Genomic DNA, 44270 nt, shown 5'->3' with positions numbered 1-44270 from the left:
CCTTTATCCCCACCCCCCAAACTCCTACATTGAGCTCCAACACCTACCCATCATCCCGATGAGCAGGTCACTGGAGATCTTCCTCATGCCTTTTGTAAGCGTACGCATTACCCGCGATGGCGTTACCTCTGAGCAGAAAGCTCAGGTGATCGCTGAAATCACTGAAACACTGGAACGCGTCCTCAAGAAGGACCCGCACCTGACCCACATCGTGATCGAAGAAGTCGACACCGATAACTGGGGCTACGCCGGGATCACTACCACCCAGTACCGCAAGCAACTGGCTGAGAAGGAGGGCAAGTCGTGACTGCGTCGGTCTCCATCGATTTCGTCTCCGACGTGGTGTGCCCTTGGTGTGCATTGGGCGCGACGGCGTTAGAGCAGGCGATTGAGAACGTGGCGGGTGAAGTTTCGGTGGAGCTGACCTACAAGCCGTTCGAGTTGAACCCGAACATGCCGCCTGAAGGCGAGAAAGCCGTCGAGCACTTGATGCGCAAATACGGGCGCACCGCTGAAGACGTCGCCTCCGGCAAAGCGATGCAGATCGCTCGCGGTGAAGCACTCGGTTTCAAGTTTGACCTGGAGAAGCGCACCCACTTCTACAACACCTTCGATGCTCACCGTCTGCTGTTGTGGGCGTTACAGGAAGGGCGGCAAGTTGCGCTGAAGAAGATCCTGCTACGCGGTTACTTCACTGACGGCCAGAACCCGAGTGATCGCGAGACGCTGGTTCGACTGGCAGCCGAAGCGGGGCTGGATGCAGCGGCGGCTCAAGAGGTGTTGGCGTCCGGAGCGTTCGCCAAAGAAGTGCGTGAGCTGGAAGCTTTTTACCAGCAGCACGGTATCAATTCGGTACCGGCCATGATCCTCAACGGTCGGCACTTGGTGTCCGGTTCGCAGTCGGTCGAGTACTACGAGCAAATGTTGAGACAAATGGCGAAGGAACCCGCCGAAGCCTGATTACTTACTTTTCAAACCATCATTTATTAGTAGAGGTTCATCATGAGCAATTCGAAAAAAGTCATCGTAATTACTGGCGCCTCCCAAGGTCTCGGCGCCGGCATGGTCAAAGCGTTCCGTGATCTGGATTACAAAGTTGTCGCCACTTCCCGTTCGATCAAGCCATCCACCGATCCGGACATCCTCACCGTGGCCGGCGACATCGGCAACCCGGAAGTCGCTCAACAAGTGATCCGCGAAGCCATCGCACGTTTCGGCCGCGTCGACACCCTGGTCAACAACGCCGGTATCTTCGTCGCCAAACCGTTCACCCAGTACACCGCTGAAGACTACGCCAATGTGCTGTCGGTGAACCTGAATGGCTTCTTCTACATAACCCAACTCGCGATCACCGAGATGGAAAAACAAGGCAGCGGCCACGTCGTCAACATCACCACCAGCCTGGTCGACCACGCTATCGACGGCGTGCCATCGGTACTGGCTTCGCTGACCAAAGGTGGCTTGAACGCGGCGACCAAATCCCTGGCCATCGAATACGCCAAGCGCGGGATTCGGGTCAACGCGGTTTCCCCAGGCATCATCAAGACGCCAATGCACGGTGAAGAAACCCACGCAGCGCTGGGCGCTCTGCACCCGGTCGGGCACATGGGCGAGATCAGCGACATTGCGCAGGCGGTTGTTTATCTGGATAGCGCTAACTTTGTTACCGGCGAAATCCTGCATGTGGATGGTGGGCAGAGCGCGGGTCACTAAGACCGGTTTTTTCAAACTGCGGAAACAACAAAGCCCTCGTATTTCTACGAGGGCTTTTTTTATTTGCCTGCCACATTAATCAGTCAGTTGACTGGTGTTATCGCGGATGATGTCGTAATAGTGGCTGGCAATGATTGTCCCTGCCACAGCGCCCAAAAGGAGTTGAGTTAATTTCATGAGTTTTTCCACCATTGACGGTTTCAACACTGAACATTTCGCACACGATGAACATATTCGGCAGCTATTGCAGGGGTGGAAAAAGTCGATTGACCGTTACCTGCGCAATGTTGAAAAAGCGACTGGAGAATCCTGCTGTGATGCACCTTGGTGGTACAACGAGAGGACTAGCATCAGTGTTCTGGCGGGCGCGGCGTGGATCAATCAGTGGTCGGCGCTTGAGGAGTACAGCACGACCAAGCGCGGGGCCCCAGATGAGAACCTTGAGAAAAATCATCGCACCGGGCGTGCCGATCTGATGGTGCAGACACCCGAAGTTTCTTTTGCATTCGAAGCCAAGCAGGCATGGCAACGAATTGGCACACGCACCACAGCAGGTGCTCGTAGCAAGAACATCCTCAAGAAAAAGAAATCTGCCTGGAAGGATGTTAGAGAGTTGAGCGTGCAGGAAGCGGACTACCGATTTTCAGCTACTTTCGCCGCGCCTTTCTTTCCCGATTCCGATTTCGAGAAGCTACTGGAAAACTCGGGCAAAAAGCCGGTAACGGCCTACATCAAGGCTTGGTACGAAGAACTTCATGAGCAATTGAGTAGCCAGGCACGTGGTCGGACCCATTACGTGGCGGCCTACTTTCCGGACCCGGAGAGTGGTTTGGTTACCAGCACGTCCGGGTTTCATTATCCGGGGGCTGTTCTCATTCTTGAGCAGTGCCAGAAGGGCAATTAAAGCGCCGCGTGAGTCACTAAGACCTGCGTTCCAAACCCCGGAAACAACAAAGCCCTCGTATTTCTACGAGGGCTTTGTTGTTTCTGGTACAGGGAATCGAGCCTCGAAACTGCTGATTGCGAAAGAAGTGCTTCATACCTATAAAGCTCACCGAAAAAATGATTGGGGTCCGTGGAGTTCCTCTTTTTGAGAGACAGGAAATCCACGGAGCTTGAACGTGGTTTTTTGCGTGCAGCGTTCTATTCAATCGAGTCGAGTTGGTCCAGTGCACGGTTCACCGAGAGTTCTGCCACCATCAGAATCTGGTGAACGCCCAGCAGGGAGTTGCGACTTGGCCCCGTCTCTCGGTCTGCCACATCCATGGTGATAACGCTGGCGGATGCCAGCGACTCGCTGACACAACCCAGCAGGGTTTGGACGTCGACTTCCGGGTTGACGCTGTACATCGTGCAAGGCATGCGCGGGGTAGCCTTAATGTCGGCGAAGGAGGCGTGGTGATCATCCTCGTCGCGGGTTTCGGAGCTTTCGTTCGGAGATGCTTTATCTGCATCCGGAGGATCAGGGGTTACTTTACGCATGAGTACGTTTCCCTATTGGGTGCCGACCCTTCCCGCCGCTAAGTGAAAAGGGTGGCAGCTGCACGCAGGTTAGCGGACCGGGGAACGTCTCAAAGCCGGTGCGCCCGAAGGCGCCCTGCATACAGCCACCATCAAACCGCAGGCATGAAAAAACACCTGTGGGATGGATGCACGTGCAAAAGACGAACCTCGAGCCGCTAAGCCCGGCCACTGATTGGCAGTGGCAGGTCAACGATAGAGCCCGGGCTTTAGCCGCACAAGCCGGCGGATTCTGGGGTAACTGTAGGCAATGCCGCAAGGTTTTGTAGCTTTCAGGAAGTGACGCGCAACGCCATTAAACAAGCATCGATAACCAAGACATACATCCGACATACAAGACTTTCAAGGGAGCATTTCCACAGAGCAACGAGGAAATCTCCGACGAGTTTCCAGGCTTACCTCTCGGATATTTGGGGTATCGCGTAGTTACGAAAACAGTCAGCCTGAAAACGAAAAACATCGTGAAGCATCTTACGACGACCTGCCAATTCAAGTGAGCGCTCGGAGGTGTAAGATGCCCAACATACGTTCATCATCGAGGCTGCCATGACCGGGATATCCCTGAACCTGCCGGAAGACCTTTCGAACTCCCTCGCCGATCTGGCCAAGACGAATGGCCAAAGTGTGAGCTACTTGGCGATGGACGTTCTTCGTGACTACATCGAGCACGAGAGGACACTGACTGTACAGATCGAACTGGCGGTGGAAGAGGCCGATCAAGGTAAATTCGCCTCCGATGATCAGGTAGCGGCGATGCGCGCCCGGCGTTGGAGCAGGAATGCGGGTTGAGTGGCTTGAAAAAGCCCTCAAAAACCTGGAGGACGAAGCGAGCTACATTGCCCTTGAAAACACCAAGGCTGCTGACGACTTCTCCGATGCGATCTTTGCCAGCGTAGACAAACTTGCCGAATTCCCAGGCATGGGCCGTGAAGGTCGAGTCAAAAACACGCGCGAATGGGCAGTGCCCAACTGGTCTTATCTCATTCCCTACCGGGTACGCGGTGATCGCCTTCAAGTCCTCGGAGTGTTTCACACACGGCAACGCCCTCGTGCCAATTGGTAGAGTGATCTCCAGAAACAACAAAGCCCTCGTATTCCTACGAGGGCTTTGTTTTGTATGGCGGCACCAGGAGTCGAATAAGAAATTAACGAACTGATTTACGTATTTTTAATATCAATTATAAAAATTACTATCCCTAAGATTATCCTAATCAGCCTTCGCATTTTATTCGTCACACCAACTCTCTGCTGAACTCTCAGCTAATCTCGGGGTGGCACTCTAATTTCGCGTTCCTTTGCATTGGGGATATCGCGAGCACCCCCAGAACGATTTCCCGGCGTAAGGACCTTTTTTGGCCTTACGCTTCACCATCGAAGCACGGCATATTGGGCACGTGAGGGCAGATGTTGCCCGACCTGGAGCTGACCCCCGTTGTATGTTTGAAGAAGGAGGGGCATGCGGCGGCGCATGGTAATGGCTCGATGGGGCTGGCATAGGCTTTAGTATGGGCAAATTAAGTGCACCGTGTGGTGGCGTCTTAATTCCCAGAGCGGCACAAGTCTGTTCGGCTTGGGCGCGATCGGCCAAGGCTTGTATTAGAGCCGGCTCAGGCAGACCTTTGTTGCTGACCAGTCTCGATGGTGCACCCCGCAGGGCCGCCAGCCCTGCCCGCAATTTGCCTTGCAAGGCTGCTCGTTTGGATGCTGCCGCTGCACGAGCAGCATCTTCGACTTGCTGATCTGAAGGATCAGGCGTTGGGTTATATCGAAACTTCATCTCTTGCTCACGACGCCATTGGAGAAGCTTGCCGGTCAACGATTCGCCGAAACCAGGTACAGCCATCACTGCGTCGTAGCTGATATCTGCCGCAGATTCGATGCCAAATGAGGCCAATGTGGCCATCTTTGCCGGACCGATCCCTGAGATCTTCACTCGACTTAGAAGGAACCGATCCAAGAACTGGTGACGTTGACGAGCTTCGCGGGTTGTCTTCAAGCGTTCCAGCTCACGGGCCAACCCTGCTTCGAGTTGTTGGTACTGCCCGATGCAATTTTCCAGATCATTGTGCAAGTGGAAGAGTTCAGTGAAGCCGACTCGCTGAAGGTGAGCAATAGAAGCCACCTGCACCCGATTGTCGGCATCTGCATAAGCCTTAAGTGGTGGTGCATGATCGACTTTCGCGGACAGCAAGCGAGACAAACCGAAAACACCCAAGCCGATCCAGACAATCGCACCACGCGGAGCGATTGCAAATGCGATAAGGGCAGCCAGCATGATCAGGCCACCGACAAACCGTTGGGTCGTTTGTCTGCTTTTGGCTTCCCTGAGAGCGCTGGGCGAGGAGCCAGGATCACCCTTCCACGTCGGAAGGATGTCTGCGGGGCGAGGCATGGGGGCCGCTCGAATGGCCGCCGCGATCTTGCCGAGATCAAAGGGCTCGCCCCCTGAGGTGGGCACTGACGCTGCTCCTGAAGTAAAGACTGCAGGGAACATCTCGACGCCGGACTGACTGGCGATCCGGCACCACACGCAGCTTGATGCTGCATGAGGGAAGTAGTGCGTGGGCGTTTTTGGGCACCGACGCAAGCTGGTTTCCAGTTCCTGCAGAAGCTTGACCCAGATCGTAGGGTTGGGGCGGGCTGCGGGATCGAGACCAAACGAGGCCTCAAATGCCTCCGCGACTGGTTGCGGCAAGTCAATGAGTTGGATCGCTCCAGGCGGTGGTATGGTTTGCGTCGTGCTCCGTCGTACCACCGAATAAGCAAAGCGGTGTTGCGCAATGCCTTGACCAAGAGAGAGGTCTGCGCCGCTATAGCGGCCGGAGTAAGGGTGTTTACCCATGGCCAGCAACTGGAAGATCGCGACAGCGAGGCCAAAATTGTCATGCGCGTATGTTCGTTCGACCTGGCTCAGGTTCAGACCATGTAGCTCCGGCGGCGTAAAATCCTCAGTTCCGACAACACATGGATAGGAACGGCCGTTCAGTTTGAACTGAAAGCTGTCGGCGTCAATTAGCGCCACGGTGGCGTCGGGAGCAACCAGGACGCCGGAGTGGTTAAAGTCTCCGATGACGCATCCGGCTTGATGTACGGTCGCCACAGCACGCGCGACGTTTTGTGCGGCCCGGATCAGGAAGCGATAATCGACATCGGGAAATTGAATCTTCCGGGACTTGGGGCTATAGAGCTCATGTATTGGGCGGTATCCCGACACCAATCGCATGGTGAAACCGGCGAAGACTCCCAAATTATCAGTCGCGATCTCAGACGGGAATGCAATCAGGCTGGTTTTTTCCGCTAGCTGGCTTTCCACCATGGCACGGACTTTAGATTCACGTGAGCTCCGTAAATTTTCCTTGTATACCTTGACTGCTTGATCGGCGCGACCAGGTATGGCGTAGACGTCACCCTCGCCCCCTTTGCCTAGGCGCTTACCGAGCTCCATGCTCTTCCCATCAATGCGAATCGGAGAACTGCTCATCGCCTCGAAATCAAGATCAGAGTTTTATCGTCGTCCGTGCGTTCGCACAGCCGTGGACTATCGAGATACTGGGCAAGCGCGTTCGACAATCCGGCGAGCCGCCCTTTACCGTCGGCCCCGTCTACGGCCTTGATCATCGGGTCGAAGAAGCGGGCATATGGCTGCTGGGTTGCCTGCTCTAACGCAATTGTCTCAAGCCCGTCAGAAAAAAGTGCAAAGGCATCGTATTCACACTGACGACGGAAGAGACGCAATCGAGGCTCGGGATCATCCGTGACGAAATACGTAGTGGACGCGAACTCGCCATTTTCGGGCCAACATAAAGCCTCCCACGCCCCCTTTTGACGGCCCACAAGTGCGCTATCACCGATCTGAAGAGTCAGGAGCTCATCTTTGAACACGACTAACATGACCAAAGTTGCAGCAAACTGACGACGAGTGAGATTACGTCGTGCCGCCACCGCGCTGAGGCGGTCACGCAACTCGTCTATCCAGCACCGAATGACCTCGTCACCCGGTAGCTGATCGTGATTTGAGAACCAATCCTTGAAAGCGAGGATAAGGTGACGACAGACCAAGGATGCTCCTTCGCCACCGTGGCTGGCGCTGCCCGCACCGTCGGAAACCACCGTACACAGCGCACGCGAACTGAGCCGGACGCCGTAGGCGTCCTGCTTCCGGGTTCCCAGTCGCTGGTGGGATGTGCCGATTCTAGAAGCTGCCGCCCAGCGCCAGCGAGGGTTAGCCAGCAACGGCCCACCCATCGGGAGCAGTAGGATTCGTCAGCGGCACAGCATCCCCTGGATTGGATTGCGAAACTGCACTCAGGGAGCTAGAGAGCCATGCGAACAGTTCACGGAACGCTAAGCCCTTTAGCTTGAGGGGTTGCCGGGTCGCGAGCTGCGTGAGGATGGAAATATCAGCGCCCTCTACCCCGACCGCGTAGAACATGAACTCTTTACGCTCTTCGCCTGAATGAACTCGTTGACGAGCTTCGCTCCAACTGTCCGTGGGAGCTCCATCAGTAATGAGGAATACCCATGGCCGGTAGTACTTGATGCCATTTGCGCGGTAGCTATCTTTCCTTTCGCGCAAAAGGTCTAATGCGCGTACCACAGCCTCCCCCATCGGCGTCGTGCCGCTCGCCTCCAACATTTCGGGGTAGAAGCCATCCACTGTAGTAAATTCCGTTCGGACAGAGACAGGACCGAACGTCACCACAGCGAGCTCTACGCGTTTGGCGGCCATGGTGTCGGCGTGCAGGTCTTCTTTGAAGAACTGCAGCGCATCATTTAACTCTTGGATCGGACGACCTTGCATCGATCCAGAGGTATCAAGCAATAGCACGCAAGGGCAACGCTGTTCGGGGTTTTCCGCGAACTCCGCATCCGCAAAAGGTTGTTGCTCGAAATTATCCATTTTTCCCTCGTTCATCGTTCCTGACTCCAATCTGCTCAGTAGGCAAAATGCGCGCCAGCCAAATGATGTGCAGAAGCACAGTCTTTAAAAAGGCTTAGCTGCTAGCCATTCAGCGGGGCGCTGGGTCTTTCCGCGAAACTAACCAGCTGGCGATGCTTTTTGGCAGAGTCCGCTTGCCATCGTCCTAACTCTTGATCATAGCTTATGGCCACCAAGCGGGCTACCTACCGGTGGTGGTTGATGGCCTGCTCGACGTATGAGCGCTGCGTCTGATCTGGGTGGGTATATCCACAACGGAGATTGTTAATTAATATTCAATTATAAATAAAAGATAAAGCTTTAGTATTAGGCGTGGTGTCGCTGTCTCGCTCAGAAAGGCGATTTATGGTAAATATTTACGATAAAATTTTTACCAAAATATCAGTCAGTGGTGCAATAGGCGCAAGTAATGTCTCGTTCTACTGAAAATGCGCCGAAATCAAAAGTGCTCAGATTGAACTCTAGTCGTTTATTGACTACTGCTAAAAATTGGATGGGGACTCCGAAGATTACTTTAATTGCTTCTGTGGCAGTAATTGATGCGGAAACGCCACATACAGGTCCCATGCTACCAATCTTGCGATACTTTCTATTTAGCTTCTTCACGCCAAATAATTCTGCCGCATTAGTGGGGGAAAGTATTTTGTCGAAGCAGTGAAGACAAGCAGTAACACCAGGAATTATTACTTGTCCAATCAATGTTAGATGTAAATTATATCCGCCTCCAATTATATGTGGTATTTTGTGGCTCAGGCAAAAGTCTGAAACAATTTTAGATGTGGTGTCCACGCTCGGAGAGTCTGCGCAATTTATAACTAGATCTGGGAAGTTGGTTAGCGATAAATCTTCGACTGATTCCATTTTTTTGCATATGGCGGTTATATCAACATCGTATGCTTGTTTGATATTGTTGTGAGCAGCTATGACTTTTGGCGTGCCAACATCGGCTTCAAAAAATAAATCCTGCCTATGGAGATTTGATAGCTCAACGTTGTCATTGTCCATGACGGTTATATTTTGTGCGCCTGCTTTCACAAGGCAATGTAAAACCCAAGATCCTACAGCCCCTAGGCCAATTATAAGTATATTTGCTTTTGAGCCTTGATAGATGGATCTATGGACTTCTGATGTGGAATGAAAATAGCTCTCCAATGTATTGATTAAGCGCGGGTGGGAGTTTATGTCGGACTGTAAATATGGCTCATCTACTTCAATTAAAACATACTTGTTTTTTAGAAATAGGACTAGTGTGCATAGTTCTGCAGTTGAAATTTCCGGATACAAACAGCTTACATCGTTGACCGATAGCGAGCCATCAAATCGGTGCAGTAGTCCGATAATTTCAGGATAGTCTAGCTCGATCGAAAATCCGGTTCTCAGATTACTATCAAAAAACTCTACGAATCTTTTAGTTTTTACGATCGCAACGCAACTCCTTAACCGGTATGTTTTATTTTCCACAGACATTGCATCCTTCCTTCGCTAAAATTTCTACCCATTCTATCTCGCCTTTGCCGATTATAAATTCCCCGCGCTGCGATATTCTGGATTTGTAGGCGTCGCCGCCTGCCAGATAGTTCAAAATTTGAATGCAAGCGAATGATGCAGAAAATAGCGACATGCTGTAAGTTCCGCCGCTACCACCTATAATATGTGTTCTTGCTGGATTGGTTTTATGGACTTTGTAAGTTGGTTTCCAGTCCGCCAGCGCAGCACTAAAAAAACCACTGCAGCAATCAATGCAGACCGACTCTCCAGGTATATAGAAGTCGCCTGTGCTCATGAGATGTGCATCAAATCCACCAGCAACATAAAGTGGAATGTTTTTTTCCCATAAATAGCGACCAAGCTTGACAGAGGTGTGTCCGATATAAGGTTCGTCAGCCGTATTAACAACCAACGTGACGTCGTCAACAAGACTAGATAGGTCTGTTAAAGGTAGGAGTTTTTCTCTGACGCACGTGATTCTGACTGCGGAATTGATCTTTTTCAGGTGGCGCTTAAGCGCATCTACCTTGGCCTCACCGACTTCTTTAGCTGAAAAAAATGGGTGCCGCTCGGCGGATTGAGAGGAAAGGACCTTGTTATCTACAAACGTGAATTTTGAAACACCGGCTCTGGCAAGGTTGATTGCAATAGAAGAGCCAACTGCACCTACACCAAAGATAACAACGTGACTGTTAATTATTTGCTCGTGAGCCTTGTTTGATGACAGTCCAAAAATCCAGTCCGACAAAAAATTGATTTGTCGCGAATATCGCGAGTTAGGGTCCTCAATAGTCGGGTGCTCTAGTACGCCCTTTGCAACTAAGTACTCAAAAATAGACTTGAGTTCTACTGAATCTAATTCGAATGCAAAACTTTTCAGGATTTTTGATAGTGGACTTAATCCATCAAGAGCTGCTAGCACATCACTAAATGGGGGGGCTATGCGAATGGAAAGCTTTTGTCTAGTGTTGATGTGATAGAACTGTATTGTGCAGACATCCGATTCGCCTGTGGATACGTAGACGTCTACGCTGTCTTTTATTTTTAAGACAGGATCATATGCAAGAGCTTCCATTCTTCATCCTGCTGAGAGGAATTGGTGCCACGTTCATGGCACCGCCCCTAGATCAATATTGCAAAACACCGGCGTTGGCTTCGAGATATTCATCCCATGAATCCAAGCTTCCATCATCAGATCCGATATTTGGGCGAGTGCAAACTCGAGTGCAGCAATCACTTCTACTTCCTGAGCAGGTTGTAGTGTATTTGGTACCTGCCTCGGGGTGTTCGCTCACTTCGGAAAACTTTAAACTAACCTTAGTTTTGACCATTGCTAACTCCGTTTACGTTATGGACACAGAGTCAAAACGATACCATACTGGCCTTCTCATGTCACTCATAGCTTCTACAAATGGAGTTACTGATGCAAGGAAGACTAAAAAGAAATTTCTTCACGGTTGTTGGTGCTAAAACAAACAATCTGAAAAATTTGAATGTTGAGATTAAATTAAACTCTCTTACAGCAATTACTGGTATAAGCGGTGGGGGCAAGTCCTCTTTGGCTTACGGAACGTTGTTTGCGATTTGTAAACAGCAGTTTAATCAGCTTGATTCAGGAGCCTATGATTATTCTGATTATAAGGTAGATTCATTTTATGGGTCATTACCGGCTATAGCATTAACGCAAAATAATTATAACTCTAACCCGAAATCTACTATTTATTCATATCTCGATGTTCCAAGTTATCTTTACTCGATCCTCCCTGATGGGAATACTCTGCTTGATCATTCGTCCCTTCGATTAAATAAGCTAGGGAACGAGTGTCCGCACTGTCAGGGAAGTAGGGAGTCATTGTCGTTATCCGAAAGTCTCATCGTTGATGATTTAAAGCCCTTAGAGAGAAACCCATTCAAGTGTTGGTCTGGTGCTAATTTAGCTAAGAATACAGCGCTTCTTCGCGCTTTTTGTGAGGATGAAGGGATAGATCTTAAAAAGTCAATATCCGAGTTGTCAGGAGACCAAAAATACAAGGTTCTCAATGGAGAATCCATAAAAAAATTTAAGGTGAATTTTGCTTTTGGTGGCAAGAGGCGTTCCAGAGAAGAACGGTATGTAGGCCCAGTGAAAGATCTGAGCGGATTTTCGGATAGCGATAAAATCTCACTATTTGAGAGTTTTAGAAAATTCTCCATACCTTTGCCATGTTCTTATTGTGATGCGACAGGACTGGATCCGTTAATATATAAAAAAAGTAAGGTCTCGGCGATTTCATTTTTTGATTTTTTACGGCATCCAATTATTGAAGTTGTTGAGCGCCTGAAGCGTTCTCACGAAAAATACCCGCCAGCACTTAGCGCGTTAATTTCTCAATTGGAAACGCTGGTTGAGCTAGGCTTAGGGTATGTTTCTCTGATCAGGCAAATTCCTACGTTATCCGGTGGTGAGTTGCAAAAGCTTAGATTTGGACAAGTGTGTAACACCTCAATTTCCGGGGTTATGTTTGTAATGGATGAGATTTCTTCACAGATATCTACCAATAGCCATGCTGCGCTGATTGAAAAAATGAAAAACATATGTGCCAATGGAAACACTATCGTGATGATTGAACATAATCATTACTTTATAAAGTCGGCGGACCAAGTAATTTGTATCGGTCCTGCTCCAGGGGATATGGGTGGTTATATTGTTCCTTATGTGGCTCCTGCTGATGAGTTGATTAGAGGTAGTAGAGAGTTTAAGTTGTCAGATATGCTTTCTCTGCCAAGCGTTAGCAAAAATAACGTGTTGAATATTGTTGTATCTATTCCCCAAGGTGCAGTGACTGGTATATGCGGTGTTTCTGGATCAGGTAAGTCTTCCTTTGCGGGGGCTATAAGCGAGGCGGTGCCAGGAGCTTATTATGTATCGCAAAAGCAAATGCGAGGCAATATTCGATCTACTGTAGCAACGGCGCTTGATTTGGTCGCGAATATTGCAACTATCTATTCATCAAATTCGAATGAGAGTAGGGAGCTTTTTCTTCCCCAGCCAGGAAAGCTAGGTTGCTGTGGGGCTTGTGGTGGAACAGGAGTCGTAGATTTTACTAGGACTTTTGAAAAAACCATCAAAATTACCTGCGCAGTCTGTGAGGGTGAATTATTTTCGGATATTGTTGATGCTGTTAAGGTCTGCGATATGAATGTGAAGGAGTTTTATGGCTTGCCGCTACACTCCTTGCCTAGCGAGCTGGTAGCTCAAAACAAAAAGCTCAGTACCGCAGTGAGGATAGCGGAAGCTCTCGGCGTATCGCACCTGAGCTTTAATAGAAAGATCGGAAGTCTGTCGGGCGGTGAATCTCGCCGAGTAAAGTTGTTACAGGCGTTGATGTCTCCTGGAAAAGATAAGATTCTTATAATCGATGAACCTGGTGCTGGGTTGGATATGGGCTCCGCAGTTAAAGCAATAAACTATATTAAAGATTGTGCTATCAATTTTAAGGCGGTATTAGTGATCGATCATAAGTCTGAGATACTTAAGCGATGCGATTATCTTGTAGAGTTTGGGCCAGGTGCCGGACCGGAAGGAGGGAAACTTATGTTTTCTGGAGTTCCATCGGACAAAAGTTGAGGTGTTTGTTTTTTCTAATATAGTGCCTTGTCTTTTGGCGTGAGCTATAGGGCTTCTTTATCATGTTGGTGAGGAGCCTTTTTTAGGAGCTTAAGTCCAGAAATTTTGTTGTATAGTGGTTTTTGTTTTTCGATGGCTTATTTTTAGGGCTGCTATTTGTCTATATTTTAGATTTTTGGTGTTTTAATTGCTCGGCTCTATAGGTTTTTGAATTTCCATTTTTTACCTAGGCGAGCACTAATGATGTCTATGGTAAGTAAGTAGTAATATTTTGTTGTATCGAAGTGGTTACTCGAGTGCTCACTTAAAAACCAAACTAAGTGCTTTTTCTTCCATGACCATGGATTCTCCTTGTTCCATCGAGCATGAACCGCTGATTGAATTGCTTTTGCTTGCCGTAGATGACACTGGCGTGTCGTATTTGAGCCAGTCAGCACCGCGGCTAGAAACAGTTCCACATCGAATAGCTTGCTCATGCCCGAGTACCGATGTAGGCCGATACCACGGCGATCCGACCGGGCCCTAGCTCATAGCTGACTTGTAAGCATGCTTCTCGATCAAGGTGTGGATCGAGTCGACTGCACCGGCCACCGTTCACAGGCGCTTTGTGGTTGGTGATCTGCTCATAGCGTTCGCACGCATAAGCTGCCCGCAATTCGTGGAAGCCTTTTAGGTTGTGCTGATGGAGGATGTTCCGTGCGGGACGGACGATTCCCTGTTGGAAATCGAGGTAGCGTTCGTTCGGTGCAAGCAGGTTGTGGCTACCCTCGGGTGAGACTTGTGCGGCATATATTAGTGCGTCGCGAACATGATCATTTACCGTAATCCAGCGAGGTGTCGACGCGCCTGAGCGACCACCTTTGGTGCCGTCCTGAATGTTGATCTTGCCGTAGTACTCAGCCTCACGTATTAAACGCGGTAGGTCCGCCAAAATGGCCTCGCGTAAGCGCATGCCGGTGGCTCGCGCTAACTGAGCGATCGCCGCCGCGCGCGGCATTTGGTGTTCGCAGAGCACGTCGACGATCCGCTTCACCTGTTCGCGGTCTTGGCCTTGCGGCACCGAGAGACGGACACTGGTGCGCCGCATTCCCAGCGTCTTGCTCTGACTCGACACCTTCACCGACTGATCAGCGCGTAGCGCAGCCATGGTTCGGTTCACGCTGGACAACCGATTTTGCGCAGTGGCGATGCAGATAGCACTTTGTTCAACTTGCTGCCGCAGATGTCCGGCATAGTCCAACAAGGTCTGCCGATCTATTTGCCGCGCATCATTAAACCCTGGCCCATCCTCTGCCGACACCAGTGCACAAACGCCTGCCAGTGATCACTGTGCGCCTTGACCGTGCCGTAATGCCCGCCACCAAATAGATTGCGCAACGCCTGCGGTCCGGCATAGCTCAGTTGCCGGCCATAGCCAAAATTGCGCCCGTCACGTTTACCTACCAGTGCCATGATCGAACTCCTCTCGAAGCCCAAACTTTTGAAACCTTCCCCACGTCATCCCGCCAAGAATGTTGAGTGTTATCAGGGATCAAGGCCCCTGCGATCTGTGTGGGTTGTCCACTAGCGCGTGACTTGCGGCTCCTTACGATCGGGAGCTTGGGCATCTCATGATCTGGCCTCCTGAGCAATTCCGAAGAAGTGGGCGGGAGGAGGCTGCACTGGCTGACGAGACCAGCGCCGCGAAATCCTGAGTCGGGTGAAGGCAGTGATGCAATGACCGGGGCATGCCTGACTGTCAGTCAGGTGCAGTCCACTCCGTGGACAGCGGCACCATCATCTGCATCGCTGTTGCTGGTGACTTCGGTGTTTGTCACGCAGGTTGGCGCAAGGAAATGGCCAAGCGGATAGGTTGCTGCAGGGCAGCTGGGTAGGGGATGTATTTGCCGCAATGGCAATGATCTGAAATTGGCATCTATCACTCGGTGAGTGACCGTGCGAGCCGCCGGACGCTAATCGCACTTTGGGAGAACCACCACCGTGTGGCGTAGCCTTAAAGGTTCTGGCTACCTGGGTTGCTGTCAACGACAGCACTTTGCCCGATCTTTTCTACGCCTATGGATAATTCGGGTCAGGCTCGAATTTTTGGTAGTTCTGCGGCCGTGGATGAATTTATCCACCGGTGGAAATCCGTGGTTTTCCACAGGCAGTTGCGTGGGCTTTAGATTTTTTAAGTGAGGTCCATCCAAACAGGGCGGCTTTGCAGCTCTGTTTGGATGGACCCGCGTGGACAAGCGGATCACTGAGAGATGGAGACCGAGCGCTTACTCGGTTGCGCCACGTTTTGCTTTTAGACGAATGACGTTCGCGCCGATTTGGTTCGCGAGTTAGTGAGGACTAACATGCTTTTTCCGGCAGCTCCGCAGATAATTCTTTCACTAGTTCAAGATCAGCCCGCACCCTAACTCCCCTCAATCAAAGCCCGCTCTTCCAGCCAAATCTCTTGAACAAATTGATCCGTAATCGCATAAATCCCATGCCCGCGCCGCATGATGATGTTTTCCGCGACCAGTGCGATGACCACCGGCTGAATCTCTTCAACCCGCACCTCTCGCCCCACCGACTTTGAATACTCCGCCGCTGCGTCAATGGAGAAAATCCCCCGTGCATCGCCTTCTGTAGAGGCGATCTTGTTGAAAATGGCTTGAGCCAGGCTACCCAGTTGCTCGACTTTTTCCAGCTCAATACTCGCCGCCGCCGAGCGTAATGTGCTGGCTATTACAGGTAGGAAAAGATCGGGCTCACCTTCCTGCTGCAAGAGTTGGCGTAGGGCCTTGAGCATTTCCTCAGGTCGATTTCCCAAGGTATTGAACGCTTCGATAGCGGCTTTGAGGGAAGGTAGCTTTTCCTTCTTGACTGTCATTGCGAGTCGGTTGAGCAGGAACTCAACGTAATCACCTTTCAGCAACGGGTAGGCTGCTGACGTGGCGCCGGAAAACGCGTGGTTGCGTTTGGCGGTCAGTTCGCTGACTTGCGCCCTGTGGGAGCCGGTTCCGATAAACAGGAAGTATCCCGGCGTATTCGGGCGAGGGTTGATTGCATCGCGGGCGGCCTTGAGTGCCAGGAGCAGCCGATTGCCGTCGTCGGAGGAAATGGCGTGCTGCACTTCGTCGATGATCAGCACCAAATCGGTCTTCGCTTGATCGACGACCTCTGTAAGTGCTTGCGCCAGTGTCGGGCCGTCGGCGTTGCCAATGCTGTCGAGTTTGAACCCGAATTTGAATCCGGCAGCGCCTACTTCAACATTGCTGACGCGCTTGAGTATTTCCAAGGCAGAGGAACCCGGCGTTTGCAGATCTTTCAGGGTTTTATAGATGGCGTTGTGCACGAGCGTTGCCGGGTTGGCCAGCGTGTCGCTCCATAGGTCGACGTAGATGACCAGAGCACCCGCTTCTTCGAGAGCTGGGATGAGGTCATTCCTCAGAAATGTCGTTTTTCCTGTACGGCGCAGGCCAGACAGAAATAAACCTGAGCGCAGACCTTCATCGAGCACACCTGGATTGAGAAGCTGGTTTGCCATTGATTCAGCCAGTTCAGGGCGCTGAAATATGCTGCTCATGCAATTACCCCTTTTTATGGTTCCGCAATAATTATTGCTGATTCATAATTTAGCATAAAGATTGAAAAATGAGCCTTTGGTACAAGAGCCGCGCTTTTGAGGGTTTTGTAGGGGGGGAGAGCGACGAGTCGGTCGAAGTGGGGGGAGATGAGAGGTGTTATTTCTACTGAGGGCGAGGTGTTGCCAAAAATACAAATACCCCAGAAACAACGAAGCCCTCGTATTTCTACGAGGGCTTCGTTTTGTATGGTGCCGGCACCAGGAGTCGAACCCGGGACCTACTGATTACAAGTCAGTTGCTCTACCAACTGAGCTATACCGGCGTGTTAGGGCGACGATTATAGCGATTGGGTTGGTTCTGTAAACCCCTGAATTCAGACTATTTTTACGCAGCCGTCAGACCAGCCCCACAGACGCATCTGCGGGGCTGGCCAATGAAGCATCACACGCCGTTTTTAACCGCGTTGATCAGGTCCTGACTCAGCACCTGCGCTGGCGCCACTTGCACGCTTTGCGTATAGAACGGCGGCAGGTTCTGGGCCAGTGTCGACAACGCTTGCGCGGTGGTGTTGCCCGGCAACAGCACATATTGCAGGTTCGACGGATAGCTCTGTGGCACGGGGCCTTCCATGGTCGAACCGTAGGCGCCGAAGGTCATTACGGCCTGAGGTGTTGTTGGGTCGGGGGCGTAGAGGAAGACGAAGGTGCCGTATTTCGGATGCGTCAGGTATTGCGCGGCTTCGGCGCGTACGGCCGGGTCGGGGTCGTTCATCAGGGTCCAGCGCATGACCGCATAGCCGCGTGTGGTTTCCATGAACGCTGTACGAATTGGCGACTGGTACTCGGCGCCGCCCAGACACACCAGCAAATTACCGAATGGATCGATCAGCGCTACCGAGTTGAACACTGGGGTTTTCGGATTGGGTTGCGCAGTTTTCAGCAGCGGCGGGGCCAGTTCTGCGCCAGGGTCGCGCGGGTTGGCCGATTGCACGGTCAGCGCAAACGGGCTGAGTGCCGTGAGTGCCTGGCGCACTTTGCTGTTGGCCGGCAGGGTAGCCGGGTTTTTTAATTGATCCGGCGACAGACCGCTGTTGTTGCTGGCCTCGCGCACCGTATTCACGCTGGCGGAAAAGATCGAACTGCAGAGGAAATATGCTGCCGAGTCGATCGTTTGGTTGGCAAACACCGGGCTGTTCGAGCCCTGATAGGCGCGGCTGACTGGCGCTGCAATCGCGTAATAGCCCCAGGTGTCCTGCGCCTGTTGGCGGATCTGCGGTGGCAGCGACGGAAAGGTGAACTGGCTGTTGTAGTTGATACCCGCGTAGTCATCGATCGCACTGACGGCGACGTTGAATCCTGCGGTCAGCAGCGAACCGGCGCACATGGCGCATGGGTCGAGCGTGGTGACGACGGTCAGTTGGCTGGGCGGCGGCAGGTTCAGTGGCGCGACGTTTTCGTAGTACCAGTCCACCAGTTGTCGTTCTCCGTGGGCGGTCGGGTCGTGGGGTAGAAAGTAAGTCGTGCCGCTGCCAGGGAAAGGCATCAGCACGTTGTTGTGCAGCGCGGCGATGACCTCGCCCGTTGCGTTGTTGATGATGGCGCCGCCTACCGCGAAGGTTTGCTGCAGCGCAGCGACAATGGCTTCGTTGGCAACGATATCGACGGCTTCCTGTGCACTGTTCAATGTGCTCATGTTTTCCCAGCTCCTTGCTGTCCCTGACATCAGAGAATTCTGACGCTTGGCAAAGATAGTTGAGGATTTCCGGGGCGTTTATGTTCTTTTGAATTAATGCTTATGCACAACGGGGAAGGCGATGCACGCGGTTAAGATCGAAAATGTGGATCCAGTCTCATTTTCTCGCAAATGCCTGTTTTTCCGGTTTTTTATTCGGGTGTACGAAAATTGAACAGTTTGGTTTCAGCCCTGAAACAGGCGTAAACATTGGATCCACGATATTTCATCAACAGAGTTATCCACAGGCTGTGGCTGTTTTAGGCGCGTTCCGCCAGCAACAGAAAGTTACGCGGCGTGAGTGGGGTTTCACAGAAAGTGCCGAGGCGAACGGCATAACCCTGCTCAGAGAGGAAAAGTGCTCGATCAAGGTTCAGCCAAAGCTCCAGCGGGCGTCGGAAAAGTCCGCGCAGCAGCTCCAGATTGCGTACTTCGGCCAGTCGCTGCCAACCGGCGGCTTCGAGCGCTGACCAGTCTTGCGGGCCGACTGTGGATAACTCTTTGTATGCGGCCAGATGGTGGCAGTAGTCGGCGAAAGATCTGTCCAGCCAGGCGCTCGGCAGAGAAGGCGTGGGCAAGTACTCCTCAACACCGCGCAGTTGCCGTTGCAGCAGGTCGAAGGCAAGGCGTCGGGCCATGGACGTGTCGCGCTGACGTCGGACTCGGGCACCGGCGGTGACGGTTTCGCTCATCGGGAGTGAGAGATCGTCGAGTGACAGCTGTAGGTCGGAGCGCAAACCGACAGCGGAAACTGGCTGGTATGCAGGAAGACTGATCCTGTTATAGCAACACGGCGCAATGGCCATTTGTTTGCACCCGGCGGCGCTGGCGAGCTGGATCAATCGCACATGCAGATCGCCACAGGCATGCAGTGCGACCGGTGTGTGATCGGCGTTCAGCAAAGAGGCGGCGCCGGGTGCCAGCACATCCTGCTCGACATGCAGCGCATGCAATTGATGGCGCTGGCTGAGTGCCTGACCGCCTAGCACCAGAGCAGGATCATGTTCCAGGCAGGTGAGCTGCTGACCGGTTTGCAGCAGGCGTCGACCCAAGTGGCCTTTACCCGAACACCAATCCAGCCAATGCATCGGTGGCGCAGCAAACGACAACCGACTGGCAAACGCCTCGATCTGCTGCCACTTGCGCCCCGGCACATCGACATTCAATCGATGCCCAGCGGTCTCCAGCGTGTGTGCCGGCAGCTCACCCACCGAACCCAGCTCAAGGGATAGCGCCGCCAGCGAAGCGAATGGCTCCGGCGCATTTAGCAGGCAAGGTTGGTTATGACTGTTTTCCGCGTCTTCCAGCGACCGCCCGCGTAGCCATACAGCCAGCTCCGGGTAGGACGCTTCCCAAGGAAGTTGCAAATGAGTGAACGGTCGAGGCTTCCACAGCGCCTGATGCTCGATCAGAAAAGCATCCAGCGTCATGAAGCGGGCGAGCAGGGCCTCGCCCGTCAACACGTGGGAATCAACGCCCTTGGCAGGCATCGACGCGCAACCAGCGCTCCAGCAGCTTGAAGCCGCGAACCAGCACGTAGGCCATCAGCAGGTAGAACATGCCTGCGGCGAAGAAGATCTCCACCGGCAGATACGTCCGGGCAATGATGGTGCGGGCCATGCCAGTCAGTTCCAGCAGGGTCACGGTACTGGCCAGCGCGCTGGCCTTGAGCATCAGGATCACTTCGTTGCTGTACGCCGGCAGGCCGATGCGCGCCGCTCGCGGCAGGATGATGTAGAACAGCGCCTTCGCCCGGGACATGCCCAGCGCCCGCGCCGCTTCGATCTCCCCCGGTGGAATCGCCTGGATCGCCCCGCGCAGGATCTCGGCGATGTAGGCCGCGGTGTGCAAGGTCATGGTCGCCGTGGCGCACCAGAACGGATCGCGCAGGTACGGCCACATCGAGCTGTTACGGATCGCATCGAACTGCGCCAGGCCGTAGTAGACCAGGAACAGCTGAACCAGCAACGGCGTGCCACGGAAAAAGAAGATATAGCCGTAGGGAAATGCCCGTACCCACCACAGGCGTGACGAACGCGCGATGCCCAGCGGAATCGCCAGCAACAGGCCGGCAATCACGGCGATGGCCACCAGTTCCAGGGTCAGCGTTGCGCCCTGAGCCAGTTTCGGCAGCCACTTGATGATGACTTCCCAGTTCATTGGGTGCTCCTCGCGAAGCCGCGAGCGGCGCGTTTTTCCATGAAGTGCATGCCCGTCATGGCCAGAATCGTCAGGCCCAGGTACATGAACGCGGCCACCATATAAAAGGTGAACGGCTGTTTGGACACGGTCACGCCGATTTGCGCGTGACGCATGATTTCTTCCAGGCCAATGACCGACACCAGCGCGGTGTCTTTCATCAGGATCATGAACAGGTTGCCCAGGCCGGGCAGGGCGATGCGCCACATCTGCGGCATGATCAGCTTGGTGAAAATACGAAATTTCGAAAGGCCCAGTGCCACACCGGCTTCGCGGTGGCCTTTGGGGATTGCCAGAATTGCACCGCGGAACACTTCCGTGGCGTAGGCGCCAAAGCACAGGCCCAGCGCAATCACGCCGGCCGCAAAGGCATTGAGTTCAAGGTCGGGGTTGCCGAAAAACTCGCCCAGGGCACGCATCAGGTTGACCGTGCCGAAGTAGATCAACAGCACCCAGAGCAGTTCCGGAATGCCGCGTACCAGTGTCGAATAAGTGCCGCCAAGCCATTGCAACGGCTTGTACGGGGAAGTCTTGGCCAAGGCGCCGAGCAAACCGAGCAGCAGCCCGAGACACAGGGCCGAGAGTGCCAGTTTCACAGTCATCAGCGCGCCAGCGGCGAGCGCCGGGCCGAATCCGTAGAGGTCGATAATCATGGATTTCTTTTCAAATCGCGGCAGGCAAGGCCGGGGACCGGCGCCGTCAGAAAACGGCGCCGGTCCGGCAGGTCAGTATCAATAGATGCTGAACGGGAAGTACTTGTCGTTGATCTTCTTGTAAGTGCCGTCAGCAACGATTTCTTTCAGTGCGATGTTCAGCTTCTCGCGGATCGGGTCGTTCTTGCGAACGGCGATACCGATCTTGTCGCTTTCTTCCACCGGGTCGCCTTTGAATTCGTAAGGCTTGCCGGCGTCGCTTTTCAGCCACTCGTAGTTGACGTATTTGTCCGCCAGGATGCCGTCCAGACGACCGGAGGTCAGGTCGAGGTAAGCGTTTTCCTGGGTGTCATAAAGCTTGGTTTCAACGCCAGGCATGTTGTCTTCGAGCCAGGTGCCGGCCAGTGTCGCGCGCTGGGCGCCGATCACTTTACCTTTCAGCGCATCCTTGTCGGTCTTGAAGTCGACGTCTTTCTTGGCGATGAATTGCAGCTTGTTCGAGTAGTACGGGTCGGTGAAGTCGACGGCTTGCTTGCGCTCGTCGGTGATCGACATCGAGGAGATCAGAAAGTCGAACTTCTTGGCGTTCAGGGCCGGAATGATGCCGTCCCAGTCGGAGGTGACCACGGTGCATTCGACTTTCATTTTGGCGCACAGGGCGTCGCCGATTTCCTTGTCGAAGCCGACGACATTGCCACTGGCATCTTTGTTGTTGAACGGCGGGTAGGCCGCTTCGATGCCCATCTTCAGGGTTTCGGCCATGGCACCGGCGCTGAACGCCAGGGTGACGGCGGCTGCCAGGAAGACCTTTTTGTAGTTCTGCATGCGGGTAGCTCCGTTAGCGGTTGCTGGACATGAATTGTTTGCAGCGCGCCGAAAGCGGGTTTTCGAACACCTGCTGTGGCGATCCTTGCTCTTCTACCAGGCCCTGGTGGAGGAACACCACTTCGCTGGACACCTGACGGGCAAAACCCATTTCGTGGGTGACCAGCAGCATGGTGCGGCCTTCTTCGGCCAGTGCGCGGATGACATTAAGTACTTCCTGGACCATTTCCGGGTCAAGGGCGGAGGTGGGTTCGTCGAACAGGATCACCTTGGGTTGCATCGCCAGCGTGCGGGCAATGGCCGCGCGTTGTTGCTGGCCGCCAGACAATTGCGCCGGGTACGCATGGCGCTTGTCGGCGATGCCGACCTTGGCCAGCAAGGCTTCGGCGACTTCGATGGCTTCGGCCTTGCTCTGGCCGAGTACGCGGCGTGGGGCCTCGATGATGTTGTCGAGCACGCTCATGTGCGGCCACAGATTAAAGTTTTGAAACACAAAACCAATCTCGCTGCGCAGGCGGTTGATCTGCTTGCCGTCGGCTGCGACCAGTTCGCCGTTCTTGGCGGCTTTGAGCTTGAGTTCTTCTCCGGCCACCAGGATCTGACCCTGGTGCGGGTTTTCCAGCAGGTTGATGCAGCGCAGGAACGTGGACTTGCCGGAACCGGAGGAACCCAGGATCGAGATCACATCGCCGTCGCGGGCGGTCAGCGAGATGCCTTTGAGCACCTCAAGCTGTCCGTAGCGTTTGTGCAAGTTGCGGATTTCAAGCGCGGGCGTGGCCTCAGCCATGTGCGTTCCTCATATATGTTGCGCTCCTGCTGTTGGCGGGCCTTCCTGGCGAGGCGGCCAACCTAGCATAGCGTCTGAATGGCAGCCAACAGCGCTACGGGCGGTAAACGGGTGGCATGTGACAGGTTGTCGCATCGGTACAGCAGACTGTCGCGCTGCTATCAACCGAACAGCCGTTTGAACCCGATGTGGCGCGGCTGTCCCGTAAAAAAGGGCGCGATGTTGCCAGCTTTGGCGGGGTGTTGGAAGCGCTAACCGGCCAAACGTTCCTGATCCGCACTTTTATTGTGCGTTGAGCATTTCTTGGGTGTGTTTCCGGTGCGCTGATTCGTTCCTTAAGTGAGTCGCAGGGTAACGCTCTGGCGAAGTGCCATTATTTTCAATGACTTGCGATGACTGTCCGGTCAGGGGGAGATCGCCGGGTTAGAGGGTTTTGAAACATTTTGGCGCAATTATTGCGTGCAGATTCCGGAACGCCCCGTTGGTTTCTTTTTACAGAAGAGAGTTCACGACGGGATGCACGCATTCGCTTTTCCTTACAAAGGTAGTTTCAATGAGCAATACCCAAAGCTCTAACGGCCTCGAACAGGGGCTCAAACCGCGTCATGTGACCATGCTGTCGATTGCCGGTGTTATCGGCGCCGGCCTGTTCGTTGGCTCGGGCCACGCTATTGCTGCAGCAGGCCCGGCCGTGCTGTTGGCTTATGCCGCTGCCGGTATGCTGGTGGTGTTGGTGATGCGCATGCTGGGTGAAATGGCGGTTGCCTCGCCAGACACCGGCTCCTTCTCGACATACGCCGATCGCGCGATCGGTCACTGGGCCGGTTTCACCATCGGCTGGCTGTACTGGTGGTTCTGGGTGCTGGTGATCCCGTTGGAGGCCAACGCCGCCGCGACCATCCTGCACGCCTGGTTCCCGGGCGTGGACATCTGGGCTTTCGCCCTGGTCATCACGATGCTGCTGACCGTTACTAACCTGTTCAGCGTGAAGAACTACGGCGAGTTCGAGTTCTGGTTCGCCCTGCTCAAGGTTGTGGCGATCATTGGTTTCATCATTCTGGGCATCGCGGCGATCTTCGGTTTCCTGCCGAATAGCCAGGTGAGCGGCGTTTCGCACATTTTCGACACCCAGGGCTTCCTGCCAAACGGCATGGGCGCGGTACTGGGCGCGATCCTGACGACCATGTTTTCCTTCATGGGCACCGAGATCGTGACCATCGCGGCCGCAGAATCGAAGAACCCTGGCAAGCAAATCTCCAAGGCCACCAACTCGGTGATCTGGCGGATTGGTTTGTTCTACCTCGTTTCGATCTTCATCGTCGTGGCCCTGGTGCCATGGAACGACCCGGTTCTGGCCAGCGTCGGTTCCTACCAGACCGTGCTTGAACGCATGGGCATCCCGAACGCCAAGATGATCGTCGACATCGTGGTACTGGTCGCTGTGACCAGCTGCCTGAACTCGGCGCTGTACACCTCGTCGCGCATGATGTTCTCCCTGGGTAAACGCGGTGATGCACCGGCCGTGTCCACGCGCACCAACAAAAGTGGCACGCCATACTGGGCGGTGATGCTGTCCACGGGCGCAGCGTTCCTGGCAACATTCGCCAACTATGTGGCTCCGGCCGCCGTGTTCGAATTCCTGCTGGCCAGCTCCGGCGCCATCGCGTTGCTGGTGTACCTGGTGATCGCGATCTCGCAACTGCGCATGCGCAAACAGCGTATGGCCCGCGGTGAAAAAATCGCCTTCAGCATGTGGCTGTTCCCGGGCCTGACCTACGCGGTGATCGTCTTCATCGTCGCGGCCCTGACCATCATGCTGTTCCAGGACGCCCATCGCGTGGAGATCCTCGCGACCGGTTTGCTGAGTGCTCTGGTGGTTGCTACCGGTTTGCTGGTGGCGCGCCGTCGTCGCAATGAGCAACTGGTTGGCGCAGTGGCGCGTTAAGCTTTACGTACACTGTCGATGTAACGAAAACGACCGCCATCAGCCATGATCGCGGTCGTTTTTGCTTTCATTCAGGGGCTTTATCGGTCGGCTCTCTGATGGACACGATGATGTCGAGATAGTAGCCTCCCTGCCGAATGTGTATCTCGCTGTTGCGGGATGCGATGGAGTTTCAGGACATGGATTGTTCGACGCCCCCAGCCCTCCCGGCCAAAGCCCCTCGACCCTTTCTTGCCTGCTCCCTCATCTGATGCGTGTCACAGATGCATTTGCGTGCGCCTGCCGTTTGCGCGGCAGTCACGAGCCAGCGCTGTATGGAGCTAGCCCGGCCATTCAGCTTACCCATTGGGGCATCAAGGAGAGACAGGCATGGCGTTTACATCGGTTGTGTTCAAAAACCCTAATACCGGAGCCATGAAGGAAGCCCCGATCGGCTTCTCGTGGACCGTGTTTTTCTTCGGCTTCCTGCCACCACTGTTCCGTGGCGACATCAAATGGGCAGCGATCATGTTCATCGTGGCCTGCTTCACATTCGGCCTCAGCAACTTCGTGTTCATGTTCATCTACAACAAGCTGTACGTGCGCGACCTGATCGGCGCCGGTTTCAAGGCTCAATCCATCGCCAGCGGTGACCTGAGCTACGCCAGCGCCAAGGTCGGGATGGAAATTCCACGTCTGGAAGCTGCGGCTGCCTGATTGTTGTTTTCAGGTTTGTAAAAAAAACGGCCGCTGTCAGTGATGACAAGCGGCCGTTTCTATTTCTGAGGGCTTTTATTCGCCCTTTTCTTCCTGCGCATCCGGCGACTGACGATAGCTGTCCAGCGCAATGCCGAAGTCGGTGATGAATTGCGGGTCGGTCAGCCATGCCTGGGCGGTTTCGCGATCCATGCCGTCGGCCCACATGCGGTAGTCGATCAACATGTCGGCGGCCAGGTGAGTGGCGGCCATGCCTTCGTCGTCGGCGTTTTCCATGTCCAGCAGTTCTGGATGGTCAATGATGATAAAGGCGAGGTTCGTCAGCAGCACGGAGAGCATTTCACTGCGGCCGACAGCTTCGGCGTCGCGCATCTTGCTGAACATCGCCAGGGTGTATTCCGGGATCGGCTCGCCGATTTCACCCAGATCATCATCCAGCGCGGCGGGTTTTCTGCCGTGGATATTGATCTGTTTGGCTTTGATCTTGGCGCGCTTGGCGCGTTTCTGTTGCTTGTTCAGGGAGGCCATGGGAACTCAGTTCGGTTTCTGTTGGGTTTGGGCTGCGATGATGTCGGAGGCCGCTACATAGTCGGCCTGGAAGGCCGGGGATTCGATCCATGCCAGGGCGCCGGCTTCATCGACCTCGGTGGACCATTGGCGGTACTCGATCAGCGCGGCGAGGATGAAGTCCATCGCGCCTTCTTCGCCTTCCTGCTCGTACACCAGTTCCAGCAATGGGTCTTCAAGGAAAGCGATGCACATGGCTTGCTGACTGGTTTTTTCAGCGTCGATCATTTTCTTGAACAGCTCGGTGAGGTCCACCGATTCGAAGTCGATACGATCGTCGTTCGGGTCCAGCTCGACCGGCGCGGCAGCCCGTTGGGTGCGGTTCTGCTTGGCCTTGGCTTTGGCGCGGGTGGCGCGTTTTTGTTGCTTGTTGGCGGAGGCCATGGTTTTGATCCGTCGTGCGTTAAAAGGACTCGCTGCGCGGTACTGTCCGCCCGGGGGTATCGGGGGCCAGTTCACCGCTCTGCAGCCAGGACAATGCAATGGGCCATAGTGTGGCTTGGTATGCGCTACGAAAAAAGGCGAAATGTCCGACTTCTGCTTCGCCGATGTCTTCGGGGGCGATTCGCCAGTGGGTGTTCGTACCGCCGCTAAAGTAGCCGAGCAGGCGTTCGATGGCCGGGATCGTGCCGTAAGGATCGTCGGTGATGCTGATGGCCAGGGTTTTGGCTTGCATCGTCGCCCCGGGTTTTGTTGCAAGCGTGCGACCGCTGGGCCGTGTTTCATATCGACGGGTGGGCGTGCTCCAGTCCCGAACCACCCCGGTGGGTGTGTCTTCCAGCCAGCCAAGACGTTTTCCGGGGAAGTAGCCATAGATCATGGTGATCAGCGGCATCACCACATGCCACTTGCCGAACATCCTCCAGCGATGAGCGGGCGCGTAGTCGCGCCAGTAGGCGAATTGCGCACCGACGGTGACCAGGCGCCGAATCAGCTGCCCTGAGGCTCCCAGGCCTGCCGCACAGCCGCCAAAGCTGTGACCGACGACGTCGATGGGCTGGCCGGGAAATTCGCGCTGAGCGCGCTTGAGCATCGCCTCGAAATCCAGTGCGCCCCAGTCTGACCAGGAGGCTTCAAATCCTTTCAAGGATTCGGGTCGCGACTCGCCGATGCCACGGTAGTCATAGGTGATGACATCGAAGCCGTTGGCGAACAGGTAGTCGGCGAAGCGCGAATAGTGCCGGCAGCGGACTGACGTAGCGGCGTTGATGATGACGACCGGGCGCACGAGGTCCTGAAAGGCGTGCCGCCAAGTGAAACCGCCGAGGATGAAGCCGTCTGCGGCGGGCTCTTTGAATGGTTCGCCAGAAACGGGAGTTGGCAGCGGCAACTCGATTTGAGTGGGGGCCAGTGACATGTCCTGCAAATTCATCGGCTTCAGACCTTTGCGGGTAGCTGCCAACGATAGCCTTCGTGCGGCGGGTGGACAATTCATCTGTGTTCACAGGGGGATCTGATCGAGCAGTCGCTCCTCGATTGCCGCCTGCTCCCGGTCCAGTTCGGCGCGGAGTTCGTCTTCGCTGGGCAGGACTGTTTTGTATTTACTGGCGAAGAGTTGTTCGTTGTCTTTCAGCACCGAGTAGCGCACCACTGATTCATCTTTTTTCGCACAGAGAATGATACCGACGGTGGGGCCATCTTCCGGTCCGCGCTTGAGGTCGTCATACATGCGTACGTACATGTCCATCTGGCCAACATCCTGATGGGTCAGTTCGCCGCGCTTCAGATCGAAGATGACGAAGCACTTGAGTACGTAGTTGTAAAACACCAGATCGATGTAGAAGTCTTTGCTCTCGGTACTGATGCGTTGCTGGCGAGCGATGAAGGCAAAGCCTCTGCCCAGTTCCAGCAGGAAGGCTTGAAGCTGATGGATCAATGCTTGTTCCAGATTGGTTTCTTGAGTCAAACCTGCGTTGGTTGAGCCAAGAAACTCCAGCATCACCGGATCCCTGATGAAGTCTCGTGGGTGTGCTTTCATTTTCTGGATGTTGGTGGTGGCTTCCAGCCTCACAGCAGGTCGATCGCGGCTGGTGAGCAGGCGCTCGTAATAGAGGGTGTTGATCTGGCGTTCCAGGGCGCGGGATGACCAGTTTTGGTTGGCCGCCTCGTCCATATACCATTGGCGTGCCGTGTCACTATCGACGCGCAGCAGCCTGCGGTAGTGGGTCCAGCTCAATTCGTGACGCAGTGCGTCACGAATTGGGAATGCTTGGTAAAACAGGCGCATGTAGCGAAGATTAGAGTTATCAAAGCCCTTCCCGAACTCTGCTGTCAGGCTCTGCGCCAGCGTTGTCAGCAATTGCTTTCCGTACCCCGCCCGTCGAGCCCCTTCCTGCTCGAACTCGACAATGTGCCTCCCAATCTGCCAGCAAGTTTGTACCTGGACCGTATCGACCGTGCGTAGCACTTTCTGCCGTGCATCACGAATCAGCTCTCCAAGATTGCCGAGTAGTGAGGCAAGTTGTGCATCCTGAGTGTTACCGGGTCTGAGTGAGCTCATGGCGTCTTCTGCAAAGGAATGAACAGGCAGAAGAGGATGGCAGCGGAGGTGGGGGCGGCGATGCCGGGCGTGGCTGGTAAGCCGGAAGGAAAGCCCGATTGGGTTTGCGGGATCGCTCCGACGGCAAGTCGTGCTTCAGGAATATAACGCGTAGTCCATTTCGCAGTGAGCCCAAGTACCAATCAATCTAAAACCCGGGCGTTCGAGAGGAAATCTAAAAGGCATGACAAATGGGTTCCATGGAGCCCGGGAGGCGTGATCATGAAGTACGTGCATTCCCTTGCGTTGCCCATCGCCGCGGTGGGCATGTTGATGTTCCCGGTGATGTCGTCTGCCGCCAGTCTTGAGCCAATCGACAGCGCTGGCGTGCAAGTTCAACCGCAGGAGCAAAACGGAATTACTTATCTGTCCGGCGGTATAGGCCTGGATGAGTCGAAGGCCATCCAGTACACGACTGGCTATAACTTGCACATGACGTTTTCGGTCGGGCCGGAGAATAAATACATTCCCGATGTCGACGTGGTCATTCAGAAAGCCCAAGGGCAAACCGTGTTGACGCTGAACGAGGCAGGCCCACTGGTTTATGTCCAGCTGCCGCCCGGCAAGTACACCGTGGTTGCTACGCGACATGGAGAGGTGCGGCGTGACAGTGCCGAGATAGGAAGTGGCCCTGCGCGTAATCTGGTCTTTCACTGGGCCGGTGAAAGCTAGCAGTTGGCCGAAGTTGACCGGCCGATGCCTTTGTTCCATCGAATGGGCGGCAGAGAATCATCTGTCCACCCATTGCGTGGTTTTAGGCTTGAGCGGTCTGGCCTCTCAGGATCTGCTGCTTACGCTGTTCTTCCGGCAGATCGTTGATGCAGTAGTTGATGTAGTACACGTTGAACAGGAACGTGTAGAAGGCGTTCATTCGCAGGTCGACCTTGTGCTCGCTGAGGGCATATTCCGTCAGCGCCGTTTTAGCCTTGAATGCCCATACGATGTACAGAACGGCACTGGCAATGCTGAGAATTGCGGACGTAAAATCCAGAGCCACGTTACCCAGGTTGGCGAGTGCGCCACTTAAGCCGGCGCATACAGCGATCCAGATAATGTAAACGTCATCTACCAATCGGACTTTGGTGGTGTCGCTGATGATTTTGCTGTTTTTGTATAGCCACAAAATAAGATAGATCCCGGCAGTGGCGATGGAGAGCAACACCAGGTTCCAGGTTTTCGTGTCGATCTTGTCTTTTAGTTCATTGATTGTTGACATAACTTTTCCATGTCCTTTGACTTAAGGGGATGTGTAGCGCTGGTGTTTACTGCGGGGGGAGGCATTCCTTGCGTTGTTACCTGTCCTTTTTGGTGCGTACTCCAACTGCGCCGTGGGGCAGTGGATTGCATTGAAATCGACCGGACGGGTTTCCGTGGCGTCGGTCGAATCTGTGGCACAACGCTACTACAGAGCCTTGCTGGAGGCGAGTGTTGTTTTCGGATCGTCGATCCGTCGCTTTCGCCACCGTGTGCCGGACTTCGTTAAATCGCAGGCATAAAAAAACCCTGAATCTTGCGATTCAGGGTTTTCGGTATTTGGTGCCCAGAGACGGAATCGAACCGCCGACACGGGGATTTTCAATCCCCTGCTCTACCGACTGAGCTATCTGGGCAACGGGGCGCATTAAACGGGTTTTTCAGGGGGTCGTCAAGCAAGTTTTCAAAAAAAATTTAATTATTACCGTCGCTTACGTTCCGACCCCCGATAAAGCGGGATTATTCTGCAGGCGGAACGTAGCCTTCAGCCTTGGCGTATTCCTCGCCGGAGAAGTACTTGTCCATCTCGCCTTGCAGATATTTGCGGTCTTCGGCGTTCATCATGTTCAGGCGTTTTTCGTTGATCAGCAGGGTCTGGTGTTTCTGCCAGTCGGCCCAGGCCTTCGCCGAGACATGGTCAAAAATGTCCTGGCCTTTGGCGCCCGGGAATGGAGCGCGCTCCAGGGCTGGCAATTCTTCTTTGTACTTGCGGCACATGATGGTGCGGGTCATGACGACTCTCCTGCGTTCAATACGGCGGCCGCGCGTTCGAGCAAGGTTTTGACCGGGGCGGCAAGGCCCAGGCGCGGCGGGGTGGCGAGGTTATACCAGAGCCAGTCGGCCTCGGCCACGTGATGGCCGGCCTCCTGGACCTGAACCAGCCAGGGTTCGATGGACAACTGAAAATGGCTGAACGTGTGTACGAGGCTCGGCAGCGCTTGTTGGCTGCCCAGCTCCAGCGAGTGCTGTGAGGCCAGATGTTGCAGGTCGTCGAGGTCGTCGAGTTCCGGCAGGCTCCACAGACCGCCCCACAAGCCCGTGGAAGGGCGACGGTAAAGCAGAATCGCGCCGTCTCCGTTGGCGAGCATCGGCATCAGCGTGCGCTTCTGTGGCACGGCTTTGCGTGGTTTCGGGATCGGGTAGCGGGTTTCCAGGCCGAGCATGTGTGCTTCGCAGCCCTTTTCCAGCGGGCAGAGCAGGCAGCTCGGTTTGCTGCGAGTGCAAAGCGTGGCGCCCAGATCCATCATCGCCTGGGTGTAGGCGTTGACCCGATCATGCGGCGTAAAGCGCTCAGCGTTCGCCCACAGCTGTTTGGCGACCTTCGGCTCGCCCGGATAACCCTCCTGCGCCGTAAAGCGCGCCAGCACGCGTTTGACGTTGCCGTCGAGGATCGGCGCCCGCAGGCCCATGCTCAGGCTGGCGATGGCGCCCGCCGTGGACAGGCCGATCCCCGGCAGCTCGACCAGCTTTTCCACATCCCGCGGAAATTCGCCGCCGTACTCAGCGACGACGATCTTTGCGGTCTTCTGCAAATTGCGCGCGCGAGTGTAGTAACCGAGGCCGGTCCACAGGTGCAGCACTTCGTCTTCCGGTGCGGCGGCCAGGGCTTCGACCGTCGGCAGCGAGGCCATGAACCGGTCGAAGTAATTCAGCACGGTGCTGACCTGGGTTTGCTGCAACATGATCTCCGAGACCCACACCCGATACGGTGTGATGCCTTGCTGCCAAGGCAAATCGTGGCGGCCGTGGCGGTCGTACCAGTCCAGCACCGCCGATGAAAACTGCTCGGATCTCATCGCTTGAACAGCCCCTTCAATGCGTTTTTCAGCTCGGGACTGACTTTGTCGCCAAGCTTCTCGTCGATTTTTTCGCTGATTTTGTCGCCCGCCATTTTGGACGCGACCTGGCCCATGCGTTCGTTGTCGAGGCGGCAAGCCTTGGCGCCGAGCTCCAGCGGGCCACGGCAGCGCAACGGCCATTCGATGCCGACAAATTTGTCGCCGACCTGACAGGCTGGATCCGGCATGGCACTGGTATCGCCTTCGACGATGATGCCAACGCGGTAGTCCATGCCCAATACCCGCAGGTCGACGTCACCGTCGCCATTCACGGTCATGCCCGGGATGCGCACTTTCAGGTCCGGGTTGCTGGCCACGCCGTTACGGAAGGTCAGGTTGCCCTTGAGCTCCTGGAACGGCGTGTCCTTGCCGCGCGGTTCGCCGCTGAGGGTTTTGCGGTTGAGCGTGGCGATGCCTTTGCACAGTTGCTGTTCGAGGTTGGCATTGAGCAGCACGCCGTTGTTGATGACGAAACTGGCATTGCCGTTGAGGGTTTCGATCAGCGCTTTCTGGCTGTTGCCATTGCCGGTCAGATTGCTGTCGAGCGTGACCAGGCCTTTGACTGGCGGTTTTTTACCCTGGCTTTCGAGGATTTTTTCCACAGGCACTTTGCTGATGCGTGTCTGCATGTTCAGCGCTGGTGCCTGCTGGCGCACGTCGAGGGTGCCCCTGGATTCGAAGGTGCCGTCGTACAGGTCGCCGCGCAGGTTCTCAAGCGTCAGCAGGCCTTCCTTGCCATTGGCCTTGAGCGCCGCGTTCTGGATCGGCAGCTTGTCGAGGGTCAACTGGCCAAAGGTCAGGTCAGCATCCACGTCGAGTTTGCTCAGGCGTTCCACCGGCAGCAGGCGCTCGTTGCTCCACGCGTCTTTGGTGGGCTTGTCCGGCAGCGGTGTGCTGCCTGCGCCGGCCATGGCATCGGCTTCGGTGCTGGCCACTTCGGCCTGGCGCACTTGCGTCGCGCTGTTGGCTTCGGCGGATTTTGGCGGCAGGTAGCGGTCGACGTTGAAGGTGTCAGCCTTGAGCGCGGCGCGTAGCGATTGCTTGGCGAAATCCTCGACGGCAATACGACCGCTGAAGGTGCTGTCATCGACTTTCAGGTTGATGTTGTCGAGCACCAGACTGGTCGGCGTACCGGCAATGCGGCTGACCAGTTCAACTTTGCTCAAACTGCCTTCAGCCATCGCCGGGAGTTTCTGGCCGATGCTGTCGACGAATTTAGCCAGGTCAAATTGGGCAATCGAAAGGCCGCCGTTGATTTGCGGCGTTTTGTCGAGGTCGTTGACCTTCAATTCGCCCAGTGCACGCAACTGGTTGGCGGAAATCTTGATGCCGGTCCATTCGGCGACGTTCGCTGCTTTATCCAGCAGCAACTGGCCTTGGGCGGCGAAGGTCACGGTCTTGCCTTGCAGCGGATCACCAGCGATTTCGCCGGACAGCTTCATGTCCTCAAATTTGTAGCGTTGCAAGGCGCGTTCAAAACGCAGCTCGCCATTGAGCTCGGTGCGGACCCGCAGAACGGGCTGATTGGTGCCCAGGAACGCGGTGAGCTTGACCGGGATGTTGGTCGAATCGTGGACCGGCCCGGTGCTCAACTGGATGCTTTCGGCGCTGAAATGCTGGCCGGTCTTCTCGTCGCTGTATTCAACGCGGGCGTTGTTGACGGTCAGGCTGTCGATGTCCAGGCGGATCGGCTGCGCCGGTTTTTCCACTTGAACGGTGGTTTGCGGTGCAGGTTCGCCAGGTGTGACCGCAGGAGCGGTCGAGTTGGCAGTCGCCGGCACCTTGCCAATGTCTTCCCAGTTGCCGTGGCCGTCCTTGTCGCGGTTCAGGCGCAGGTTCAGGCCTTCGACGCGCACGTCGCTCATCTGCACTTCACGGCGCAGCAGCGGCAGCACGCGCACCGACAGGCCGAGCATCTGCAAGTCAGCGAACGGTTCGGTGGGCTTGGCCAGGGTCGCGACACTGGCTTCGTGCAATTCCAGGCCCAGCCACGGGAACAGGCTCCAGCCGATGTCGCCATTGAGCGTCAGCTCGATGTGGGCCTTGTCGCGGGCAATCTGGCGAATCTCGTCTTTATAGTCGTTGGGATCGAAGAGGTGGGTCAGGGCAAAGCCCAGCGCCACAATGATCAGCAACAACCCGAGAAGTACCAGACCCAGGATTTTGCCGAACGCTTTCATGGGCGAGTCCTTGTAGTTAGTCGATTTAGCCGGGGAGTATAGCGCTCAGAAGTGGACGACCGGTCAGCGATCAACCCGGCAGCACATCCAGTGGCACTTTCAGTTTGGCCGCCAGCGCCTGGGACTCAAGGTGCCCGGCAGGTGCCAGCAGGCGCAATGTCGCACCCGATTGCGACGCCAGCTTCTGCGCTTCGTTCACCATTCGCTCGGCAACCCCACGACGACGGGTGATTTTTCGTACACACAGTTGGGACAGATGCCAGACGTCCTGGTGCCTTTGCAAACGTGCCGCGCCCAGCAGGCGATCATTGAAACGCCCGGCGATCAACGAGCCGTCCCGCAGGCAGCCTTCGATGAACTGCACATCATCGGCAAACGGCGCGAACAGCCAATCCGGCGCATCGCGGTAAATCTTCTGCAAATCCTGCTGATCCTGATAGGTGGCTTCGTTCAGCGGCTCGACGATGACGGGCATGGCGGTTCCTTCAGTGGTACGAGAACAGATGACTTGCAAAAACGTGATATCAGTTTGGTTTTTCTGTCACGTGCAAATGGTAACCTCTGCCGGTTCGTCCGTCCTTCTGCGACGCGATGTCGCACCAAAATGGAGCTTTACCTCAAAAAAACAGTCATGCGTGCGCATAAAGGCTGGAGGTGGGCAGTGGCTGGCGAACCATACTAATAATTGGGGGATACACAATGACCACGAGCATCACGGCGGACGGCATCTATGCCGGCCAGCCTGCGTTCCTGTCCAAGGAGCGCATCATCGCCAAGCCCGGTTTCAACCGTTGGCTGGTGCCACCGGCCGCGCTGGCCATCCACCTCTGCATCGGCATGGCCTACGGCTTCTCGGTGTTCTGGTTGCCACTGTCCAAAGCCCTGGGCGTGACCAAGGCGGTGACCTGTGCACCGGACATGAGCTTCATCTCGCAAGTGTTCTCGTCGCAATGCGACTGGCCGATCTCGATGCTCGGCTGGATCTACACCCTGTTCTTCATCTTCCTCGGCTGCTCGGCCGCGATCTGGGGTGGCTGGCTGGAACACGCCGGGCCGCGCAAGGCTGGTGTTGTGTCGGCACTGTGCTGGTGTGGTGGTCTGCTGATTTCGGCGCTGGGTGTGTATACGCACCAGATCTGGCTGATGTGGATCGGCTCCGGGGTCATTGGCGGTATCGGCCTGGGCCTGGGTTACATCTCGCCGGTCTCGACCCTGATCAAGTGGTTCCCGGACAAGCGCGGCATGGCGACCGGCATGGCGATCATGGGGTTCGGCGGTGGCGCGATGGTTGGTGCTCCGCTGGCCGCAGCCTTGATGGGGCACTTCGCGTCGGCAGACAGCGTGGGCGTGTGGCAGAGCTTCCTGGTGATGGCCGCGATTTACTTCGTGTTCATGATCGGCGGCGCACTGTCCTACCGCGTCCCACCAACCGGCTGGAAGCCTGAAGGCTGGACCGCTCCGGCGAAAAAAGCTTCGAACGCGATGATCACCCATCGTCACGTGCACGTGAATGTGGCGTGGAAAACCCCGCAATTCCGTCTGGTATGGCTGGTGCTGTGCCTGAACGTGTCCGCCGGTATCGGCATCCTCGGCATGGCTTCGCCGCTGTTGCAGGAAGTGTTCGCCGGCAAATTGCTCGGCACCGACCAGACGTTTGGTCAGCTGGACGCGGGCCAACTGGCCTCGATTGCCGCGATTGCTGCCGGCTTCACCGGTTTGCTGAGCCTGTTCAACATTGGTGGCCGATTCTTCTGGGCATCGTTCTCGGATTACCTGGGCCGCAAAAACACCTATTTCGTGTTCTTCGCCCTCGGTTTTGCGCTGTACGCGTTGATCCCGAACCTTGGTCACCTGGGCAACGTTGCGCTGTTCGTGGCGGCGTTCTGCATCATCCTGTCGATGTATGGCGGCGGTTTTGCGACGGTTCCGGCTTACCTGGCGGACCTGTTCGGTACACAAATGGTCGGCGCGATCCACGGTCGTCTGTTGACCGCCTGGGCGGCAGCGGGTGTGTTGGGTCCGGTGTTGGTGAACTACCTGCGTGAGTATCAGCTGAGCATCGGCGTTGAACGTGCCGCCGCTTACGACATCACGCTGTACATCCTCGCGGGCCTGCTGGTGCTGGGTTTCATCTGCAACCTGCTGGTGCGTCCGGTGGCCGACAAGTACTTCATGACCGACGCTGAACTGGCCGCCGAACAGGCGCTGGGCCACGACAAGGGTGCTGATGCCAGCACCGTGCTGGAGTGGAAAGCGGACGCAGGCACCAAGCCTTTGGCGGTTGCCGCGTGGCTGGTGGTGGGGATTCCGTTGGCGTGGGGTGTGTGGGTGACCCTGCAGAAAACGGCAGTACTGTTTCACTAAGTAAAACGTAGTACCCCTGTAGGAGTGAGCCCGCTCGCGATAGCGGTCTGACAGTCGACAGAAATGTTGACTGTGAGGCCCTCATCGCGAGCAGGCTCACTCCTACAGTTGTTTTGGGGTGTCTGAAATAGCTTGTATGGACATGTCTACCCACGACAGCCGGGGGTTCTATCCGTCAGTCATATCACCTCTCGTGTTTCTGTTTCCCGCCCGCGCCCCTATAATGGCTGCCTTTTTCGCCCAATGATTTTGCGGAGCTGGTGATGGCCGAACGTAAGGCGTCAGTCGAGCGCGACACTCTGGAAACCCAGATCAAAGCCTCGATCAACCTGGATGGCACCGGAAAGGCCCGATTTGATATCGGTGTTCCTTTTCTTGAGCACATGCTGGACCAGATCGCCCGTCACGGGCTGATCGACCTGGATATCGTCAGCAAGGGCGACCTGCATATCGACGACCACCACACCGTGGAAGACGTCGGTATCACCTTGGGTCAGGCTTTCGCCAAAGCTATCGGCGACAAGAAAGGCATCCGTCGCTACGGCCACGCCTACGTGCCGCTCGATGAAGCGCTGTCGCGCGTGGTGATCGACTTCTCCGGCCGCCCTGGCCTGCAGATGCATGTTCCCTACACCCGCGCCACTGTTGGCGGTTTCGACGTTGACCTGTTCCAGGAATTCTTCCAGGGCTTCGTCAACCACGCGCTGGTCAGCCTGCACATCGACAACCTGCGTGGCACCAACACCCACCACCAGATCGAAACCGTGTTCAAGGCTTTCGGCCGCGCGCTGCGCATGGCCGTAGAGCTCGATGACCGCATGGCCGGTCAGATGCCATCGACCAAAGGCGTTCTGTAATGCAGACGGTCGCGGTTATCGATTACGGCATGGGCAACCTGCACTCGGTGGCCAAGGCCCTCGAGCACGTCGGTGCCGGCAAGGTCTTGATCACCAGTGATGCCGATGTGATTCGCGAAGCTGACCGGGTGGTCTTTCCCGGCGTCGGCGCGATTCGCGATTGCATGGCGGAGATCCGTCGCCTGGGTTTCGACTCACTGGTGCGTGAAGTCAGCCAGGACCGTCCGTTCCTCGGCATCTGCGTCGGCATGCAAGCCTTGCTCGACAGCAGTGAAGAGAACGACGGCGTCGACTGCATCGGCCTGTTCCCGGGCGCGGTGAAGTTCTTCGGCAAAGGCCTTGTTGAAGACGGCGAACACCTGAAAGTCCCGCACATGGGCTGGAACGAAGTGAAGCAGACGGTGAGTCACCCGCTGTGGCACAACATTCCGGACCTGGCGCGTTTTTACTTCGTGCACAGCTACTACATCGCTGCCGGTAACGCGCGGCAGGTGGTCGGTGGCGGTCACTACGGTGTCGATTTCGCTGCGGCGCTGGCCGATGGCTCGCGTTTCGCCGTGCAGTTCCACCCGGAGAAGAGCCATACCCATGGCCTGCAATTGCTGCAGAACTTCGCTGCGTGGGATGGTCGCTGGTAAATGGCCGTCAAGAAGAAGCCGCCGATCCTGACCCTCACTCCCGAGCAGGAGAACGAGGCCAATCACAAGATCAAACGCTTCATGGAGGATCGCTTCGAACTGGACCTGGGTTCGTTCGAAGCGGCCGAAATCCTTGAGCTGTTTACCCGTGAAATTGCGCCGCACTATTACAACAGGGCGATTTTCGATGTGCAGACGCACCTCAAAGAGAGGTTCGAAAGCATCGAAAGCGACTTGTGGGCGCTCGAGAAAAACTGATTTCCGAGCGAAGCTGAACACTCGAATTTGAAGGTTTGCCAGATGCTGATTATTCCCGCTATCGATCTCAAAGACGGTGCCTGTGTTCGTCTGCGCCAGGGCCGCATGGAAGATTCCACGGTGTTCTCCGATGACCCGGTGAGCATGGCCGCCAAGTGGGTGGAGGGCGGTTGCCGTCGTCTGCATCTGGTCGACCTGAACGGTGCCTTCGAAGGCCAGCCGGTCAACGGCGAAGTGGTCACCGCCATCGCCAAGCGCTACCCGAACCTGCCGATCCAGATCGGCGGCGGTATCCGCTCGCTGGAAACCATCGAGCACTACGTCAAAGCGGGCGTGAGCTACGTGATCATCGGCACCAAAGCCGTGAAGGATCCGGCGTTCGTTGCTGAAGCCTGCCGCGCGTTCCCGGGCAAAGTGATCGTCGGTCTGGATGCCAAAGACGGTTTCGTCGCCACCGATGGCTGGGCTGAAATCAGCACCGTTCAGGTCATCGACCTGGCCAAGCAGTTCGAAGCCGACGGCGTGTCTGCGATCGTTTATACCGACATCGCCAAAGACGGCATGATGCAGGGCTGCAACGTGCCGTTCACCGCTGCGCTGGCCGCTGCCACGCGTATTCCGGTGATCGCTTCCGGTGGTATCCACAACCTCGGTGACATCAAGTCGCTGCTCGACGCCAAGGCACCGGGCATCATCGGCGCGATCACCGGCCGGGCGATCTACGAAGGCACCCTCGACGTCGCTGAAGCGCAAGCTTTCTGCGATTCGTATAAAGGCTGAGGACTGACCATGGCGCTGGCCAAACGCATCATCCCTTGCCTGGACGTGGATAACGGCCGGGTCGTCAAAGGTGTGAAGTTCGAAAACATCCGCGATGCCGGCGACCCGGTGGAAATCGCCCGTCGTTACGACGAGCAGGGTGCCGACGAGATTACTTTTCTCGACATCACCGCCAGCGTCGACGGTCGCGACACCACGCTGCATACCGTTGAGCGCATGGCCAGCCAGGTCTTTATTCCGCTGACCGTTGGCGGCGGCGTGCGCACCGTGCAGGACATTCGCAACCTGCTGAATGCCGGCGCGGACAAGGTCTCGATCAACACTGCCGCCGTGTTCAACCCGGAATTCGTGGGTGAGGCGGCGCAGCATTTCGGTTCGCAGTGCATCGTGGTTGCCATCGACGCGAAGAAGGTCTCCGGTCCGGGCGAAACCCCGCGCTGGGAAATCTTCACTCACGGCGGGCGCAAGCCGACCGGGCTCGACGCTGTCGAGTGGGCGAAGAAGATGGAAGGCCTGGGAGCCGGCGAAATCCTGCTGACCAGCATGGACCAGGACGGTATGAAAAACGGTTTCGACCTGGGCGTTACCCGTGCGATCAGCGATGCGCTGGGTATTCCGGTGATCGCTTCCGGCGGCGTCGGCAACCTGCAGCATTTGGCCGACGGCATTATCGAAGGTCACGCCAGCGCCGTTCTGGCCGCGAGTATTTTCCACTTCGGCGAATACACCGTGCAGGAAGCCAAGGCCTACATGGCCCATCGCGGCATCGTGATGCGCTAAACAAACGATACAGGCCAGTGGACATCATGGCGGGCTCAAGGCACTCTTGGGTACGCCATGGATCTCGGTAGCCAGACATGCTCAAACGCCTTCTTCTTGCCCTCGCCAGCGCTTCTCTATTGCAGATCAGTGGCGTGCACGCCACCGAAAATCCCGACGCCGACCTGGTGCTGCTGACGGAAAACTTCCCGCCTTACAACATGGCCAAGAACGGCAAGAACTTCGCTCAGGACGAGAACATCAATGGCATCGCCGTGGACATTGTCCGCGAGATGTTCAAGCGTGCCGACGTAACCTACAGCCTGACCCTGCGTTTCCCCTGGGAGCGCATCTACAAGCTCGCCCTCGAGAAACCCGGGTATGGCGTGTTCGTGATGGCGCGGCTGCCTGACCGTGAAAAGCTCTTCAAGTGGGTCGGCCCGATCGGTCCGGATGACTGGATCATGCTGGCCAAGGCGGACAGCAAGATCAGCCTGGAAACCCTGGAAGACGCGCGCAAATACAAGATCGGTGCGTACAAGGGCGACGCGATTGCCGAGACGCTGGCCAAGCAAGGGTTGAAGCCGATTGTCGTGCTGCGGGACCAGGACAACGCGAAGAAGCTGACCAGCGGCCAGATCGACTTGTGGGCCACGGGCGACCCGGCGGGGCGTTACCTGGCGCGTCAGGACGGCGTCACCGGGCTCAAGACCGTGCTGCGCTTCAACAGCGCGGAGTTGTATTTGGCGCTGAACAAAGACGTGCCGGATGAAACCGTCGCCAAGCTACAAGCCGCGCTGGATCAACTGCGCAAGGAAGGCGTGGTGGACGAGATCATGGGGCGGTATCTCTAACCGTCCACCCAATCCTTGTAGGAGCCGGCTTGCTGGCGATGGCGGCCTCGAATCATGCATCGATTTCACTGCCGCTATCGCCAGCAAGCCGGCTCCTACAGTGGTTCCGTTGATTAGCGGTAAACGCCGTCCTTGCCGTGCGCAGTCGTTGCGCGGTTACTGCGCACGCTGATCATCAACTTGATATCAATCCAGTCAATGCCCTGAGCTTTCAGCTTCGGCAATTCGCGCTCCAGCACTGCCAGCGTCTGCGGATACGGATGCCCGATCATCACCGCCGAACCCTGTTTGTGCGCCAGATTGATCGCGGTCTGTAGCTGGGTGAAGATCGCCGCTTCCGTTCGCTCATCATCCAGAAACACATCCCGCGAAACACTCGCCAACCCGATCTTCTGCGCTTCGGCCGCTGCCACGGTTTGCGCACTGGTGCGGCTGTCGACGAAGAACTTGTGCCGCCGCTGCAACTCCGCCATCAACCAGGCCATGGCGGGTTGCTGTGCGGTCATGCGACTACCCATGTGGTTGTTGATGCCGCTTGTGTACGGGACCATTTTGAACGCCGCGTTGAGGCGCTTCTCCAACTCTTCGATGGGCAGGTCGGGATGCCAGGCGAACGGCCCCGTGGCGGGGTCCATCGGCATGTGCAGGATGACGATCTTGCCGGCGCGATGGGCTTCGCGGGCGAATTCGGTGGCGTGGGGTGTGTCGGGCATGATCGCCGTGGTCACCGGGCCGGGCAGGGCCAGCACACGGCGATCCCGGGGCAGGTTCTGCCCCAGGTCATCAATGATCAGGCTGATATAGGCTTTTTGAGGGGCGGGCGCCGCATGAGCAACACCCGCCAGACAGCACAGCAGACCGAGAACCAACCGCAGGCGCATCTCAGCGGCCGGAAGTGATGCTCAACCCTTTGAGCAGGCTCAGGGCCTGGGCCAACTGGTAGTCATCGTCCTGCGGCATCGCCTTGGCCTTGGCGCTGGAGCCGGTCGGTTTGTCGGCGCCGCCGTTGCCATTGCCCAGGTGACCTTGCAGATCGGCTTCCTTGAAGTATTCGCCGTCCTGCTCGCTGGTGATCTTGGCCTTGCGCACTTCGATGTCCGGGACGATGCCCTGAGCCTGGATCGAGCGGCCGTTCGGCGTGTAATACAGCGCCGTGGTGATCTTCAGCGCGCGGTCGTTGTTCAGCGGCAGCACGGTTTGCACCGAGCCCTTGCCGAAACTGGTGGTGCCCATGACCACTGCTCGTTTCTGATCCTGCAGGGCGCCGGCCACAATTTCCGAGGCCGAGGCGCTGCCGCCGTTGATCAGCGCAACCATCGGCACCGCTTCGCTTTCGTCCTTGCCGGTAGCGGAGAAGCGCAGCTCGGAGTTGGCGATGCGGCCCTTGGTGTAAACGATCAGGCCCTTGGTGATGAAGTGGTCGACCACTTCCACCGCCGCCTGCAGCACGCCGCCCGGGTTGTTACGCAGGTCGAGGATGATGCCTTTGAGCTTCTTGCCGTTGTCCTTGCGCAACTTGGCCAGGGCCTTGGAGACTTCTTCGCCGGTCTTGACCTGGAACTGGGTGATGCGGATGTAGCCGTAGCCGGACTCCAGCAACTGGCTCTTCACGCTCTTCACCTGAATGATGGCGCGGGACAGGGTCACGTCGAACGGCGTGCCGCCATCGCGAACCAGGGTCAGGGTGATTTTCTGGCCGATCTTGCCGCGCATCTTGTCCACGGCTTCGGTCATGCTCTGGCCGCGAGTCGGCTGGCCGTTGATCTTGACGATGAAGTCGCCGGCCTGAATGCCGGCCTTCGAGGCGGGAGTGTCATCAATCGGCGAAACCACCTTGATGAAACCGTCTTCGGCGCCGACTTCGATGCCCAGGCCGCCAAATTCGCCGCTGGTGCTTTCCTGCAACTCAGCGAAGTCTTCCGGGCCCAGGTAGGCGGAGTGCGGGTCGAGGTTGCTGAGCATGCCTTTGATGGCGTTTTCCAGCAGGGTCTTGTCGTCCACCGGTTCGACATAGGCTGCCTTGATCCGGTCCATGACCTCGGCAAAGGTGCGCAACTCTTCCAGCGGCAACGGCGCCTTGGTCGTCGCAGCAGTGCCCGCAGGCGCGACCGCCGGAGCCGGTTGAGCAGCGAACGCCAGAGGCGCGCCGATCACCAGGGCGATCGTCAGGGCCAGCGAGGTAAGACGGGACAAATGCAGCATGTCGAACGAACTCCTAATGTAGGTGACTCAACGCCTATCCTTGCGCGCGGCACCATTGCGCCGGATCACTCGGGTGACCCTGCTGACGAATTGCGAAATACAGTGCTGGAGTGTCCTGCCCGCCGCTGTTACCGACAGTGGAGATGGACTCACCGGCTTTCACCACGTCACCCGCAGACTTGAGCAGCGTCTGGTTGTGACCGTAAAGACTCAAAAAACCGTTGCCGTGGTCAAGGATCACCAGCAAGCCGGCACCGCGCAGCCAATCGGCAAACACCACGCGGCCACCGTGCACGGCATGCACCTGGCTGCCGGCGGAGGCGCTGATCATCACGCCGTCCCACTTGGTGCGGGCGTCGTCGCCACGGGTTTCGCCAAAGCGTGCCAGCAGTCGACCATCAACCGGCCATGGAAGTTTTCCCCGGCTGGAAGCAAACGGGCCGCCAAACGTCTCGCCTGAGCTTGATACCAAGGCGCCGGGTGTCGATTTAACGGGTTTGCGTGGGGCGTCAGTGGCGTCTGCATCTGCTGCCGCCTGAGCCTCACGTAAACGCTTTTTTTCGGCTTCCTGCTGGGCAATCAGCGCTTTTTGCCGCGCTTCTTCTGCCTCACGAGCCTGGCGAGCCAGGGTTTCTTCGATGGTTTTAAGGACTTTAGACAGGTCTGCCTGATCCTGCTCGCGGGCGGCCAGTTTCTGATCGCGTGCCTTTACGTCATCGCTGAGCTTGGCGAGGACTTGCTGGCGTTCCTGACGGACTTTGTCGAGTTCATCGCGCTGGCTGTCGAGGCTGCTCTTTTGCACCAGCAACTGCGCTTGTTGCAGGGCGATGTCTTTTTCGACGTTGGCCAGTTGGCGCAAGGTTTCGTTGAAACTCTTCAACTGCTCCAGGCGGGCCTGGCTCAGGTAATCGTAATAGGTGAGGGTGCGGGCGAATTTTTCCGGATTCTGCTGGTTGAGCAGCAGCTTCAAATACTCCTGACGGCCGTTCTGATAGGCCGCGCGGGCCTGAATGGCGATCAGTCTTTGCTGTTCAATGCGCGCGCTCTGGAGTTTTTTTTTCTCACCATCGAGACGCTGCAGCTCGGATTCGCTTTTTTTCAGCTCTTTTTGCAGGGCTTCGACCTGCTTCTCGAGCTTGCCCATCTCGGTCTCGGTGCCCTTGAGGTCTTTCTGCACCCCGGATTTTTCTTCCTGGAGCTTGCCCAGCAGTTTTTTCAGCTCGGCGATGTCCTGACGCGTGGCGTCCAACTGTTGTTGGGTTTGCGCGCGCTCGTCAGCAAAGGCCGGTTGGAGCAGGCAAGTCAGGGCAAGGGCTATCAGGACGCGAAGCATAGAGGCGGGCGACACCAGGGAAAGGGACGGCCTAGTATGCCCGCCCCACGCTGCAAAAAAAACGCCCAATTGGGGCTGTGTGATAACCGGCCCGAAAAACACCGCAAAACCAATGTGGGAGCGGGCTTGCTCGCGAAAGCGGTGTGTCAGTCAACGTTGATGTCGACTGACACACCGCTTTCG

Annotated in this window: 43 protein-coding genes, 2 tRNA genes and 1 pseudogene; 17 read left to right on the top strand and 29 right to left on the bottom strand. The window is 56.1% G+C overall.

From position 1 onward, the window contains the following. Positions 1–85: 85 nt before the first annotated feature. From KGB24_RS19290 to KGB24_RS19275, 4 genes are all read left to right on the top strand, one after another. Positions 86–307: a tautomerase family protein gene (locus KGB24_RS19290; protein WP_008025002.1), complete on the top strand. Its 222-nt coding sequence runs from the start codon at positions 86–88 to the stop codon at positions 305–307. Beyond that, the gene (locus KGB24_RS19285) at positions 304–960 is read left to right on the top strand and encodes a DsbA family oxidoreductase (protein ID WP_223415901.1); all 657 of its coding nucleotides are present in this window, start codon (positions 304–306) and stop codon (positions 958–960) included. The genes KGB24_RS19290 and KGB24_RS19285 overlap by 4 nt, the downstream gene beginning before the upstream one ends. A gap of 42 nt (positions 961–1002) precedes the next feature. Further along, on the top strand, positions 1003–1713 hold the full coding sequence (locus KGB24_RS19280) for an SDR family NAD(P)-dependent oxidoreductase (protein ID WP_008024998.1): 711 nt from the start codon (positions 1003–1005) through the stop codon (positions 1711–1713). Positions 1714–1888: 175 nt separating this feature from the next. Next, positions 1889–2617, top strand: coding sequence for a hypothetical protein (locus tag KGB24_RS19275; RefSeq protein WP_223415900.1), 729 nt, complete (start codon positions 1889–1891; stop codon positions 2615–2617). Between the two features lie 239 nt (positions 2618–2856). On the opposite strand, the gene KGB24_RS19270 is transcribed toward KGB24_RS19275, so the two are convergent. After that, the gene (locus KGB24_RS19270; RefSeq protein WP_223415899.1) at positions 2857–3195 is read right to left on the bottom strand and encodes a DUF6124 family protein; all 339 of its coding nucleotides are present in this window, start codon (positions 3193–3195) and stop codon (positions 2857–2859) included. Between the two features lie 585 nt (positions 3196–3780). On the opposite strand from KGB24_RS19270, the gene KGB24_RS19265 reads away from it, so the two are divergent. Both KGB24_RS19265 and KGB24_RS19260 read left to right on the top strand, forming a co-directional pair. After that, positions 3781–4023: a CopG family ribbon-helix-helix protein gene (locus tag KGB24_RS19265; protein WP_207284637.1), complete on the top strand. Its 243-nt coding sequence runs from the start codon at positions 3781–3783 to the stop codon at positions 4021–4023. Further along, the gene (locus KGB24_RS19260) at positions 4013–4297 is read left to right on the top strand and encodes a type II toxin-antitoxin system RelE/ParE family toxin (protein WP_207284638.1); all 285 of its coding nucleotides are present in this window, start codon (positions 4013–4015) and stop codon (positions 4295–4297) included. Before KGB24_RS19265 ends, KGB24_RS19260 begins: the two co-directional genes overlap by 11 nt. Before the next feature lie 216 nt (positions 4298–4513). Here the strand turns inward: KGB24_RS19260 and KGB24_RS19255 are convergent, their stop codons facing one another. From KGB24_RS19255 to KGB24_RS29235, 6 genes are all read right to left on the bottom strand, one after another. Next, complete coding sequence (locus KGB24_RS19255; protein ID WP_223415898.1) at positions 4514–6679, bottom strand: helix-hairpin-helix domain-containing protein; 2166 nt, start codon at positions 6677–6679, stop codon at positions 4514–4516. A gap of 32 nt (positions 6680–6711) precedes the next feature. Then, positions 6712–7479 carry a PP2C family serine/threonine-protein phosphatase gene (locus tag KGB24_RS19250; protein WP_223415897.1) on the bottom strand — a complete coding sequence of 256 codons (768 nt, stop codon included), beginning with the start codon at positions 7477–7479 and terminating at the stop codon, positions 6712–6714. Beyond that, complete coding sequence (locus KGB24_RS19245) at positions 7457–8134, bottom strand: vWA domain-containing protein (protein ID WP_083360328.1); 678 nt, start codon at positions 8132–8134, stop codon at positions 7457–7459. Before KGB24_RS19245 ends, KGB24_RS19250 begins: the two co-directional genes overlap by 23 nt. A gap of 420 nt (positions 8135–8554) precedes the next feature. Next, positions 8555–9640, bottom strand: coding sequence for a HesA/MoeB/ThiF family protein (locus KGB24_RS19240; RefSeq protein ID WP_207284641.1), 1086 nt, complete (start codon positions 9638–9640; stop codon positions 8555–8557). Further along, a complete protein-coding gene (locus tag KGB24_RS19235) occupies positions 9624–10736 on the bottom strand; it encodes a ThiF family adenylyltransferase (protein ID WP_223415896.1) in 1113 nt (370 codons plus the stop codon). Before KGB24_RS19235 ends, KGB24_RS19240 begins: the two co-directional genes overlap by 17 nt. A 33-nt stretch (positions 10737–10769) precedes the next feature. Further along, complete coding sequence (locus tag KGB24_RS29235) at positions 10770–10898, bottom strand: hypothetical protein (RefSeq protein ID WP_259331659.1); 129 nt, start codon at positions 10896–10898, stop codon at positions 10770–10772. 186 nt (positions 10899–11084) lie between these two features. Here KGB24_RS29235 and KGB24_RS19230 point away from each other — a divergent pair, with 186 nt between their 5' ends. Beyond that, positions 11085–13268, top strand: coding sequence for an ATP-binding cassette domain-containing protein (locus KGB24_RS19230; protein ID WP_223415895.1), 2184 nt, complete (start codon positions 11085–11087; stop codon positions 13266–13268). A gap of 472 nt (positions 13269–13740) precedes the next feature. Here the strand turns inward: KGB24_RS19230 and KGB24_RS19220 are convergent. From KGB24_RS19220 to KGB24_RS19180, 9 genes and pseudogenes are all read right to left on the bottom strand, one after another. Then, a pseudogene (locus KGB24_RS19220) lies at positions 13741–14720 on the bottom strand (integrase domain-containing protein). 949 nt (positions 14721–15669) lie between these two features. Continuing rightward, positions 15670–16827 carry an ATP-binding protein gene (locus KGB24_RS19215; RefSeq protein WP_223415893.1) on the bottom strand — a complete coding sequence of 386 codons (1158 nt, stop codon included), beginning with the start codon at positions 16825–16827 and terminating at the stop codon, positions 15670–15672. Between the two features lie 247 nt (positions 16828–17074). Beyond that, positions 17075–17150: transfer RNA gene (locus KGB24_RS19210), tRNA-Thr, on the bottom strand. A gap of 119 nt (positions 17151–17269) precedes the next feature. Beyond that, positions 17270–18520, bottom strand: coding sequence for a nucleoside deaminase (locus tag KGB24_RS19205; RefSeq protein WP_223415892.1), 1251 nt, complete (start codon positions 18518–18520; stop codon positions 17270–17272). Between the two features lie 299 nt (positions 18521–18819). Beyond that, positions 18820–20049, bottom strand: a complete 1230-nt coding sequence (locus KGB24_RS19200; protein ID WP_223415891.1) for a methyltransferase — start codon at positions 20047–20049, stop codon at positions 18820–18822. After that, positions 20030–20719: an ABC transporter permease gene (locus KGB24_RS19195; RefSeq protein ID WP_008041034.1), complete on the bottom strand. Its 690-nt coding sequence runs from the start codon at positions 20717–20719 to the stop codon at positions 20030–20032. Before KGB24_RS19195 ends, KGB24_RS19200 begins: the two co-directional genes overlap by 20 nt. Beyond that, positions 20716–21411, bottom strand: a complete 696-nt coding sequence (locus tag KGB24_RS19190) for an ABC transporter permease (RefSeq protein WP_223415890.1) — start codon at positions 21409–21411, stop codon at positions 20716–20718. Before KGB24_RS19190 ends, KGB24_RS19195 begins: the two co-directional genes overlap by 4 nt. Before the next feature lie 78 nt (positions 21412–21489). After that, positions 21490–22236 (bottom strand): ABC transporter substrate-binding protein, encoded by a 747-nt coding sequence (locus tag KGB24_RS19185; protein WP_223415889.1) that lies wholly within the window; start codon positions 22234–22236, stop codon positions 21490–21492. Between the two features lie 13 nt (positions 22237–22249). After that, positions 22250–23023, bottom strand: coding sequence for an ABC transporter ATP-binding protein (locus KGB24_RS19180; RefSeq protein ID WP_007897462.1), 774 nt, complete (start codon positions 23021–23023; stop codon positions 22250–22252). 553 nt (positions 23024–23576) lie between these two features. Between KGB24_RS19180 and gabP the strand changes: the two genes are divergently transcribed. Continuing rightward, on the top strand, positions 23577–24968 hold the full coding sequence (gene gabP / locus KGB24_RS19175; protein WP_223415888.1) for a GABA permease: 1392 nt from the start codon (positions 23577–23579) through the stop codon (positions 24966–24968). A gap of 369 nt (positions 24969–25337) precedes the next feature. Beyond that, entirely contained in the window at positions 25338–25664 is a 327-nt protein-coding gene (locus KGB24_RS19170; protein WP_008024966.1) for a hypothetical protein, read from the top strand. 75 nt (positions 25665–25739) lie between these two features. Here the strand turns inward: KGB24_RS19170 and KGB24_RS19165 are convergent, their stop codons facing one another. The 4 genes from KGB24_RS19165 to KGB24_RS19150 form a co-directional block, all read right to left on the bottom strand. After that, entirely contained in the window at positions 25740–26192 is a 453-nt protein-coding gene (locus KGB24_RS19165; RefSeq protein ID WP_008041028.1) for a hypothetical protein, read from the bottom strand. Between the two features lie 6 nt (positions 26193–26198). Continuing rightward, positions 26199–26615, bottom strand: a complete 417-nt coding sequence (locus KGB24_RS19160) for a hypothetical protein (protein ID WP_008041027.1) — start codon at positions 26613–26615, stop codon at positions 26199–26201. A gap of 19 nt (positions 26616–26634) precedes the next feature. Next, a complete protein-coding gene (locus KGB24_RS19155) occupies positions 26635–27603 on the bottom strand; it encodes an alpha/beta fold hydrolase (protein ID WP_223415887.1) in 969 nt (322 codons plus the stop codon). 69 nt (positions 27604–27672) lie between these two features. After that, on the bottom strand, positions 27673–28731 hold the full coding sequence (locus KGB24_RS19150) for a YhcG family protein (RefSeq protein ID WP_223415886.1): 1059 nt from the start codon (positions 28729–28731) through the stop codon (positions 27673–27675). A gap of 261 nt (positions 28732–28992) precedes the next feature. Here KGB24_RS19150 and KGB24_RS19145 point away from each other — a divergent pair, with 261 nt between their 5' ends. Further along, entirely contained in the window at positions 28993–29442 is a 450-nt protein-coding gene (locus KGB24_RS19145) for a carboxypeptidase regulatory-like domain-containing protein (protein WP_223415885.1), read from the top strand. Between the two features lie 82 nt (positions 29443–29524). Here KGB24_RS19145 and KGB24_RS19140 read toward each other — a convergent pair whose 3' ends face one another. From KGB24_RS19140 to KGB24_RS19115, 6 genes are all read right to left on the bottom strand, one after another. Further along, entirely contained in the window at positions 29525–29986 is a 462-nt protein-coding gene (locus KGB24_RS19140) for a hypothetical protein (RefSeq protein ID WP_223415884.1), read from the bottom strand. A 318-nt stretch (positions 29987–30304) separates the two neighbouring features. Continuing rightward, positions 30305–30380, bottom strand: a tRNA-Phe gene (locus KGB24_RS19135). Positions 30381–30483: 103 nt separating this feature from the next. Beyond that, on the bottom strand, positions 30484–30756 hold the full coding sequence (locus KGB24_RS19130; protein ID WP_008024947.1) for an oxidative damage protection protein: 273 nt from the start codon (positions 30754–30756) through the stop codon (positions 30484–30486). Further along, positions 30753–31820 carry an A/G-specific adenine glycosylase gene (mutY, locus tag KGB24_RS19125; protein ID WP_192226816.1) on the bottom strand — a complete coding sequence of 356 codons (1068 nt, stop codon included), beginning with the start codon at positions 31818–31820 and terminating at the stop codon, positions 30753–30755. The genes KGB24_RS19130 and mutY overlap by 4 nt, the downstream gene beginning before the upstream one ends. Beyond that, positions 31817–34042, bottom strand: a complete 2226-nt coding sequence (locus KGB24_RS19120) for an AsmA family protein (protein WP_223415883.1) — start codon at positions 34040–34042, stop codon at positions 31817–31819. The genes mutY and KGB24_RS19120 overlap by 4 nt, the downstream gene beginning before the upstream one ends. Before the next feature lie 70 nt (positions 34043–34112). Then, on the bottom strand, positions 34113–34517 hold the full coding sequence (locus KGB24_RS19115; protein WP_223415882.1) for an acetyl-CoA sensor PanZ family protein: 405 nt from the start codon (positions 34515–34517) through the stop codon (positions 34113–34115). Positions 34518–34741: 224 nt separating this feature from the next. Between KGB24_RS19115 and KGB24_RS19110 the strand changes: the two genes are divergently transcribed. From KGB24_RS19110 to KGB24_RS19080, 7 genes are all read left to right on the top strand, one after another. Continuing rightward, positions 34742–36406, top strand: coding sequence for an OFA family MFS transporter (locus tag KGB24_RS19110; protein ID WP_223415881.1), 1665 nt, complete (start codon positions 34742–34744; stop codon positions 36404–36406). A 263-nt stretch (positions 36407–36669) separates the two neighbouring features. After that, positions 36670–37263, top strand: coding sequence for an imidazoleglycerol-phosphate dehydratase HisB (gene hisB / locus KGB24_RS19105; RefSeq protein WP_003218037.1), 594 nt, complete (start codon positions 36670–36672; stop codon positions 37261–37263). After that, entirely contained in the window at positions 37263–37901 is a 639-nt protein-coding gene (hisH, locus tag KGB24_RS19100; RefSeq protein ID WP_008024932.1) for an imidazole glycerol phosphate synthase subunit HisH, read from the top strand. The genes hisB and hisH overlap by 1 nt, the downstream gene beginning before the upstream one ends. Continuing rightward, on the top strand, positions 37902–38159 hold the full coding sequence (locus KGB24_RS19095) for a DUF2164 domain-containing protein (protein ID WP_008024930.1): 258 nt from the start codon (positions 37902–37904) through the stop codon (positions 38157–38159). Positions 38160–38201: 42 nt separating this feature from the next. After that, complete coding sequence (hisA, locus tag KGB24_RS19090; protein ID WP_017336056.1) at positions 38202–38939, top strand: 1-(5-phosphoribosyl)-5-[(5-phosphoribosylamino)methylideneamino]imidazole-4-carboxamide isomerase; 738 nt, start codon at positions 38202–38204, stop codon at positions 38937–38939. Positions 38940–38948: 9 nt separating this feature from the next. Beyond that, positions 38949–39719 (top strand): imidazole glycerol phosphate synthase subunit HisF, encoded by a 771-nt coding sequence (gene hisF / locus KGB24_RS19085; protein WP_007972752.1) that lies wholly within the window; start codon positions 38949–38951, stop codon positions 39717–39719. 77 nt (positions 39720–39796) lie between these two features. Beyond that, positions 39797–40552, top strand: coding sequence for a substrate-binding periplasmic protein (locus tag KGB24_RS19080; protein ID WP_008024926.1), 756 nt, complete (start codon positions 39797–39799; stop codon positions 40550–40552). Positions 40553–40665: 113 nt separating this feature from the next. On the opposite strand, the gene KGB24_RS19075 is transcribed toward KGB24_RS19080, so the two are convergent. Genes KGB24_RS19075 through KGB24_RS19065 form a run of 3 tightly spaced genes read right to left on the bottom strand, consistent with a single transcriptional unit; the run spans position 40666 to position 44087 of the window. Further along, a complete protein-coding gene (locus KGB24_RS19075; protein ID WP_223413959.1) occupies positions 40666–41433 on the bottom strand; it encodes a divergent polysaccharide deacetylase family protein in 768 nt (255 codons plus the stop codon). Position 41434: 1 nt separating this feature from the next. Further along, on the bottom strand, positions 41435–42754 hold the full coding sequence (locus KGB24_RS19070) for a S41 family peptidase (protein ID WP_008024923.1): 1320 nt from the start codon (positions 42752–42754) through the stop codon (positions 41435–41437). Between the two features lie 34 nt (positions 42755–42788). Continuing rightward, a complete protein-coding gene (locus KGB24_RS19065; protein WP_008024921.1) occupies positions 42789–44087 on the bottom strand; it encodes a murein hydrolase activator EnvC family protein in 1299 nt (432 codons plus the stop codon). Positions 44088–44270 lie beyond the last annotated feature (183 nt).

The organism is Pseudomonas sp. BF-RE-25, from assembly GCF_019956105.1.
Lineage (GTDB): Bacteria > Pseudomonadota > Gammaproteobacteria > Pseudomonadales > Pseudomonadaceae > Aquipseudomonas > Aquipseudomonas migulae.
This window is presented reverse-complemented; position numbering and strand designations above follow the sequence as displayed.

Excerpts from the sequence above, each read along its gene's own strand:
- KGB24_RS19255 (WP_223415898.1), bottom strand. The coding sequence starts at position 6,679 with ATGGAGCTCGGTAAGCGCCTAGGCAAAGGGGGCGAGGGTGACGTCTAC.
- KGB24_RS19145 (WP_223415885.1), top strand. The coding sequence starts at position 28,993 with ATGAAGTACGTGCATTCCCTTGCGTTGCCCATCGCCGCGGTGGGCATG.
- KGB24_RS19240 (WP_207284641.1), bottom strand. The coding sequence starts at position 9,640 with ATGTCTGTGGAAAATAAAACATACCGGTTAAGGAGTTGCGTTGCGATC.
- KGB24_RS19215 (WP_223415893.1), bottom strand. The coding sequence starts at position 16,827 with ATGAGCAGCATATTTCAGCGCCCTGAACTGGCTGAATCAATGGCAAAC.
- hisH (WP_008024932.1), top strand. The coding sequence starts at position 37,263 with ATGCAGACGGTCGCGGTTATCGATTACGGCATGGGCAACCTGCACTCG.
- KGB24_RS19160 (WP_008041027.1), bottom strand. The coding sequence starts at position 26,615 with ATGGCCTCCGCCAACAAGCAACAAAAACGCGCCACCCGCGCCAAAGCC.
- hisA (WP_017336056.1), top strand. The coding sequence starts at position 38,202 with ATGCTGATTATTCCCGCTATCGATCTCAAAGACGGTGCCTGTGTTCGT.
- KGB24_RS19140 (WP_223415884.1), bottom strand. The coding sequence starts at position 29,986 with ATGTCAACAATCAATGAACTAAAAGACAAGATCGACACGAAAACCTGG.
- KGB24_RS19075 (WP_223413959.1), bottom strand. The coding sequence starts at position 41,433 with ATGCGCCTGCGGTTGGTTCTCGGTCTGCTGTGCTGTCTGGCGGGTGTT.
- KGB24_RS19080 (WP_008024926.1), top strand. The coding sequence starts at position 39,797 with ATGCTCAAACGCCTTCTTCTTGCCCTCGCCAGCGCTTCTCTATTGCAG.
- KGB24_RS19260 (WP_207284638.1), top strand. The coding sequence starts at position 4,013 with ATGCGGGTTGAGTGGCTTGAAAAAGCCCTCAAAAACCTGGAGGACGAA.
- KGB24_RS19230 (WP_223415895.1), top strand. The coding sequence starts at position 11,085 with ATGCAAGGAAGACTAAAAAGAAATTTCTTCACGGTTGTTGGTGCTAAA.
- hisF (WP_007972752.1), top strand. The coding sequence starts at position 38,949 with ATGGCGCTGGCCAAACGCATCATCCCTTGCCTGGACGTGGATAACGGC.
- KGB24_RS19130 (WP_008024947.1), bottom strand. The coding sequence starts at position 30,756 with ATGACCCGCACCATCATGTGCCGCAAGTACAAAGAAGAATTGCCAGCC.
- KGB24_RS19185 (WP_223415889.1), bottom strand. The coding sequence starts at position 22,236 with ATGCAGAACTACAAAAAGGTCTTCCTGGCAGCCGCCGTCACCCTGGCG.
- KGB24_RS19235 (WP_223415896.1), bottom strand. The coding sequence starts at position 10,736 with ATGGAAGCTCTTGCATATGATCCTGTCTTAAAAATAAAAGACAGCGTA.
- KGB24_RS19110 (WP_223415881.1), top strand. The coding sequence starts at position 34,742 with ATGACCACGAGCATCACGGCGGACGGCATCTATGCCGGCCAGCCTGCG.
- KGB24_RS19205 (WP_223415892.1), bottom strand. The coding sequence starts at position 18,520 with ATGAGCACATTGAACAGTGCACAGGAAGCCGTCGATATCGTTGCCAAC.
- KGB24_RS19155 (WP_223415887.1), bottom strand. The coding sequence starts at position 27,603 with ATGAATTTGCAGGACATGTCACTGGCCCCCACTCAAATCGAGTTGCCG.
- KGB24_RS19265 (WP_207284637.1), top strand. The coding sequence starts at position 3,781 with ATGACCGGGATATCCCTGAACCTGCCGGAAGACCTTTCGAACTCCCTC.
- KGB24_RS19275 (WP_223415900.1), top strand. The coding sequence starts at position 1,889 with ATGAGTTTTTCCACCATTGACGGTTTCAACACTGAACATTTCGCACAC.
- KGB24_RS19170 (WP_008024966.1), top strand. The coding sequence starts at position 25,338 with ATGGCGTTTACATCGGTTGTGTTCAAAAACCCTAATACCGGAGCCATG.
- mutY (WP_192226816.1), bottom strand. The coding sequence starts at position 31,820 with ATGAGATCCGAGCAGTTTTCATCGGCGGTGCTGGACTGGTACGACCGC.
- KGB24_RS19190 (WP_223415890.1), bottom strand. The coding sequence starts at position 21,411 with ATGATTATCGACCTCTACGGATTCGGCCCGGCGCTCGCCGCTGGCGCG.
- KGB24_RS19195 (WP_008041034.1), bottom strand. The coding sequence starts at position 20,719 with ATGAACTGGGAAGTCATCATCAAGTGGCTGCCGAAACTGGCTCAGGGC.
- KGB24_RS19290 (WP_008025002.1), top strand. The coding sequence starts at position 86 with ATGCCTTTTGTAAGCGTACGCATTACCCGCGATGGCGTTACCTCTGAG.
- KGB24_RS19245 (WP_083360328.1), bottom strand. The coding sequence starts at position 8,134 with ATGGATAATTTCGAGCAACAACCTTTTGCGGATGCGGAGTTCGCGGAA.
- KGB24_RS19200 (WP_223415891.1), bottom strand. The coding sequence starts at position 20,049 with ATGCCTGCCAAGGGCGTTGATTCCCACGTGTTGACGGGCGAGGCCCTG.
- KGB24_RS19095 (WP_008024930.1), top strand. The coding sequence starts at position 37,902 with ATGGCCGTCAAGAAGAAGCCGCCGATCCTGACCCTCACTCCCGAGCAG.
- KGB24_RS19165 (WP_008041028.1), bottom strand. The coding sequence starts at position 26,192 with ATGGCCTCCCTGAACAAGCAACAGAAACGCGCCAAGCGCGCCAAGATC.
- KGB24_RS19065 (WP_008024921.1), bottom strand. The coding sequence starts at position 44,087 with ATGCTTCGCGTCCTGATAGCCCTTGCCCTGACTTGCCTGCTCCAACCG.
- KGB24_RS19115 (WP_223415882.1), bottom strand. The coding sequence starts at position 34,517 with ATGCCCGTCATCGTCGAGCCGCTGAACGAAGCCACCTATCAGGATCAG.
- KGB24_RS19180 (WP_007897462.1), bottom strand. The coding sequence starts at position 23,023 with ATGGCTGAGGCCACGCCCGCGCTTGAAATCCGCAACTTGCACAAACGC.
- hisB (WP_003218037.1), top strand. The coding sequence starts at position 36,670 with ATGGCCGAACGTAAGGCGTCAGTCGAGCGCGACACTCTGGAAACCCAG.
- KGB24_RS19120 (WP_223415883.1), bottom strand. The coding sequence starts at position 34,042 with ATGAAAGCGTTCGGCAAAATCCTGGGTCTGGTACTTCTCGGGTTGTTG.
- KGB24_RS19250 (WP_223415897.1), bottom strand. The coding sequence starts at position 7,479 with ATGGGTGGGCCGTTGCTGGCTAACCCTCGCTGGCGCTGGGCGGCAGCT.
- KGB24_RS19270 (WP_223415899.1), bottom strand. The coding sequence starts at position 3,195 with ATGCGTAAAGTAACCCCTGATCCTCCGGATGCAGATAAAGCATCTCCG.
- KGB24_RS19150 (WP_223415886.1), bottom strand. The coding sequence starts at position 28,731 with ATGAGCTCACTCAGACCCGGTAACACTCAGGATGCACAACTTGCCTCA.
- KGB24_RS19070 (WP_008024923.1), bottom strand. The coding sequence starts at position 42,754 with ATGCTGCATTTGTCCCGTCTTACCTCGCTGGCCCTGACGATCGCCCTG.
- KGB24_RS19280 (WP_008024998.1), top strand. The coding sequence starts at position 1,003 with ATGAGCAATTCGAAAAAAGTCATCGTAATTACTGGCGCCTCCCAAGGT.
- gabP (WP_223415888.1), top strand. The coding sequence starts at position 23,577 with ATGAGCAATACCCAAAGCTCTAACGGCCTCGAACAGGGGCTCAAACCG.